General features: G+C 41.4%; 53 protein-coding genes (2 of these 53 cut by a window edge). 32 read left to right on the forward strand and 21 right to left on the reverse strand.

Features of this window, described 5'->3' with window-relative positions; all coding sequences use genetic code 11:
• Positions 1-300, forward strand: the end of a protein-coding gene (locus tag ACSLUK_RS00985) for a TonB-dependent receptor (protein WP_448546624.1). Its footprint begins 2,661 nt before the window's first position; the window shows 300 of its 2,961 coding nt (coding positions 2,662-2,961); its start codon lies beyond the left edge, outside the window; it ends in the stop codon at positions 298-300.
• A 64-nt stretch (positions 301-364) separates the two neighbouring features.
• Here ACSLUK_RS00985 and ACSLUK_RS00990 read toward each other — a convergent pair whose 3' ends face one another.
• Positions 365-1,231 (reverse strand): PhzF family protein, encoded by an 867-nt coding sequence (locus ACSLUK_RS00990; protein ID WP_448546625.1) that lies wholly within the window; start codon positions 1,229-1,231, stop codon positions 365-367.
• Between the two features lie 117 nt (positions 1,232-1,348).
• Between ACSLUK_RS00990 and ACSLUK_RS00995 the strand changes: the two genes are divergently transcribed.
• The 10 genes from ACSLUK_RS00995 to ribBA all read left to right on the forward strand — a co-directional run bounded on the left by ACSLUK_RS00995 (position 1,349) and on the right by ribBA (position 11,065).
• Positions 1,349-2,791 carry an alpha/beta hydrolase gene (locus ACSLUK_RS00995; RefSeq protein ID WP_448546626.1) on the forward strand — a complete coding sequence of 481 codons (1,443 nt, stop codon included), beginning with the start codon at positions 1,349-1,351 and terminating at the stop codon, positions 2,789-2,791.
• A gap of 10 nt (positions 2,792-2,801) precedes the next feature.
• A complete protein-coding gene (locus ACSLUK_RS01000; RefSeq protein WP_448546627.1) occupies positions 2,802-3,536 on the forward strand; it encodes an ABC transporter ATP-binding protein in 735 nt (244 codons plus the stop codon).
• Entirely contained in the window at positions 3,533-4,696 is a 1,164-nt protein-coding gene (locus tag ACSLUK_RS01005; RefSeq protein WP_448546628.1) for an ABC transporter permease, read from the forward strand. Before ACSLUK_RS01000 ends, ACSLUK_RS01005 begins: the two co-directional genes overlap by 4 nt.
• A 29-nt stretch (positions 4,697-4,725) precedes the next feature.
• Positions 4,726-5,316 carry an RNA polymerase sigma factor gene (locus ACSLUK_RS01010; protein ID WP_448546629.1) on the forward strand — a complete coding sequence of 197 codons (591 nt, stop codon included), beginning with the start codon at positions 4,726-4,728 and terminating at the stop codon, positions 5,314-5,316.
• Positions 5,317-5,922 carry a hypothetical protein gene (locus ACSLUK_RS01015; protein ID WP_448546630.1) on the forward strand — a complete coding sequence of 202 codons (606 nt, stop codon included), beginning with the start codon at positions 5,317-5,319 and terminating at the stop codon, positions 5,920-5,922. It abuts the gene before it with no gap.
• 297 nt (positions 5,923-6,219) lie between these two features.
• Positions 6,220-7,476, forward strand: coding sequence for a serine hydroxymethyltransferase (gene glyA, locus ACSLUK_RS01020; protein WP_448546631.1), 1,257 nt, complete (start codon positions 6,220-6,222; stop codon positions 7,474-7,476).
• A gap of 183 nt (positions 7,477-7,659) precedes the next feature.
• The gene (nrdR, locus tag ACSLUK_RS01025; RefSeq protein WP_448546632.1) at positions 7,660-8,112 is read left to right on the forward strand and encodes a transcriptional regulator NrdR; all 453 of its coding nucleotides are present in this window, start codon (positions 7,660-7,662) and stop codon (positions 8,110-8,112) included.
• 68 nt (positions 8,113-8,180) lie between these two features.
• The gene (gene ribD / locus ACSLUK_RS01030; protein WP_448546906.1) at positions 8,181-9,284 is read left to right on the forward strand and encodes a bifunctional diaminohydroxyphosphoribosylaminopyrimidine deaminase/5-amino-6-(5-phosphoribosylamino)uracil reductase RibD; all 1,104 of its coding nucleotides are present in this window, start codon (positions 8,181-8,183) and stop codon (positions 9,282-9,284) included.
• 1 nt (position 9,285) lies between these two features.
• Complete coding sequence (locus ACSLUK_RS01035; protein ID WP_448546633.1) at positions 9,286-9,945, forward strand: riboflavin synthase; 660 nt, start codon at positions 9,286-9,288, stop codon at positions 9,943-9,945.
• A gap of 10 nt (positions 9,946-9,955) precedes the next feature.
• Positions 9,956-11,065, forward strand: coding sequence for a bifunctional 3,4-dihydroxy-2-butanone-4-phosphate synthase/GTP cyclohydrolase II (gene ribBA / locus ACSLUK_RS01040; protein ID WP_448546634.1), 1,110 nt, complete (start codon positions 9,956-9,958; stop codon positions 11,063-11,065).
• Positions 11,066-11,207: 142 nt separating this feature from the next.
• Here the strand turns inward: ribBA and ACSLUK_RS01045 are convergent, their stop codons facing one another.
• From ACSLUK_RS01045 to ACSLUK_RS01060, 4 genes are all read right to left on the reverse strand, one after another.
• The gene (locus tag ACSLUK_RS01045) at positions 11,208-12,749 is read right to left on the reverse strand and encodes an amidase (protein ID WP_448546635.1); all 1,542 of its coding nucleotides are present in this window, start codon (positions 12,747-12,749) and stop codon (positions 11,208-11,210) included.
• 196 nt (positions 12,750-12,945) lie between these two features.
• Positions 12,946-14,811, reverse strand: coding sequence for a 1-deoxy-D-xylulose-5-phosphate synthase (gene dxs, locus ACSLUK_RS01050; RefSeq protein ID WP_448546636.1), 1,866 nt, complete (start codon positions 14,809-14,811; stop codon positions 12,946-12,948).
• Between the two features lie 16 nt (positions 14,812-14,827).
• Entirely contained in the window at positions 14,828-15,727 is a 900-nt protein-coding gene (gene ispA / locus ACSLUK_RS01055) for a (2E,6E)-farnesyl diphosphate synthase (protein WP_448546637.1), read from the reverse strand.
• A gap of 2 nt (positions 15,728-15,729) precedes the next feature.
• Positions 15,730-15,963 (reverse strand): exodeoxyribonuclease VII small subunit, encoded by a 234-nt coding sequence (locus tag ACSLUK_RS01060; RefSeq protein WP_448546638.1) that lies wholly within the window; start codon positions 15,961-15,963, stop codon positions 15,730-15,732.
• A gap of 293 nt (positions 15,964-16,256) precedes the next feature.
• Here ACSLUK_RS01060 and pomA point away from each other — a divergent pair, with 293 nt between their 5' ends.
• The 3 genes from pomA to thiI all read left to right on the forward strand — a co-directional run bounded on the left by pomA (position 16,257) and on the right by thiI (position 19,613).
• A complete protein-coding gene (gene pomA, locus ACSLUK_RS01065; RefSeq protein ID WP_448546639.1) occupies positions 16,257-17,021 on the forward strand; it encodes a flagellar motor protein PomA in 765 nt (254 codons plus the stop codon).
• Between the two features lie 11 nt (positions 17,022-17,032).
• Entirely contained in the window at positions 17,033-17,980 is a 948-nt protein-coding gene (locus tag ACSLUK_RS01070) for a flagellar motor protein MotB (protein ID WP_448546640.1), read from the forward strand.
• Positions 17,981-18,158: 178 nt separating this feature from the next.
• On the forward strand, positions 18,159-19,613 hold the full coding sequence (gene thiI / locus ACSLUK_RS01075; protein WP_448546641.1) for a tRNA uracil 4-sulfurtransferase ThiI: 1,455 nt from the start codon (positions 18,159-18,161) through the stop codon (positions 19,611-19,613).
• 21 nt (positions 19,614-19,634) lie between these two features.
• Here the strand turns inward: thiI and ACSLUK_RS01080 are convergent, their stop codons facing one another.
• Positions 19,635-20,558, reverse strand: a complete 924-nt coding sequence (locus tag ACSLUK_RS01080) for a ketopantoate reductase family protein (RefSeq protein WP_448546642.1) — start codon at positions 20,556-20,558, stop codon at positions 19,635-19,637.
• Complete coding sequence (locus ACSLUK_RS01085) at positions 20,555-20,911, reverse strand: VanZ family protein (RefSeq protein ID WP_448546643.1); 357 nt, start codon at positions 20,909-20,911, stop codon at positions 20,555-20,557. Before ACSLUK_RS01085 ends, ACSLUK_RS01080 begins: the two co-directional genes overlap by 4 nt.
• Positions 20,912-21,065: 154 nt before the next feature.
• Here ACSLUK_RS01085 and ACSLUK_RS01090 point away from each other — a divergent pair, with 154 nt between their 5' ends.
• On the forward strand, positions 21,066-21,548 hold the full coding sequence (locus ACSLUK_RS01090) for a YajQ family cyclic di-GMP-binding protein (RefSeq protein ID WP_448546644.1): 483 nt from the start codon (positions 21,066-21,068) through the stop codon (positions 21,546-21,548).
• 104 nt (positions 21,549-21,652) lie between these two features.
• Here ACSLUK_RS01090 and pdxR read toward each other — a convergent pair whose 3' ends face one another.
• Complete coding sequence (pdxR, locus tag ACSLUK_RS01095) at positions 21,653-23,029, reverse strand: MocR-like pyridoxine biosynthesis transcription factor PdxR (RefSeq protein ID WP_448546645.1); 1,377 nt, start codon at positions 23,027-23,029, stop codon at positions 21,653-21,655.
• Positions 23,030-23,161: 132 nt separating this feature from the next.
• Between pdxR and ACSLUK_RS01100 the strand changes: the two genes are divergently transcribed.
• The 5 genes from ACSLUK_RS01100 (at position 23,162) to ACSLUK_RS01120 (ending at position 30,148) form a co-directional block, all read left to right on the forward strand.
• Positions 23,162-23,770: an FMN-dependent NADH-azoreductase gene (locus tag ACSLUK_RS01100; protein ID WP_448546646.1), complete on the forward strand. Its 609-nt coding sequence runs from the start codon at positions 23,162-23,164 to the stop codon at positions 23,768-23,770.
• A gap of 80 nt (positions 23,771-23,850) precedes the next feature.
• Entirely contained in the window at positions 23,851-24,894 is a 1,044-nt protein-coding gene (locus ACSLUK_RS01105; protein WP_448546647.1) for a TlpA family protein disulfide reductase, read from the forward strand.
• 33 nt (positions 24,895-24,927) lie between these two features.
• Positions 24,928-26,976: a protein-disulfide reductase DsbD family protein gene (locus tag ACSLUK_RS01110; protein ID WP_448546648.1), complete on the forward strand. Its 2,049-nt coding sequence runs from the start codon at positions 24,928-24,930 to the stop codon at positions 26,974-26,976.
• A 246-nt stretch (positions 26,977-27,222) separates the two neighbouring features.
• On the forward strand, positions 27,223-28,527 hold the full coding sequence (locus ACSLUK_RS01115) for an NAD(P)/FAD-dependent oxidoreductase (RefSeq protein WP_448546649.1): 1,305 nt from the start codon (positions 27,223-27,225) through the stop codon (positions 28,525-28,527).
• Positions 28,528-28,801: 274 nt separating this feature from the next.
• Positions 28,802-30,148, forward strand: a complete 1,347-nt coding sequence (locus ACSLUK_RS01120) for a sodium-dependent transporter (protein WP_448546650.1) — start codon at positions 28,802-28,804, stop codon at positions 30,146-30,148.
• A 115-nt stretch (positions 30,149-30,263) separates the two neighbouring features.
• Here the strand turns inward: ACSLUK_RS01120 and trxA are convergent, their stop codons facing one another.
• Positions 30,264-30,575, reverse strand: coding sequence for a thioredoxin (trxA, locus tag ACSLUK_RS01125; protein WP_448546651.1), 312 nt, complete (start codon positions 30,573-30,575; stop codon positions 30,264-30,266).
• Between the two features lie 112 nt (positions 30,576-30,687).
• On the opposite strand from trxA, the gene ACSLUK_RS01130 reads away from it, so the two are divergent.
• On the forward strand, positions 30,688-31,566 hold the full coding sequence (locus ACSLUK_RS01130) for a LysR family transcriptional regulator (protein WP_448546652.1): 879 nt from the start codon (positions 30,688-30,690) through the stop codon (positions 31,564-31,566).
• A 10-nt stretch (positions 31,567-31,576) separates the two neighbouring features.
• Here ACSLUK_RS01130 and ACSLUK_RS01135 read toward each other — a convergent pair whose 3' ends face one another.
• Positions 31,577-32,332, reverse strand: a complete 756-nt coding sequence (locus ACSLUK_RS01135; RefSeq protein WP_448546653.1) for a TIGR01621 family pseudouridine synthase — start codon at positions 32,330-32,332, stop codon at positions 31,577-31,579.
• A complete protein-coding gene (locus ACSLUK_RS01140) occupies positions 32,332-33,690 on the reverse strand; it encodes a Na+/H+ antiporter NhaC family protein (RefSeq protein ID WP_448546654.1) in 1,359 nt (452 codons plus the stop codon). Before ACSLUK_RS01140 ends, ACSLUK_RS01135 begins: the two co-directional genes overlap by 1 nt.
• 350 nt (positions 33,691-34,040) lie before the next feature.
• Between ACSLUK_RS01140 and gshA the strand changes: the two genes are divergently transcribed.
• Positions 34,041-35,621 (forward strand): glutamate--cysteine ligase, encoded by a 1,581-nt coding sequence (gshA, locus tag ACSLUK_RS01145; RefSeq protein WP_448546655.1) that lies wholly within the window; start codon positions 34,041-34,043, stop codon positions 35,619-35,621.
• Between the two features lie 767 nt (positions 35,622-36,388).
• Positions 36,389-37,009 (forward strand): transglycosylase SLT domain-containing protein, encoded by a 621-nt coding sequence (locus ACSLUK_RS01150; RefSeq protein WP_448546656.1) that lies wholly within the window; start codon positions 36,389-36,391, stop codon positions 37,007-37,009.
• 70 nt (positions 37,010-37,079) lie between these two features.
• Here ACSLUK_RS01150 and ACSLUK_RS01155 read toward each other — a convergent pair whose 3' ends face one another.
• From ACSLUK_RS01155 to ACSLUK_RS01170, 4 genes are all read right to left on the reverse strand, one after another.
• Entirely contained in the window at positions 37,080-37,823 is a 744-nt protein-coding gene (locus ACSLUK_RS01155) for a substrate-binding periplasmic protein (RefSeq protein WP_448546657.1), read from the reverse strand.
• A 989-nt stretch (positions 37,824-38,812) separates the two neighbouring features.
• On the reverse strand, positions 38,813-40,093 hold the full coding sequence (locus ACSLUK_RS01160; RefSeq protein ID WP_448546658.1) for an HlyC/CorC family transporter: 1,281 nt from the start codon (positions 40,091-40,093) through the stop codon (positions 38,813-38,815).
• A 77-nt stretch (positions 40,094-40,170) separates the two neighbouring features.
• A complete protein-coding gene (locus tag ACSLUK_RS01165; RefSeq protein ID WP_448546659.1) occupies positions 40,171-40,971 on the reverse strand; it encodes a cytochrome C assembly family protein in 801 nt (266 codons plus the stop codon).
• 237 nt (positions 40,972-41,208) lie between these two features.
• A complete protein-coding gene (locus tag ACSLUK_RS01170; protein WP_448546660.1) occupies positions 41,209-42,231 on the reverse strand; it encodes an SO_0444 family Cu/Zn efflux transporter in 1,023 nt (340 codons plus the stop codon).
• Positions 42,232-42,428: 197 nt separating this feature from the next.
• Between ACSLUK_RS01170 and ffh the strand changes: the two genes are divergently transcribed.
• The 9 genes from ffh (at position 42,429) to ACSLUK_RS01215 (ending at position 51,736) form a co-directional block, all read left to right on the forward strand.
• Positions 42,429-43,808, forward strand: coding sequence for a signal recognition particle protein (ffh, locus tag ACSLUK_RS01175; protein ID WP_448546661.1), 1,380 nt, complete (start codon positions 42,429-42,431; stop codon positions 43,806-43,808).
• Between the two features lie 285 nt (positions 43,809-44,093).
• On the forward strand, positions 44,094-44,342 hold the full coding sequence (gene rpsP, locus ACSLUK_RS01180; RefSeq protein WP_448546662.1) for a 30S ribosomal protein S16: 249 nt from the start codon (positions 44,094-44,096) through the stop codon (positions 44,340-44,342).
• Positions 44,343-44,368: 26 nt separating this feature from the next.
• A complete protein-coding gene (gene rimM / locus ACSLUK_RS01185) occupies positions 44,369-44,899 on the forward strand; it encodes a ribosome maturation factor RimM (RefSeq protein ID WP_448546663.1) in 531 nt (176 codons plus the stop codon).
• Positions 44,900-44,917: 18 nt separating this feature from the next.
• On the forward strand, positions 44,918-45,679 hold the full coding sequence (trmD, locus tag ACSLUK_RS01190) for a tRNA (guanosine(37)-N1)-methyltransferase TrmD (protein ID WP_448546907.1): 762 nt from the start codon (positions 44,918-44,920) through the stop codon (positions 45,677-45,679).
• 13 nt (positions 45,680-45,692) lie between these two features.
• Complete coding sequence (gene rplS, locus ACSLUK_RS01195; protein ID WP_448546664.1) at positions 45,693-46,046, forward strand: 50S ribosomal protein L19; 354 nt, start codon at positions 45,693-45,695, stop codon at positions 46,044-46,046.
• A gap of 483 nt (positions 46,047-46,529) precedes the next feature.
• Positions 46,530-48,473, forward strand: a complete 1,944-nt coding sequence (gene acs / locus ACSLUK_RS01200) for an acetate--CoA ligase (RefSeq protein WP_448546665.1) — start codon at positions 46,530-46,532, stop codon at positions 48,471-48,473.
• Between the two features lie 385 nt (positions 48,474-48,858).
• Positions 48,859-49,956: a 3-deoxy-7-phosphoheptulonate synthase gene (locus tag ACSLUK_RS01205; protein WP_448546666.1), complete on the forward strand. Its 1,098-nt coding sequence runs from the start codon at positions 48,859-48,861 to the stop codon at positions 49,954-49,956.
• Positions 49,957-49,986: 30 nt separating this feature from the next.
• Positions 49,987-51,126: a bifunctional chorismate mutase/prephenate dehydrogenase gene (tyrA, locus tag ACSLUK_RS01210; protein ID WP_448546667.1), complete on the forward strand. Its 1,140-nt coding sequence runs from the start codon at positions 49,987-49,989 to the stop codon at positions 51,124-51,126.
• A 124-nt stretch (positions 51,127-51,250) separates the two neighbouring features.
• A complete protein-coding gene (locus tag ACSLUK_RS01215; RefSeq protein WP_448546668.1) occupies positions 51,251-51,736 on the forward strand; it encodes a thioredoxin family protein in 486 nt (161 codons plus the stop codon).
• A 40-nt stretch (positions 51,737-51,776) separates the two neighbouring features.
• On the opposite strand, the gene ACSLUK_RS01220 is transcribed toward ACSLUK_RS01215, so the two are convergent.
• From ACSLUK_RS01220 to ACSLUK_RS01245, 6 genes are all read right to left on the reverse strand, one after another.
• A complete protein-coding gene (locus ACSLUK_RS01220; protein ID WP_448546669.1) occupies positions 51,777-52,244 on the reverse strand; it encodes a nuclear transport factor 2 family protein in 468 nt (155 codons plus the stop codon).
• A gap of 135 nt (positions 52,245-52,379) precedes the next feature.
• Entirely contained in the window at positions 52,380-52,694 is a 315-nt protein-coding gene (locus ACSLUK_RS01225) for a hypothetical protein (protein ID WP_448546670.1), read from the reverse strand.
• Between the two features lie 119 nt (positions 52,695-52,813).
• On the reverse strand, positions 52,814-55,186 hold the full coding sequence (locus ACSLUK_RS01230) for an ABC transporter permease (RefSeq protein ID WP_448546671.1): 2,373 nt from the start codon (positions 55,184-55,186) through the stop codon (positions 52,814-52,816).
• A complete protein-coding gene (locus ACSLUK_RS01235; protein WP_448546672.1) occupies positions 55,173-55,856 on the reverse strand; it encodes an ABC transporter ATP-binding protein in 684 nt (227 codons plus the stop codon). Before ACSLUK_RS01235 ends, ACSLUK_RS01230 begins: the two co-directional genes overlap by 14 nt.
• Before the next feature lie 41 nt (positions 55,857-55,897).
• On the reverse strand, positions 55,898-57,130 hold the full coding sequence (locus ACSLUK_RS01240; RefSeq protein WP_448546673.1) for an efflux RND transporter periplasmic adaptor subunit: 1,233 nt from the start codon (positions 57,128-57,130) through the stop codon (positions 55,898-55,900).
• 33 nt (positions 57,131-57,163) lie between these two features.
• Positions 57,164-57,671, reverse strand: partial view of a hypothetical protein gene (locus ACSLUK_RS01245; protein ID WP_448546674.1) — the 3' portion only. The gene runs 77 nt beyond the window's last position; only the last 508 of its 585 coding nucleotides appear in the window; the start codon falls outside the window, past its right edge; its stop codon occupies positions 57,164-57,166.

Consider the following 57,671-nt stretch of genomic DNA (forward strand, 5'->3'; position numbering starts at 1 on the left):
CGTGACTGGTACGGTGCAGCTTCTTTCTACAACGATGGTGTTGCAACGCCTCGTGGTAGCTTAGGACGTACTGAATGGGTTTATAATTTAGACTTGAACCTTACTTACCGTGTTGATCTGAATGACCATGGATTACTTACGTTCAAAGCGAATATCTTTAACGTATTTAATTGGGATGGGGTAGAAGGCGTTGATGAACTGTCAGAGTTTGACAGTGGTACAAACAACCCTCGATTTGGTTATGCCGATGATTTCCAAACGCCACGTTATGTGAAATTGTCAATGCGTTACGACTTCTAATGCTGTCTTAGCATGATGGATAATAAACGAGCTGTTCTCCCCAGCTCGTTTTTTTATTATTCGACTATAGCGGAATAGTCTTAACCAGCTCACCATAACCGCTGACATATACACCATCGATTTCATCGTCAGTAACACTCAAACTGACAAAAATTTCAGAGAGTGCATGCATTGCTCGACCTTGTTCAAAGCGAAAACTAATAGGATGCTTGCTGCTGTATTTATGCAAATATGCTGCAAGTGCTCCACTGGCGCTACCCGTGGCTGATTCTTCGGGAATATCAACTAGCGGGGCAAAATTTCTGCAATTGGCTGTGAATATTGAGCCTGCGCTGTCGAGTTCAAACAAATGGAAACCAATCGCGTTATAGCGACGACAAATGTCCATGATCGCTTGGTGGTCTGGATTAATTGAATCGAGTAAACCTTTTTCTACAGGTATGATGATGTCAACTAACCCTGTTGTGACACACTGGATTGGATATTTATCTAACGTGAGACTATCAACGGACAGACCCAAAGACTGAGCAATTTCAATAGGCGGTATTTTTTCGAGAAACTGAGGGAGTGTTTGTTGCTGCGTAATGCTGCCATTTTCGTTCACTTCCACGGTAAGCAGGCCTGCTTTGGTTTGTTGGACATAACAGCCTTCAGAAACAATTGATTTCTTATGCAATATGGCAAAACTTGCTAGCGTTGCGTGACCACAAAAATCGACTTCTGTGTTTGGGGTGAAAAATCGTATACGAAAATCAGCCTGATAGTCATCATCATAACGGGTATCTACGATGAATGCTGTTTCTGAAAAGCCCAATTGGTGGGCAATTTTTTGCATTTCCTCTGAAGTCAATTGGTCAGCGTCTAAGACAACGCCTGCTGGATTACCTCCATCTCCTTCTAGAGTAAATGCATTAACGTGATAGACGGTCATTATGTAACTCCATGTATTTATACAAAAAAGTAAAAAGTTAACGAATAGTGAAAAAAAGGTGTAATAAATTCAACTTATGTTTGACTAGTTTAACGACATTTAATAAGGAAGGACAATATGAAACAACATTGGAAAAAATTATTTGCGCTAAGTCTTTCTGCACTTGCCACATCGAGTTGGGCAAGTAGTGACAAACTTCAGTTGGAAAGCTGTCACCTTGACGGAATCAAGCAGCAAGTGCAATGCGGAACACTTACTGTTCCAGAAAACTATAGTAATCCTGAAGGCGAAGAAATAGCGATTAATTTTGCGATATTGCCTGCCATCGATAATAGTCAAAACAAAGAGCCTCTCATGTTCTTGGCGGGTGGGCCTGGTCAGGCGGCAGTTGAATTGGCTGCAGGTTTATATGACGCGTTTAATGAAGTGAGAAAAACACGTGACTTGATCCTCGTTGATCAGCGTGGCACCGGAAAATCGCACCCACTGCAATGTGACGATGTGGCAGAACAAAGTCCATACGCGATGTTGCCTGAAGAATTTACTGCGAAAGAAGTACAAGAGTGTTTGTCGACCCTCAAAGGAGACTTAAGCCAGTATAATTCGGAAAACGCTATCCGTGATTTTGACGAAGTGAGAAAAGCACTTGGCCATCAAAAGATCAATATCTATGGCGGTTCATATGGTACGCGTGCTGGTTTAGTTTATATGCGCATGTTCCCAGAATCACTACGTGCCGTGGTGCTTGACAGCGTGGGGCCTGTAGAAGTGCCTATTGGATTATTCGGCAAAAGTGCGGCGCGCTCATTTGAGAAGTTACTCAGTAATTGTCAGGCTGATGAAGCATGTAAAAAGGCCTATCCGAATCTGGCAAGTGAGTTCACTGCTCTAGCCCAACGACTCGATGAGGCCCCTGTCGTAGTGCGAATTCCGCATCCTCGATTGGGAACCATGACTGATTTTATTATCAATAAAAACAAACTCATCAATGCCTTACGTATGCAGCTGTATTCGGTGCAAACGCGTTCACTCGTACCTCTAGTTGTACATCAAGCGTATGCTGGAAACTATGCGCCATTGGCTGGCCTCATTGCGCAAACAGACGGTTCTGCAGGCATGTACGTTGGACTGACATTTAATATAGTTTGCAACGAAGATATCCCTCGCGTTACCGAACAAGATCGTATTATTGATGCAGACAATTCGTTTGGCGGCGCTAATAGTCATATGGCATGGATTACCGCGTGTCCGGTATGGCCGCAATATCGCCCTGACGAGAGTTTCTACCAACCTGTAACCGCTAATATTCCTACTTTGATTATCTCTGGTGATTTAGACCCAGTAACACCACCAAGTAATGGCGATTACACAGCCAAAACATTACCGAACAGCAAGCATATTGTGCTGAAAAATAGTGCGCATACACCGGGACCTACAACCTGTGCAATTAACGTTATCGACGAGTTCCTTTCAAAATTGGAACCAAATAACTTAGATGAGTCATGTTTGGAAAATATTCCAGATGAAACATTTATGACGGGCCTCAATGGAAGCATTTAAGGAATAGGAAATGATTGAAGTAAGTAATTTACATAAAAGCTTTAAGTCAGTTAAAGCATTAGACGGTCTGTCATTCACTGCAAAAGACGGTGAAATTACAGGCATATTAGGACCAAATGGTGCAGGTAAAACCACATGTTTACGTACATTGTACGGTTTACTTAAAGCAGACGAAGGTTATGCCAAAATAGACGGCATTACTGTGAAAGAGCAGCCATTGGAAGCGCGTGCTCGCTTAGGAATTTTTCCGGATAAATTTGGCTTGTACGAACGATTAACCGCTTATGAGCAAATTGACTACTTTGCAAGTATTCACGGTTTGGCGGGACAAGCGAAGAAAACAGCGATTGAGCAAATCATTGCTGATCTCAATATGGAAGATCTAGCTTATCGCAAAACAGCGGGCTTTTCGCAAGGTCAGCGTATGAAGGTGACGCTTGCACAGGCTTTAGTACATCAGCCTAAAAACTTTGTGTTAGATGAACCTACACGCGGGCTTGATGTAATGAGTACACGTATTTTACGTAACTACCTGAGCACATTTAAAGAAAAAGGCCATTGCATAGTGTTTTCATCACACGTAATGCAAGAAGTTGCGGCATTGTGTGATCGTGTGATCATTGTGGCTAACGGTAAAGTGGCTGCACAAGGTACACCACAAGAGCTGTGTGATCTGGCAGGCGAATCTTTGCTTGAAGAAGCGTTCGTGAAACTTATTGGTTCAGATGAAGGAGTTGCAGCATGATCCAATTTAAAGCGCTATTAATTAAAGAATTAAAAGAAGCATTTAGGGATAAGCGTGCCTTACTAGTCGCAATGATGCTGGCCTTTATGGCGCCGCTAGTGATTTTTGGTATGTCGAAAATGGCGATCAAGGAGATGGTTTCTAAGCCACCGATTTATGTGAAAATTACGGGCGAAGAGCATGCACCTAAGCTGATTAAAAAGCTTGCGGACGAAAATATTTATCCGTTTGCCAGCGTACCAGCCGAAGAGCAAAAGCTCTGGGATGACCGAAATATTGAGCTAAATATTCCTGCGTCATTTGCTGAAGACATGGCGAAAGGTGTTGTGATTAACATTACCTTACGCGCAGATTTCAGTGAACAGTCATTGAGTTCGCCACTACGTCGAGTCAAGAATTCTATTAGAGATTACTCTCGCGAAATTGGCTACAAGCGATTATTGGTGCGTGGTATTGATGTTCGATTATTGCAAGTAGTAAATCTTGTTGAACAAGATACATCGTTACCTAGTAGCAACTTCATGATGATTTCGATGATGTTAGGCATGTATTTGTTAATGGCAGCATTTATGTCAGGCTTGTCCGTTGCAATCGATTCAAGTGCTGGTGAACGAGAAAGAGATGTTTTAGAAATACTTTTATGTCAACCAGTAAGCACAATGAAGATTGTACTGGCTAAATTGACTTCGGCGACGATTATTGCGCTGCTTGGTGTTGCACTGACACTTATTCTGACATCGGTATCAATGTCGTTTGTTGATTTGTCTAAAATTGGTGCGTCATTCAGCCTAGAACCAATGACAGTGGTAATCATTGTGGGCATGTTGCTACCGCTTTGTTTATTTGCTTCCGCAGTTCAGCTTTTCTTTTCTTTTCAAGCGAAAAGTTTTAAGGAAGCGCAATCGTCGGTCACTATGGTCATCATGTTACCTGTGATGCTGCCTTTTGCGTTGAACTTCATGGATAACAAGCCACAATGGCTAGATTTCATTCCAGTATCTGGTCAATCATTAATCATGGAAGATATTTTTAAAGGCTTACCTGTAGATTGGTTTGCATTAATGGCAACTACCGTGATCACAATTGTTGCAGTCGCTGCACTTGTAGTTGGGCTGACGAAAAAACTGCAATCAGAAAAAGTGATTCAGTCGTTAAGTTAGCAAGTTAGAATAAGGTTTGATTGTACTCTATGGTGAACTCGTTTACATTATCGCTCAATAATAATAACACCTGTGTTACTGAATTTTCAGCGGAGCAGGGGAGCGCCTACTTGAACAATCAAGCCTTATTTACCGAATGGATGACGATGCATGAGAAACTACTGCGTCATATCATTGTCGGTTTTGAAGCAAAGCCCGCAATACAAGATGAGTTATTTCAAGAAATCGCGCTCAACATTTGGCGTGCGCTACCAAGTTTTCGTGCTGATGCCAGCGTTAAAACTTTTGTTGCGCGTATTGCCCATAATGTGTTGGCAACGCATGTTGCAAAGTCGGTACGTACTATAAAGACAGAATCAGAAGAAAAGCATAATCTACAAGATCACGAAGTTGATAACCAAAATGTAACGCCTTATCAGGCATTGGATCAACATCAAAGACAGCAAAAATTATTGGCTTCAATTCGCAGACTAACACTTGAACAGCAACAGGTAATTACATTGGCACTAGAAGGAATGAGTTACCAAGAAATTGCAGAGGTACTGTCAATTACAACCAATCTAGTTGGTGTCAGGCTGCAACGTGCAAAAACTGCTTTAATGACACTGATGGCTGCATAAATGAATAAAGAACAAGATAAATCGTTAGAACAGTCTACTTCTCCGAGTGATGTATTTGGAGATGATTGGCAGTTGTTAACGGAAGACTGGCAAGAACAGCCATTTAAAAAGTCGGATATTGATAAATTACTTAAGCAAACGAAGCGAAGAACGTTATGGGCAAAGGCCATTTTATGGCTAAACATTCTTGCGACAATTTTTCTTGTTGTTATGACCGTTGTGTTTTCTCAAAATGAAGAAATAGGCACCATGACGGTTGTCTATTTTGCTGTATCATCCCTCTTGTGCATTGTGTTTGTCTATTACGAAGTCAAAATTCGCTCCAAAGCTTGGAAAAAAGCTTGCGACAGCCCAGAACGCGCACTAGACAATGCCTTGAGAGGATGTCTGTCATCTTTAAGGTATATCAAACTAATCAAAATATACTATTGGTTGATGATAGTTCTCGTTGGGCTATTCGCTAAAGAACTTAGTACAGAACTTAATATTTCTGTTTGGTCTATTATTACCGAAATATACGGGATGATTCTTGTCTGTTACCTAGTGACCCATTGGTTTCACCGCAAACGCTTAGCAGAGTTGAAGCGCCTACAACAAATGAAATAACATTCGGATAGTGGGTGGCAAGTCGGAATTTAATTCTGAATATTGGCTTGATGTTTATATTAAATTTGTTGTCATTTCGTTTCTTGTTCTATATATTACGAACAAGACCAATTTGATCTTGTCTTTGAAAGTTTTTACCGCATATTTGACGGTTCATGTATTTGTATAAATCATCGCAAATTGAAATAACGTGGCCGAGTTTTAACGTATACAAGCGTGTGTGATTCAGGCAAAATATGCGGCAATTAATTTAATCTTAACCGTCCAGCGTATTCGCTGTGAAATAGAGGTATAAACATGCTGACTCGTGATATGAATATTGCCGATTTTGATGCTGAACTTTGGCAATCAATGACAGATGAAGTAGTTCGCCAGGAAGAACATATCGAACTTATTGCATCTGAAAACTACTGTAGCCCTCGTGTACTTGAAGCACAAGGTTCACAGCTAACTAACAAATATGCTGAAGGTTACCCGGGCAAACGTTATTACGGCGGTTGTGAGCATGTTGACAAAGCAGAAGCATTAGCTATTGAGCGTGCTAAAGAATTATTTGGTGCTGACTACGCAAACGTACAACCACATGCTGGTTCACAAGCAAACGCTGCCGTTTTCCAAGCGCTAGTTTCGCCAGGCGGAAAAGTGTTAGGTATGAGCCTTGCGCATGGTGGTCACTTAACGCATGGTTCTCATGTTAACTTCTCAGGTAAATCATACGAAGCATATCAATACGGTTTACACCCAGAAACAGGTGACATCGACTATGAAGAGCTAGAGCGTTTAGCGGAAGAACATAAGCCTGAAATGATTATTGGTGGCTTCTCTGCGTTCTCTGGTATCGTTGATTGGGCACGTATGCGTAAAATCGCCGATAAAGTAGGCGCTTACTTCATGGTAGATATGGCGCACGTTGCAGGTCTAATAGCCGCTGGCTTATATCCTAATCCTGTTCCTCATGCTCATGTTGTTACAACAACTACGCATAAAACGTTAGCTGGCCCTCGTGGTGGTTTGATCGTTTCAGGTTGTGGTGATGAAGATGTTTACAAGAAGCTAAACAGCGCTGTATTCCCTGGTGGTCAAGGTGGCCCATTGATGCATGTTATCGCAGCTAAAGCGGTAGCTTTCAAAGAAGCATTACAACCTGAATTTAAAGTTTATCAAGAAAAAGTGTTGGCTAATGCCAAAGCGATGGTCGCTGTATTGCAAGAACGTGGTTATAAAGTCGTATCAAATGGCACTGAAAACCACTTGTTGCTTCTTGATTTGATTGACAAAGATATCACTGGTAAAGATGCTGACGCGGCGTTAGGTCGTGCGCACATCACGGTTAATAAAAACTCTGTACCTAACGATCCTCGTTCTCCATTTGTTACTTCTGGTTTGCGTTTAGGTACACCAGCTATCACACGTCGTGGTTTTGGTGTTGAAGAAACTCAACAACTAACGGGTTGGATTTGTGACATCCTTGACGATATTGAAAACGAAGATGTAATCAAATCAGTTCAAGACAAAGTTAAAGAGATCTGTGCACGCTTCCCTGTTTATGCGTAGTATTCATTAATCTGAACTTAAGATTAAGAGCAAAAGCGAACTCCTGAATAAGGCGTTCGCTTTTTTGTTTGTATCATTTCGAAATTAGCTGCAAATTAGAAAATAACTATTTCCTCTTAAGAATTGGTATCGATGAACAATTAGTTTAAAATACCGCTAATTTTTTTTACCTCAGGGTTCACTATGTACTGCCCATTCTGTTCAACAACAGAAACTAAAGTTATCGACTCTCGATTAGTTGCTGACGGACACCAAATTAGGCGTAGAAGGGAATGTACTACATGCCAAGAGCGGTTCACGACGTTTGAAACGGCTGAGCTAGTCATGCCGAGAATTATTAAACGTGATGGCTCTCGCGAACCGTTTAACGAAGATAAGTTACGAAGTGGCTTAGTACGTGCGCTCGAAAAAAGACCAGTAAGCGTTGAACAGACAGAAAAGGCCATAAATCGTCTTAAATCTCAGTTGCGTGCAACGGGCGAGCGAGAAGTTTCCAGTGAGCTATTAGGCAATATCATTATGGAGCAACTTAAAGATCTGGATAAAGTTGCTTACGTTAGATTTGCTTCCGTTTATCGTTCATTTGAAGACATTCGCGAATTCGGTGAAGAAATTGCACGTCTTGGTGATGACTGATTATCAAAGAGTTGAATGAAAGGCATTAAAGAGTGACAGTGCAATATAGTCCCGAACAACACGCCTTTATGGCACGAGCAATAAAACTCGCAGCACAGGGGAGATATACAACATCTCCTAACCCACGTGTGGGTTGCGTCATTGTTAATGATAATCAAATTGTGGGTGAAGGTTTTCACATCGTTGCAGGGCAAGAGCATGCCGAAGTGCACGCACTAAATGAAGCGGGCGATGCAGCAAAAGGTGCTACAGCCTATGTAACGCTTGAGCCATGCAGTCATTTTGGTCGCACTCCGCCATGTGCACTGGCTTTGATTAAATCTGGCGTAAGCAAAGTCATTTGTGCGATGACAGATCCAAGCCCACATGTTGCCGGACAGGGCTTTGAGCTCTTAACTGAGGCAGGAATAACCGTTGAAGTAGGCCTTTTAGCTGAAGATGCCGCCGCATTGAACAAGGGCTATATCCAGCGGGTGGCCACTGGAAAACCATTGGTTCGATGTAAATTAGCGTCAAGTCTAGATGGCAAAACCGCTATGGCGAATGGTGAAAGTCAATGGATAACGTCTAAAGCAGCACGTCAGGATGTTCAAAGGTTACGCGCAGCAAGTTGTGCAATTATAACCAGTGCTGTTAGTGTCATACGTGATAATGCCCGAATGACAGTAAGGTCTGACGAACTATTTTCAGGACAAAAAAATAACAGTTATCCGAGTGTGACTATTAGACAGCCCCTAAGAGTCGTCATTGATAATCACAAGCGCCTGACGCCCGATTTACCACTTTTTAGCGAACCTTCTCCCATACTCATCATTAGCTCTTCAATTGATAATACTTTGCGCTGGCCAGAATTTGTCGAACAGGTTTCCGTGCCTTTGGCAAGCGATAGCAAGTACCTTTGTTTAACGTCAGTAGTTGAATTATTGGCGAGCAGAGGCTTGAATGAGCTATTAGTAGAAGCCGGAAATCACTTAACTGGCGGCTTTCTTGAACAGAAATTAGTTGATGAGTTGGTACTCTATCAAGCGCCTAAACTTCTAGGCTCTACAGCGATGAGCTTAGTCAACATGCCAAGTGTTCAACACTTAACTGATGCGCTGACATTGGATATTACCGATGTGAGACAAGTGGGTGCAGATATTCGCATTAACGCCAAAATTAAAGAGAAATAATATGTTTACCGGAATAATTGAAGCGGTTGGTACTATTCAATCAATACAGGTTAACAGCGAGGGCGCCAGAATCACGATTGCCACTAACATACTCGATATGAGCGATGTTAAATTGGGTGATTCTATTGCTACCAATGGCATTTGTTTAACTGTTGTTGCATTTGATGACCATAGTTTTAGTGCTGACGTGTCGAAAGAAACGCTAAGCAGAACGGGTTTTGCAAACTATGGTGTAGGGCAAAAAGTCAATTTGGAAAAAGCCATGCTACCAACGACTCGCTTTGGTGGGCACATTGTTTCAGGACATGTTGACGCCGTTGCGACAATTGTTAGTGTGACTCAAAATGGTAATAGCAAAGAGTATTGGCTATCTATGGATGACCACATCGCACCTTATATTGCTGAAAAAGGTTCAATCACGGTTGACGGTGTAAGCCTAACCGTCAATAGCTTGCGTGATGATGCATTCAGACTCACCATAGTTCCGCATACGAGCGAACAAACCATCATGCCTAGTTATCAGGCAGGTACAACAGTTAATATCGAAGTAGACGTAATGGCACGTTATATTGAGCGTCTACTATTAAAAAAACAAACATCTGAACCAGCACCTACAGGTGTTACAGAAGCTTTGCTACAAAAAAGTGGCTTTATCAAATAAAGAGGTTGTCATGAACTTAAATACTCCACAGGAGCTCATCGAAGATATCAAACAAGGTAAAATGGTTATCTTGATGGATGATGAAGACCGCGAAAATGAAGGTGACTTCATCATGGCGGCTGAACTGGTTACTCCTGAAGCCATTAACTTCATGGCAACGCATGGTCGCGGCTTGATTTGTATGCCAATGACCATCGAGCGATGCAGAAAACTCAATTTGCCATTAATGGTGAACAAAAACGATGCTCAATTTACGACTAACTTCACGGTTTCAATTGAAGCCGCAGAAGGAGTAACAACAGGGATTTCAGCTGCTGATCGTGCTACCACAGTGTTGGCTGCTGTTGCTAAAGATGCCAATCAAGACGCAATCGTGCAACCGGGCCATATTTTTCCATTAATGGCTAAAGACGGTGGTGTACTAAATCGTGCTGGTCACACCGAGGCTGGCGTTGATTTGGCGCGTTTAGCTGGTCTTGAACCTGCTGCTGTGATTGTCGAAATTCTTAATGAAGATGGTACGATGGCTCGTCGACCAGACTTAGAAGTTATCGCCGAAAAACATGGTATTAAAATGGGTACCATTGCCGATCTTATTGAATACCGTAATGCTACTGAAACTACGATTGAGCGTATTTCACAGTGTAAATTGCCAACAGCATATGGTGACTTTGATTTATCTGTCTTCAAAGATACCATCGATGGTCAGGCGCACTTTGCATTGACCAAAGGGGAAATCAAAGCAGACGAGCCAACGTTAGTACGTGTACATTTAGAAAATACGTTTAGAGATTTGCTCCATAGCCATCGTGAAAGCGTGAACAAGTGGCCAATTGCCGATGCACTTGAGCGTATCGGAAAAGAAGGTGGTGTATTGGTGTTACTTGGTAAACATGAGTCTACGGAAGAGTTGATTGCTCAAGTCGAAAAATACGCCAAGCTTGATGCAGGTGAAAAAGTAAAAGAAGTTAAGCGTCATGTGGGATCACGAAATGTAGGGGTTGGCTCGCAAATCCTATCAAACTTAGGCGTGAGTAAAATGCGCTTGTTAAGCTCTCAAACCAAATATCACTCGTTATCTGGTTTCGGTTTAGAAGTCGTAGAGTATATTTCTGAGTAATATTAACTTGTCGAAGGGACTCTCCTGCTTCGATTAAATCCGTTCGATGAGTGCGAGGAACGAGTAATCGAAGGGTATCTAATACTTCGATTGCTGCGCACTCAGCATGAAGGCAAACACAGCGATTTACAAATGAAAGCCCCTATAATATAGGGGCTTTTCTATGTTTGGTCGCTTGTTCGTAAGCATAGGCGGCTTCGATTAAGCGATCTTCACTCAACTTGCCTGAAAAAAACGATAAACCGACAGGCAGGTGATGAACGTATCCCATCGGCACGGTAATATGTGGATAACCAGCAATTGCGGCAGCTGATGATGCTGCGCCCAAATAATGGTCACCATTAATTAAGTCGATTTGCCATGCTGGCCCTGTTGTCGGAGCAATGATCAGATCTAAATCATGTGCGGTTAACAGCGCGTCAATTCCCTTGTCTTGCGTGAGTAATTTTGACTGTGCTAAGGCTGTTTTGTATCCTTCGTCGTTTAAGCCTTTCGTTGCTTGCGCCATCTCCAGTAATTCTTGTTCAAAAAAGGGCATGACTTGCTGAGCATGCTGCTTATTGAACTCAATTACTTGTGCTAATGATTTTGGTAGCGATGGTGCTGTTTGTGATAAGTATTGATTAATATCGTGCTTAAATTCGTGAAGTAATACGCTAAATTCAGCTTCGCCCCACTTTTCTCTTTCAGCAAATGCAAGATTGTCGACGATTATTGCGCCTTGGGCAGTTAAGTCATTTATTGCTTGTTCAAATACGCGATCTAAGCCTTTGTGATAGCCCATCAAATCGCGAGCGATGCCAATGCGTTTGCCTTTCAATCCGTTTGCTTTGAGGTGCTGTGGATATTCAATCGGTGAAGCTATGGCTGCAGGGTCTATTTGATCTTCTTCTGCAATAACATCGAGTACGATGACGGCATCGGTAACATGTCTTGCCATGGGGCCGGCTGTATCTTGGCTTTGTGCAAGAGGAATAATTCCTGAACGACTCACACTGCCGAGAGTGGGTTTAATGCCTACAATACCGTTTACTGCGGCAGGGCAGGTAATGGAACCGTCAGTTTCCGTGCCGATTGCTACTGTCGCCAAGTTTGCCGCGATAGATGCGCCTGAACCGGAGCTTGAGCCACATGGCGAAGCATTTAGATCATATGGATTTCGCGTTTGTCCATACAAGCTGCTCCAGCCACTTGAAGAGGATGTAGAGCGAAAGTTTGCCCACTCGCTCAAGTTTGCTTTTCCTAGAATAATAGCACCCGCTCGTTTTAGTTTTTCAACGATAAACGCGTTATTTTTGGGGAAATTTTCTTTAAGGGCGAGAGAGCCCGCAGTATTTGCCAGCCCTTCAGCAGTATCAATATTATCTTTGAGTAGCACTGGGATGCCATGAAGTGCTCCCACTAAGCCTGATTTTTTCAGTTGCACGTCGTAGTTACGTGCTTCAGCCAAGGCGTTCTTATTGAGTTGAACGACTGCGTTAAGTTTAACGCCATTGTCGTCAATTTTCGCGATTCGCGATAAGTAAAATTGCACTAAGGCTTCGCTCGTCAGCTCCCCGTTAAGCATTTTTTGATGTAACTGGGGTATCGTATCATTTTCATCGACGTTTGCCGCTGCACAAGGTAATGCAACGGTGGCCACTAACGCCCAAATTGTTATTATCTTCCCAATTGCCGCGCGCATTTTTATCATCCTTTCTATATTTTTATTAGTATTTGGCAAATGTTATAGCGTTTTGAGTGCAAGCGTGTCTACTTGAGGAGCCTAAATTTTCGTCAACCGAAATGTGTAAACTTGTGCTGAAATGATTACAGCTGTTTAAAAACAAAAAAGGGAGCCATTTGGCTCCCCGATAAATTAAATAGTCAAACAAGACAAGTTAACGGCTTAAGAAAGCGTTAATTTGTTTAACGATACCTTCGCTGTCGAGTAGCAATTCTTGATGAATTTCTTGCTGGGTTCCATGTTTAATGAACACATCAGGTAAACCAATGTTGAGGATCTGAGCAGATAATTTTTGTGAGAGTAAATACTCATTTACTGCAGATCCTGCACCGCCTGCAATAGCGTTGTCTTCTACGGTTACGATGGTTGCGTGAGTTTTGGCAATCTCATCGAGTAGTGCAGTATCTAAAGGTTTAACGAATCGCATATCAACGACTGTCGCCGCCAGTTCATTAGCAGCGTTTTCGGCCTCAACCAACGTTGTACCAAAGTTCAGTATTGCAATTTCACTGCCTTGACGTTTTACAACGCCTTTACCTACTTCAATCGTTGCATCGATAGCGGGGTATTCTACGCCAGTACCGCTGCCACGTGGGTAACGTACCGCTGCTGGTTGGTGTAATTTATGGCCTGTTGTCAGCATCAGTTGACATTCACGTTCATCAGATGGTGTCATAATGACTAAATTTGGAATACAGCGCATAAAGCTTAAATCAAAAGCGCCTTGGTGCGTAGGGCCATCAGCCCCAACGATGCCTGCACGGTCAATCGCAAATAAAACCGGTAAGTTTTGAATAGCAACGTCGTGAATCAATTGATCGTATCCACGCTGTAAAAAGCTTGAATAAATCGCTACAACTGGATTCTTACCGCCAATAGCCAAGCCTGCTGCAAAAGTGACTGCATGTTGCTCGGCAATTGCCACATCGAAATATTTGTCAGGAAATCTTTGGCTAAACTCTACCATGCCAGAGCCTTCTCGCATGGCCGGTGTAATAGCGGCTAAGTGTTCATCTTGCTCAGCAATGCGGCATAACCAGTCACCAAACACTTGTGAGTAGGTCGGTGCCGTAGGTTTGCTCTTGGGTAAATTGGTGTCAGCAGGATTAAACTTAGGTACCGCATGATACTTAATAGGATCTTGCTCAGCTGCTTCGTACCCTTTACCTTTTTTCGTGGCAATATGTAGAATCTGCGGCCCTTTTAGGCTGCGCATATTTGAGATGGTATCCACTAAGCCGTTTACGTCATGACCGTCGATTGGTCCGATATAATTAAAACCAAGTTCTTCAAAGAAGGTGCTAGGTACAACCATCCCTTTAAGGTGCTCTTCAGCCCTGCTGGCGAGTTCTTTAATAGGTGGAATGTTGCCAAGTATGCGCTTACTTCCTTCACGAATGCCCGTATAAAAGCTACCTGATAATAGCTTAGCTAAGTGATTATTTAGTGCGCCCACGTTTTCTGATATCGACATTTCGTTGTCGTTCAATATCACGAGCATATCTTTATGAATATCACCAGCATGATTTAACGCTTCAAACGCCATACCTGCGGTCATTGCACCGTCACCAATTACAGCAACGACTTTACGGTTGTTGCCCTCTTTTTCAGCAGCAACGGCTAAACCCAATGCAGCAGAAATTGACGTACTTGAATGGCCAACGCTTAGTACGTCATATTCACTTTCTTCACGCCATGGGAAGGGATGTAACCCATCTTTTTGTCTGATGGTGTGTAACTGTTCACGTCTCCCCGTCAGAATTTTGTGCGGGTACGCTTGGTGACCTACATCCCAAATCAAATGATCGAATGGGGTTTGATAAACATAATGCAAAGCCACTGTGAGTTCTATGGTGCCTAACCCTGAGGCAAAATGACCACTGCTCTTGCTGACTGAATTCAATAAATAGCGACGCAGTTCATCGCTCGCTTGTGGTAATTGCGAACGATTTAACAATCGTAAGTCGTCTGGAGAGTTGATTTTAGACAACAATGGATAGTCGGTTGGATCTGTAGTCATAGTATAATTGTCGTTATTAACTTTTGCGTTTGATTATAAAAGTGGCAAATTCAGATAAATTCTGCGTATTGTATGACAAACTTGTTAAAGCTTGAAGCGCTAGTTGATATAAGTCGTCCGCTTTCTGCTGAGCGCCGTCTAGCCCAAGAAGTGAAGGGTAGGTACTTTTATTAGCTGCAAGGTCTGAACCGCTTGGCTTACCTAATTCTTCTTCAGTAGAGATGATATCAATAATGTCGTCACGTACTTGGTAGGCAAGTCCTACTGAGTCTGCAAATATTGTTAGCTGTTGTTTGTCGTTTTCGGTAACTGATGGTGCACATTCAGCCGCCATTAATACTGCCGCCTTAAGTAATGCACCGGTTTTAAGCGAATGCAAATGTTCTAATTCTGCCAAGCTGATGGTTTTATCTGTAGCGGACAAATCTAACGCCTGTCCTCCACACATGCCTTGATAGCCAGAGGCGTGACACAATTGCTGAACGAGTTTAATTTGTTTTCCAGCTGCTTGTGCTGAAAATTGATGATTCGCTAAAATATCAAACGCCATTGTTTGCAAGCTATCGCCAGCTAATATAGCCGTTGCTTCATCAAATGCTTTGTGACAAGTAGGCTGACCACGACGTAAATCATCATCGTCCATCGCGGGTAGGTCGTCATGCAGTAATGAATATGCGTGAATACACTCTAATGCAGCAGCAACAGCATCGATATCTGAAATTTCCGCACCCAACGCTTCACCTGTAATGTAAGCTAAATATGGACGCATACGCTTACCGCCGATAAGCAGGCCATAGCGCATTGCTTCTATTAGCTTCTTGTCATTTACCGCCAGTCTGTCGATTTGCTGAAGGAGAAATGTATTTATTCTATCTTGATATTGGGCAAGTTGCGGAAGCGGTTGTTGACTCATCATACTTATTCTGAAAAATCTTCAAGGGTTGATTGACCATTTTTTTCAAGCAAGATCTGAATTTTTTGTTCAGCATCTTTTAGTTTGCTTTGACTGTGTTGACTCAAATTCAAGCCTCTTTCAAACAGTGACATCGCATCTTCTAACGATAATTCACCTTGTTCTAGCTTCTCAACAATAGTCTCAAGCTCGTCAAGAGATTCTTCAAAATTAAGGTTTTCTAGTTTCTTTTTTGCCATGCTTGGTGGATCCAGATTGACAGCAATTTTAAATAATGGCGCAACACTACATTAGCAGCTCGCTTGGGTCAATCTAGAGCTGAAAATAGCCTTGTAACAAAAAAGACTATTATTAAGGTTAAGTTATTGACAAATTGGACGATAATAACAGTATTAGAATAATAGTGATTTATCATTTGTGTTCGCGCATCATTACCCCTTCATGTATTATCAAGGTAAGTTTGCGCGTGATAATACCGAATTGACGTTGTAATAGTTCTAACAGGTATAGATACAATTTTCTGGAGGCATTTGTGGATTTAGCTACGCTACTTGGGCTACTTGGCGCTATCGGCTTTATCGTCATGGCGATGATTTTAGGCGGTGATATCAGTATGTTCGTTGATACGCAGTCTATTTTAATCGTATTTTGTGGCTCGACATTCGTTGTGTTGTCGAATTACAACTTAGGGCAATTTTTTACCATAGGTAAAATTGCAGGCAAAGCGTTTTTATTCAAAATTGAAAAACCAGATGAATTAATTGAAAAGTCAGTAGAGATGGCTGACGCTGCACGTAAAGGCGGCTTTTTGGCATTAGAAGAAGCTGAAATTACTAATGCTTTTATGCAAAAAGGCGTCGATATGCTGGTAGATGGTCATGATGCCGATGTCGTTAGGGGAACATTGCAGAAAGATATCAATCTAACAACAGAGCGACATGAAACCGGCATTGGCATGTTGATGGCGCTTGCAGACGTTGCACCAGCGATGGGAATGATTGGTACCTTGATCGGTCTAGTTGCCATGTTATCAAACATGGATGATCCTAAAGCAATCGGCCCAGCGATGGCAGTTGCCTTGTTAACTACGTTATACGGTGCGTTCTTGGCAAACGTAATTGCGATACCAATAGCGAATAAGCTGAAGTTACGTATGGCCGAAGAAAAGTTAAATCAGGAACTAATTTTAGACGCCGTACTCGGCATTCAGGATGGTCAAAACCCGCGTGTAATTGAAGGTTTACTGAAGAATTACCTAGCGGAAAGTAAGCGAACTGTTAGTACCACTGAAGAATAGGAGCGACGAATATGTCAAATCCTCCAGAGTGTAAATGCCCTCCTGCGGGGCTACCCGCTTGGATGGGAACATTTGCTGACTTAATGTCGCTGCTGATGTGTTTCTTCGTATTGTTACTTTCGTTTTCGGAAATGGATGTTCTGAAATTCAAACAAATAGCAGGTTCGATGAAGTTTGCATTTGGTGTTCAAAATAAAATTGAAGTAAAAGATATCCCCAAAGGCACAAGTATTATTGCGCAAGAGTTCAGACCAGGTAAGCCAGAGCCGACGCCGATTGAAGTTATTCAGCAACAAACCGTTGAAATGACCCAGCAAATGCTGGAGTTTCAGGCGGGTGATGAAACCTCTGCAGGTGGGCGTCAAGAGCAGCGCGGAACGGAGCGTGGTGGTCAATCTCAAAGTACTGCTGATGAAATGTCAGCACAGGCACGCCAAAAAGCCAGTGACGAGCTAGAGCAAGCGTCGCAAGAGCAAGTCAATGAACTAGTTAAGAAAATTGCCGAACAACTTGAGCAACAAATTCAAGATGGTGCTATTGAGCTTGAATCCTTGGGTCAACAAGTCATTATTCGTATTCGCGAAAATGGTTCTTTTCCTTCAGGCTCGGCGTTTTTACAACCCAAATTTAGGCCGATAATTCAAGAAATTGGTGAATTGCTCAATACCGTGCCGGGTGAAATCATGGTGTCAGGTAATACGGATAACCAAGGAATTAGCTCTGAACTATTTACGTCGAATTGGGATTTGTCGAGTAAAAGGGCCGTGGCCATAGCGCATGAGTTGATTAAAGTACCGGGTTTTGACGAGACAAGACTATTAGTTGTTGGTCACGCGGACACTAAACCGTTGGTACCTAATACCAATGCGCTGAATCGTCGTCGCAATCGTCGAGTAGAAATCTCGATTAATCAAGGTAAGGCAAAAGAGTCAGAACCATTCTCTGTTACTGAGCAGTAACTCAAGCTGCTCTACACGGAGTCAGAGTCAATAAACCGCTTATCTTGATTTGAATTCAAGAAGTGGAGTATGTTTACTTGACTCTAACCCTGAGCAATTCGCGAATTTTCCTTACACATACCAATGTGCCTGAGATCTGTGTATAATCCGCGCCACATTGTTTTAGGGTTAATTGTCTATGAGATTTATAGTGAAGTTACAGGCGGAAATTACGATCAAAAGCCGCCCTGTTAGAAAGCGTTTTACCAAGATTTTAGAATCTAACGTCAAGAACGTCTTGCGTCGTGTTGATGAACAGGTAACTACACAGGTAAATTGGGACAGCATTGAAGTAAACACAAAAAATGAAGACCCTAAAAACCGCTTAGCGCTAATCGAAACATTGAAGTGTATCCCAGGGGTGCCGATGTTTTTGGAAGTACAGCAATACGAATTTACCGATTTACATGACATTTTCGAGAAAACATTAGCGGTACATGCGAAAACTATCGAAAACAAGTCATTTTGCGTTAGGGTAAAGCGCAAAGGCAAGCATGATTTTTCTTCACTTGAAACCGAGCAGTATGTTGGTGGTGGACTTAATCAGAATGTAGAAAGTGCGCGTGTTCAACTGCGTAAGCCTGACGTTACTATTCATCTTGAAATCAAAAACAATCAGGTATTCATTATCACTGAACGTCATAAAGGTTTAGGTGGATTCCCTATTGCCACGCAAGAAGATGTTTTATCGTTAATGTCGGGTGGTTTTGATTCTGGTGTAGCTAGTTACCAGATGATTAAGAAAGGGGCGCGTACACATTTCTGTTTCTTCAACCTTGGCGGTAGCGCACACGAAGTCGGTGTAAAACAAGTCAGCTACTATTTATGGAACAAATTTGGTGCCTCACATCGCGTAAAATTTTATGCCGTTGATTTTGAACCTGTAGTAGCTGAGATTTTGGAAAAAGTTGAAAATGGCCAAATGGGTGTTGTGCTTAAACGTATGATGATGCGAGCAGCAGCACAAATCGCTGAGAAACGAGGCATTCAATCACTGGTAACAGGTGAAAGTTTAGGGCAAGTGTCTAGTCAAACACTTACTAACTTGAACGTGATCGATCGCGTAACCGACACGTTGATTCTTAGACCTCTAGCTGCTTACGATAAGCAGGACATCATTGATATTGCGCGTGACATTGGTACAGAAGATTTCGCCAAAACAATTCCTGAGTATTGCGGCGTAATCAGTAAAAAGCCTACCGTTAAAGCGGTCCTTTCAAAAGTTGAAGCAGAAGAAGGTAACTTTGATTTTGATATTCTAAACAAAGTGGTTGAAGAAACGCGTGTGTTTGATATTCGCGACATTGGTCAAGAGTCTGAAGAGGAAATACATGCGGTTGAAATGGTTGGTGATATCGACCAAGGTGCAATCGTTCTCGACATTCGTAGTCCTGAAGAAGAAGACGAAAATCCATTAGAAATAGATGGTGTTGAAGTCACGCATTTACCATTTTATAAACTAGCTACCCATTTTGGTGACTTAGATCAGTCAAAAGAGTATTTCTTGTATTGTGATCAAGGCGTGATGAGTAAGTTACAGGCACTGTATCTTATCGATAATGGATTTAAAAACGTTAAGGTATATCGCCCTTAATCAACTATCACTAAGCTGAAACTAACTTTGGCTTAGCTGAGTTACTTGTTGCCACATTGTTGTATTCATCGGTGTGGCAACATTAAATCGCTGGCCTTCAGCATGAACAAAGCCGTTCAAATAGGCAATTTCACTTCGTTTACCCGCCCTTATATCAGCTAACGTAGAACAAATATTTTCCCCCGTCAGCTTAGCAACGTTTAATACGCTTTTTTTCAATTCATCTACATCGAGCGATATCTGATGAAGCGCTGCAATGGTAACGATTTCCTGTAAAATCGCATCAACTTTCTCTTGGTGTACCTGTTCAAGTACGATTTTATTTTGGCTATTGTTGATTGCGCAGATGGGATTGATCACACAATTAATCGCAAGTTTTTGCCAACGCATTGTCGAAATGTCATCGTGCCAATAAACCGGTGGTAAAGCGCTAGACATATAGCTCACAAGCTTTTGTCGTTCCGCAGACGTTAACTCACCTTGCAGCAGGCCAATATCTGTTTTGCCAAGCCCAGTATGAGTAATAGCAAGAGTATCTTCTTTTTTACTGCCATGAGTAAGCAACATGCTTATCACTCGTTGGCGTTTGTCAAAGGTTTGATTGATAACGCTATCTGCTACCATACCATTGTGGCAGAGTAACACGATTGCGTGTTCAGAAAGGTTTGGGGCTAGCGCGGTAATTGTGGCTTTCAGTTGGAACGCTTTAACACAAACTAAAACGATGTGAGATTGCTTGATAAATTCAGGTGTCGCTAAAGCAAGCGCTAGTTGCGAATGTTCATTTTGAACGTTGGTAAAATCAATCGTGTGGTTGTCTTGCTGATCGCTATGGGCATAAAAGCTTGGTGATGCCAATAACTGAACATCTTGCTGTTTGCTTATTTTAAAATGGCTATACCAGAGTAATCCTATAGCACCTTGTCCTACAATCAGGGTCTTCACAGCGGCTTTGAGTGTCTAATCATCAATAAGATCCAACGAAATAACACAAACGCCGTGATACCGACAACATCTGCAATAAAGTCCGATAATTCGGCATTTCGAAAGCCTAAGTACCATTGCCCGACTTCGGTCAAGCCTGCGTAAATTGTCAACGCAATACTTAAAGGAATTAGCGGAAATTTAAGTCCGCTGTGCAGTAGCCAGGACAAAAAGAAGAAACCAAAAAAATGGCCGATGGTGTCAATTTGCGGACTTCTAAAAAACAGTTTTCGTAAATCACCAGATAAAAACAAGGCAACGAGTAGGGCGGTTACAAGGATAAGCAATAAGAGTAGGTGATTACGGCTTTTCATGAGCGATGATGGTTTTAAAAAATTGCCATTATGTTACATGGTTAATGGCCTAAACTCTAGGGCTAAGAATGCGTGAATTGACTCTGTGGTTTTTCATTTGCGCCCTTTTTGCTATGATGCAAAAAATTATTAAGACGAGATAGGAAAAAATAATATGCCTTCAATGGATATCGTTTCAGAAATTAATATTGAAGAGGTGCGCAATGCAGCTGAAAATGCAAGCCGTGAGCTAGATACTCGTTTTGACTTCAGAGGTGTTGAAGCAAGTTTTGAGTGGAAAAAGCCAAACGTTGTTATTAAAGCGGAAGGTGACTTTCAGGTTAAACAGCTCGTTGATATGTTACGCTCACAATTAACTAAACGTAAGATTGATGCTAAGGCGATGGCCGTTGGTGATCCTGATCACTCGGGTAAAACCGTAACAGTAAATGTGTCATTTAAAGAAGGCATTGAACAACCAGTAGCAAAGAAAATTGTTAAGTTGATCAAAGATAGCAAGCTAAAAGTGCAAGCATCTATTCAAGGGGAACAAGTACGTGTTACTGGCAAAAAGCGTGATGACTTACAAATGGTAATGCGCTTAGTGAAAGATGCTGAGTTAGAGCAATCGTTTCAGTTTACAAACTTCAGAGACTAATTTAAAAAATGATGCTATAGCTGTCTATGAAAAAGGCAGCTATAGCATTGAATTATGATTGTGCCCTATAAAATATGGCAGCAAACCAACGCAGGGAATGATATCTAATCGGGGTAGGCGATGTCTTTGATCCTATGCACGAGCTTTTCGCATTCATCTTGGCTTTGGATGTTAGTGAAGCTTAGGATTAGCCCAAATGGAACAGGCTTAGCGCTCCATTGAGATAACCCATGTGCAAATATACCAGCGGCTAACAGTTGCCTCGACAGTTCTGCATCACCGACGCTTACGTCTTTTAACTGTACTATCATATTCATGCCGCCAGGCTGGTTATTAATAAGTACTTTTTCACCCAGTACTTGTTTAAACACACTTGCCGTAAGTTCTCTACGCTCTCGATATAGTTTTCTCATGCGTTGAATATGCCGAGATAGTTGTCCCCCTTCAATGAATGCCGAAACAGCGGCTTGATTCAACGAAGAAATGTTTCCACCAAAGAGCTCAGCACTTTCTTCAAATTGTTTCACTTGCTGCACCGGTACAACGATGTAGGCCATTCTCAAACTCGGAAAAAGCACTTTGCTAAAGGTTCCTGAGTAAATGACGCGATCATCCACGTCTAAACTTTTTAGTGCCGGTAGCGGTAGCCCTGCATGTCGGTACTCACCGTCATAATCATCTTCGATGATCCAAGCGGATTTTTTATTCGCCCAATTTAACAATTTTTGTCTGCGCGGTAATGACAGTGCTACACACGTCGGACTTTGATGAGTTGGTGTAACAATAACAGCATCGGCATCTACCTCAGTAGCTAAGTTTATGCCTTCGTCATCAACGGGAATTGGAATAATATTGCTGAATTTTTGTTGCAAAACTCTTCTGGTGAGAGGATAACCGGGGTCTTCAATGGCAATTCTAGCATCCGCTTTTAGTAAAGCATTTGAAATCCAATTGATTGAATTTACATACCCAGAGGTGATAAAAACTTGAGAGGGATCACACTTCACACCCCGAGATAACTGCAAATACTGTGCGATGGTTCGCCGCAAAGAAGGTAATCCGTAGACTGAGGGGTAAGCTAAATCTTCACGACTTAGATTTCTGGCACATTTTGCCACGATTCTCGACCAGACTTGTTTAGGGAAGTTGTCTAGCGCTGGAATACCAAGTTGAAAAGGCAGTACATTGGGCGCTTCAATATCAGGGGAAAACCCCGGTTGGAGAACACTAATTTTTGTTTTTTTATTCGGTGAAGGGGGCAGCAAGTGTTTACAAACGACTGTACCAGCTTGACCTTTTGATTCAATATAACCTTCAGCTTTTAAGATAGCATAGCCTTCTTCCACTGTACCGCGAGCCACGCCCATTTCCTTCGACAGTACACGAGCAGAAGGAATTTTCTCCCCAGGCTTTAATATACCCTGCAATATTGCTGTGTGGATTCGCTGATATACTTGTTTATACGCAGGAACTCTAGTCATGGTATAAGTTTTTCCTTGCATGGACCATAAAAATGGTCAGTTCTTGGTACTTATTGAGAGCCATCGCTAGTGCTAGTATACAAGCCATTGTTGGATTAACCAATAATGTAGCCTTAAGCTGTAGAGTGAAAAATGAATGTATTAGTTCTGACATGTAGTCCTCGGTTGGACAAGTCATCCACCCATCAATTGGCGCAGTTTATCGTTGAGCAAATATCAAATAGTCAACGTGTTGAGACTGAATATGTCGATGTAACAAGTCTGCCACACATTGATACTCATTATGCCAAGCTACTTTGTGCTGAAGACGAATTGTCTGGTGATTGTAAAGGAAGTGTGGCGATTTCAGCGCGATTAATCGCTTCATTAAAGGTGGCGGACTTTGTGATAATTGCCGCACCAATGCATAATTATTTTTTGCCTTCCAGTTTAAAAAGTTGGGTAGATCATGTGGTCAGGGCAGGAGAAACATTTGAAATAACTCCTTCGGGTAAAAAGCCCTTACTCAACGATAAACCTGTCATGGTTCTAATTTCTTCTGGTGGGCGATTCATGGGAGAGTCGGCGTACCAGCCAGATTTTTTCACCCCATATATGACCGAAGTCCTAAAAACTATTGGGCTAAACGATGTCCACTACTTTGCTATACAAGGTACTGCTTTAGAAACAGCACAAGTCCAAGAGCAAATCTCGTCCTTAAAATGTCAAATTCAAGAGTGCTTGGTTAAATATCTGAGTTAGCTAAAAAACAACTATTTTGATTGGTTGACAAATACACCAAGCAAATTATCAAATTTTTAAATTGTTCATAGGAAATTGATATGAAACTCAATAAACAGCTTGTTATCTTACTAAACTTGCTAATTTTCACCTTTTCTGTGCATGTCGCAGGTGAAGACTATTCAGCTGAGGGTGAGCGAAGAGCAAAGTCAGCTGGGCAGTCACTTATTGGAACTGCCGCGCCTCAAACGTCAATGGTTACAATTGATGGTGCAACGATTGATTTATCAAAGGTGTATGGCACCAAACCAGTGTATATAAAGTTTTGGGCAACTTGGTGTGTACCTTGCCGTCAGCAAATGCAGGGGTTTGAGGAGATTTATCAAAAATATGGCGAGTCTGTGCAAGTGATAGCGGTGAACATTGGTATTGGTGACAATGTAAAATCAGTAACTGCATTTCGCAATAAGATGAAGCTAACTATGCCGGTTGTTATTGACGATGGAAGCTTAGCTCGTGCCTTTAAGTTGCGCGTCACGCCACAGCATTTACTGGTTGATAGAAACGGAAACTTTTCTTACTTTGGCCATAAAGATGACGATGCATTTCATCAGGCACTTAAAAACGTAGTTCAGGTTAATAATACGCAATCAGTGCGTAGTCCAAGTGTTGAACATAGTGATTCGGGCTATAAAGTTGGTGACACTATTGCCAGTCTGTCTTTTACAACAATTGATAATAAGCACCTAACGCTACCCTTTAATTCACCCCGTGATCATCGCACTGGATTGGTGTTTTTTGGTCCGTGGTGTGAATGGTATTTAGAAGAAACTAAACCCGAAGTGTCAAAAGCGTGCACAGAAGTTCGACAACTCATTGAACGTCAATCTCAAACATCAACTATTCAATGGCTGACGATTTCAACAAACCTTTGGGCGTCAATCGCTGACTTGAAAGACTATCGTCAAAACTATCAAACAACACGACCAATTATCTTTGATCACGACGGCGAGCTTTTTAAGTTGTTTAATGTCAATCAATTACCAACCGTATTATTGATTGACGCTAATGGTGAAATTACGTCGAAGGCATCTATTCAGGATGCCAATTTTAACGCGGTATTAAAGTCAATAACTCAGTCATAGAAATTTCAATCTTGTAAAAGGTATAGGTGCGGTATGGTACGAATTATTGTTTGGATGTTCATTTACTTATGCGCATCGCAATCGTGGGCTTTGGTGCCAGATAGCGATAACAAACTAATTTCAATAACAACGGTATTGGAAAGTTCGGAACCTTCCGCAGGGAAATTGTATGAATTAGCCTTGATTATGACGCCTAAAAAGGGCTGGCATGGTTATTGGGAAAATCCTGGTGATGCTGGGTTTGCTGCTAATTTTGACTGGCAGTTACCGAAAAATATCACCGTAGGAGAAGTTCGATTTCCTGCGCCAAGCCAACTCATCACTAGCGATATCATGAACTATATCTACCATGGTGAATATGTCTTGTTAGTGCCTATTTGGGTCGGGGAAGATGTTCCCAGTGGTGAAAAATTATCGATCAAACTTGATATCAGTTATTTGGTTTGTAATGCCGATAGTTGCTTACCAGAACAACAAACGATAGCAATGGATTTTGTAGCTGGTGATGGAAAAATCAACAACGAAAACCGAGCTAAGTTCAAGCAATGGCGTAAAAAGTTACCTAAGTCGTTAGACTCGAAAGGCCAGTTTTCTACAGAAGGTGGTAAGTTCAAGCTTACTTTACCTCTGCCTAACGCAATAGATACCGATAACGCTCATATTTACCCCGTAACCAATAATGTGTTTTCGAATAATTCGGCGCAGGTTTTTAGCCACAAGAATAATGTACTACATATGCGCACTGATTTTGGCGGTGAACAGCTTACATTGTTTAAAGGGGTATTGGTTCTTGAAAACGATTTAGCTTTGAAATTTGAAGCTAATATTTCTGAGCATGCATTGGAGGTGGTGACTAATAACAGCAATGAGGCAAACGTAACTCATTGGTCAGTCGCACTAACGGCGCTATTTGGCGCTATTCTCGGTGGCTTACTTCTTAATATTATGCCGTGCGTCTTTCCCATATTAAGTCTCAAAATATTGAGTATTTCAACGCTTGGATCTGAAAAGGAAGCAAGATCAGGCGCCATAGCGTATACACTAGGCACTGTACTTGTGTGCATTGCGCTTGGAGGATTAATCATCGGGTTGCGCTCTTTAGGTCATCAAGTTGGTTGGGCTTTTCAATTACAAAGTCCAGCTGTCATTTCTGTACTGATTTTATTAATGAGTGCTATTGCTTTTAATCTAGCTGGGTTATTTGAAGTCGGTACACTAACTTCAGGCATATCGCTGCAAGATAAGAAAGGCGTTGTGGGCGAATTTTGGACGGGAGTTTTGGCGGCTTTTGTTGCAACTCCTTGTACAGGGCCTTTCATGGCAACGGCGTTAGGGGCTGCCCTTGTGCTACCAGTAGGGGTTGCGTTTCTGATTTTCGCTGGTCTGGGAATTGGGTTGGCGTTACCTTTTTTATTGGTTGGGTTTATACCGTTACTGAGAACTCGGTTGCCTAAGCCTGGTGCATGGATGGTGACTGCACGAAAAATCCTTGCTTTACCAATGTTTATTACCGTTTTAGGGCTTATCTGGGTTTTGATGCGCCAAGCGAATAATGATTACGTACTCGCTGTTTTGGCGGCATTAATGCTCTCTTCATTTGGTTTATGGGCAACAGGAAGTTGGCAGCATTCTCAGCATAAAACGAGTTGGTTGCCAGCTGTGCTGTTGTCGATAGTTCCTTTAGTTGCAGTGATAAGCTTTGTTGCTGATACGAAAACAGTTAAAGAGTCAGATTCATACAGCAGCTATTCCAGCCATGTATTTGACGAAAAAGCGTTGAATCAATTGAGGAGACAGCAAGATGTGTTTTTGTATTTTACGGCAGATTGGTGCTTGACTTGTAAAGTTAATGAGAAAACGGCTATTGAACGTTCAGAGGTTACAGCATCCTTTGAAAAAAATAATGTAGCGGTAATGATCGGAGATTGGACGAATGGCGATAGTCATATTACGGAATATTTATCGCGGCATAATCGCTCAGGCGTGCCATTGTACTTATGGTATAAGAAAGGCACCAACCATCCAGAGGTTTTATCGCAAATATTAACGGCAGATGCACTCATAGAATTGTCTAATAGGTAGATTTTTCAATGTAAAAAATGTGCAATCAGGCTAATTTTGAAGGTGAGCTTGCACTCGATAAGATAGTAACGCAGCTAACCGTGTTAGATCTTTAACGTGTTGGCATTAAAGCATTTTATGCGAGGACAAGCTTTGTTATAATCCTGAGTTGTCTGATTTAGTTAGTGTCAGTAGCCCCAACAAGCTATACCCAAATATATTGAACTAAGTGTTTTTGGGTATATCAACTTTTATAAGGGCTTTAATATGACTACCACAGAGGCAGATATCGTCATCATTGGCGGTGGAGCAGGCGGGCTTGAACTCGCCACTCGTTTGGGCCATACATTAGGCAAAAAACGGCAAGCAAGTATATTGCTGATTGACAAAAATCGCACTCATATTTGGAAACCACTGTTACATGAGGTGGCAACAGGATCACTTGACGCTAATTTAGATGGTGTTGTGTACTCAGTGCATGCAGCTAAGCACCACTATAGCTTTCAGTTAGGCACATTCAGTGCGTTAGATAGAGAAAGAAAAACCCTCACTTTAGCTCCTCTCAATGACCAGCTAGCACACACCATTATTCCCGAGCGCAAAGTTAAATTTAAAACGCTTGTTATTGCAATTGGCAGTGTCAGCAACGACTTCAATACACCAGGTGTTTCTGAACATTGCTTCTTACTTGACTCAATTGGTGGTGCAGAACGGTTTCAACATGCATTGCTTGATAACTTTACGCGCTTGCACCAAAGTCAGTCTGAATCAGAATTATTAGACATCGCTATTGTTGGCGGAGGTGCGACAGGCGTTGAGCTGTCTGCTGAGCTGTATCATGTTACTGATTTGCTCAAAATGTACGGTCTCACGAATATGACCCGCAAACGATTACGTGTTCATTTAATTGAAGCTGGCCCGCGTATATTACCGGCATTACCAGAGCGTATTGCGCAATCAGCCAAACGCGAGTTGGAGCGTCTTGGAGTGCAGGTTTATGAGAATACAGCTGTAGCTGAAGCAACAAAATCAGGGTTTGTTGCTCGAGACGGAAAGCAAATTCAAGCTAATATTTTGGTCTGGGCTGCTGGAATCAAAGCGCCAGATTTTTTCAAAACATTAGGGGATTTTGAACTGAATAAAGTTAATCAAATAAAGGTTAATTCATATCTACAAAGTACAATTGACCCAGCAATATACGTACTTGGTGATTGCGCGGCATTTGTTGATGATGAGGGTGTTCAAGTTCCGCCTCGCGCACAATCGGCTCACCAAATGGCAAATACTGTGTTAAATAACTTGATTGCAACGAATACTGGTAAACCGCTTTCAACCTTTGTCTATCGAGACCACGGTTCACTGGTTAATTTATCGCGTTACAGTACTGTAGGGAGTTTAATGGGAAACTTGTCTGGTGGTAACTTCTTTGTCGAAGGAAGAGTTGCACGGTTAATGTATACCAGCCTATATCGTATGCACCAGATGGCTATTCATGGCCGCTTCAAGACTGTTTTACTATGGTTCACTGAAAAACTACTACGAGTCGTGCGGCCTAAAATGAAACTTCATTGAGGTTATTTAAGTCATAATGACCAACTGATTCAATCGGTTGGTCATGCCATTTTTTTATGGTGCTTAGTCTTACATTCTTATCATCAAGGTCGTTGGCATGCGAGCCGTTTGCGATATGAGCAAAGGATTCGTAAAAGTTATTCGCCAATTTTGTTTACAGTTTCTACCCCAAAGCCTTCTTATTTATTTACCTAATTCACTATCCCCCTCTGTTAATTTGCCTAGGTTTTAAGTAAATTAAGGTGTTTTTTTATAATAATAAAGATGAGAAGTAATGAGCGTGTCAAGAGGAGAGTTTAGCTCTCGTATCGGATTTATCATGGCTGCCGCAGGTTCAGCGGTAGGATTAGGCAACATTTGGGGATTCCCAACGCAGACTGCCAGCAATGGTGGTGCTGCTTTTGTACTGGTTTATTTGTTTTTAGCATTTTCACTGGCTTATCCGGCGTTTATGGCTGAATTATTGATTGGTCGCTATGGTCAGGCGAACGCTGTGACTTCATTACAAAAAATGTCACGTACCAATGGACAAAAGCGTTTTGGCTTTTTTGTTGGCTTTGGCGGCATCATATGTGCCTCACTCATCTTAAGCTTTTACGGAATTATTGCGGGTTGGATGATGTCGTATGCGGTTGAACCTGTTCTGAGCGTTGCCGGAGCAACAGGTGCTGCAGAATGGGTAATTGGACAGTCAACCATACGCAATGTGTTATTTACCGCGGTTTTCATGTTCTTGACGATCTACATCATACGTAGTGGTGTGGAACAAGGCATTGAGAAATGGTCAAAACGATTAATGCCGCTGTTAATCTGCTTACTCGTGATATTAATCGGCTATGTTATGACGATGGAAGGTGCCTCGGAAGGTCTTAACGCCTATCTTAACCCAGACATCTCACGTGTATTAGAACCCGATTTATTGATTAGCGCTTTAGGTCAGGCGTTCTTCTCGTTATCACTTGGCACCAGTGTCATGGTGATTTACGGTTCATATATTTCTAAGAAAGAAAACTTAGTAACGTTGGGCGCTCAAGTAACATTAATTGATGTATCTATTGCGTTTTTAGCTGGCTTGTTAATTATTCCAGCAATGTATGTAGCACAAGCGCAAGGAGTGGTGATATTTGCCGAAGACGGAAGCTTAATTTCTGGCTCTAGCCTGGTATTTACCGTATTACCTGCTTTGTTTGATTCAATGGGGAGCATCGGATTATTTGTTGCGTTTGCGTTCTTCGTTCTTATGTCAGTTGCTGCGCTTACCTCGTCAATTTCAATGCTTGAAGGGCCTGTATCTTTTGTTGTTGAACGTCACAATATGACACGCGGAAAAGCGACAACCCTTATAGGTATTGGCATCTTTTTGATTAGTTTGGCGATTATCTCAAATATCGGTGTAATGCTTGATTTTGTTGCGATTTTAGCAACGCAATATGGGCAACCCATTATCGCTATGTTGTGTTGTATTTTCGTTGGCTGGATTTGGCATCGAAGCGAAATTTTGGCTGAAATAAAGAATGGTAACGATGTCGTAGAGCATAGCCTGTTCTGGAAAATTTGGCCTTGGTACACTAAATTTGTTTGTCCAACTGCGATAGCAATTGTATTCCTGCATTCGTTATAGTTAGGCATAGTTTGGGTCAGAGTCAATAACTTGAGGCATAAGCTTTTAATTAAAAGCTGCGCATTGAGTTAACTGACTCTAGCCCTTAGCGATAGAAATAGACGAGTATCGCGACTTAACTACTCACAAATTCCTTCAATTGATTCAGCGAAAGTGCGCCCACTTTCGATGCCTGAACTTCACTGTTTTCAAAAAGTAGCAATGCCGGTATACCACGAAAGCCATAGCGAGATAGCATTTCTGGGGCCTCATCGGTATTTACTTTCACAATTGTTATTTGCTCATCTTCTGCCTGCAGTTGCTCCAATAGCGGAGCGATCATTCGACATGGTGCACACCACGGCGCATAAAAGTCGACGAGTAATTTACCTTGCGTATCAGCAATGTACTGGTCTAATTCGTTGGCACTTAATTCTTGTAAGCTCATGTTGTCTCCTATTTGTTTGTCATGGCATCAATGGGACATATCCTATCCAAAGTTGACATTGTTGATTAGATAGGTTTAATAGGATTTATTGTTCTATTTATGAGACAAAAATTTGAATTTGGATAATTTGGCTTTGTTCACTGTTATTGTCGAACAAGGATCACTTACCGCGGCGGCAAATAAACTGAGTTTGCCAAAATCTAAGCTAAGCCGACGACTCGCTGAGTTAGAGGCTAAATTAGGTACGCCACTTATTCAACGAACCACCAGACGCCTCAGCCTTACGCAAGCAGGTGAAATACTCTTTAATGCAGTTCAAGATCCTGTGCATGCTCTTTCGAATGCTGAGCATTTAATTGCTGATTATATGGCGGTGCCTAAAGGGACAGTTAATGTCCTGTTTCCGATAGAGTTTTTCAATCAGCGCATATCAACGTTGGTGATGAAGTTTATTCAGCAGTATCCGGAAATAGAATTAAAGTGCACTCAATACAGCGACAACGGGGCTCAAATAGACGATGAAGTCGACTTAATGTTTATGCTACATGAACAATCATTACCGCCCACAGATTATATCGCCAAAACTTTGATGAGCTTCCCACAAGCCATTTATGCTCATCCAAATAGCCAGTATTGTTGTGTGCGTGAAATAGATGAATTAATCAATGCTGCAACCGTAGGAGAGCAAAGGGAAGAGCAATGGCAATTTCGTGGTAAACACCAATCTGTACAAATATCAGTGAGCAACAAATACTGTTTTTCGAGCCCTGAAATGCGGTTAACCACGGTAGTGAGCAATATGGCGATTGCCAAGCTGCCAGAATATGTTGTAAGGGATAATCGGGCTTGTGACCAACTTGTTGAGTTGCCGTTGCATACGCCGCCAGTCGCGCTGCAATTATCAGTAATGTACCAGCATAGAATGTTGCCAGCTAAAACGCGTACATTCTTGAACTTCTTCCAAAGTGAAATAGGATTGCTAACGTACTAATTAAGCAGTATTACGACTCTTTGCCGTTGGTGTTGTGTCGGGGTACGTTGGGCCAAGGCAACGTAGCTGGATCGTCGAGCTCTGTTAATTGTTGTTGGCATTGTGGGGTTAAAAATAGTTGCCCTGAATTGGGAGCTGAGCGAAATGCAAAAGCTTCACCCTGATAAGTGAATTTAAGACAATAAGCATGCAAGTAGCCGCGATCGGCAACTAATTCATTATCATTGGTCTGTTGCTTCGTCCCCGATGGCTTTGTGTGATAATAATTATCACCAATGATTGGTGCGCCGATACTTGCCAGTGCTACGCGAATTTGATGTGTTTTTCCGGTATGTGGTTTCAAACAAAATAGCCGCGTTTTATTGCTGAGTGCGTAGCTAAAAAATTGGGTAATCGCCGGGTTTTCTTTCGTACGTAACAACTTCCATGTACCGCGACGACTCTTAGCCATATCGCCTATGATTAAACCTTGTTTCTTTTTCGGCTTTACATCACTTAGTGCAAGGTAAAACTTTTCAACTTGCCGCTGAGTAAACAATTGCTGAAATTCTTGGGCGCAACTAAGGGATTTAGCAACGATAAGCAAACCTGAAGTCATCTTATCTAATCGGTGCACTGGAAATAGGTTTTCCCCTGAGAATTGTTGTTTTATTTGAGAAAATAGGCCCATTCCTTTTTCATCTTCATCATGAAAGTTGATATCAGCCGATTTGTCGACGATGATAAAATCTTCATGTTGAAAGACAATACTAAAAGTATTCGTCATTACAGTGCCATGCCAACAATAATATATAGAATTATCGTCGCTATCCCGCCCACTAATGCGTAGGGTAATTGAGTCTTAACATGCTCAAAGTGATCACAGCCACTAGCGATTGAAGCCACCACGGTCGTATCAGAAATTGGAGATGCGTGATCGCCAAAAATACCGCCCCCTAACACTGCAGCGACAAGAAACTCGATTGGCATGCCCGTTTGTTGGGCAATTGGTACCGCAATAGGGATTAAAATCGCGAATGTTCCCCACGAAGTGCCAGTAGCGAAAGCCATAATACCCGCTACTACAAAGAGTATTGGCGCGATAAGTAGTTGAGGAAATTCTACGGTCAATAGCTGACTGACGTACGTACCCGTTCCTAATAATTTGATGGCATCACCAAAAGCAAATGACAGCACTAAGATGGCGATAGCAGGCGCCATATAACGAATACCTTTTAACGAAAACAAGACCACTTGGGTGAACGTTAATAAACGATGGCTTAATATAAGTGAGACTAAGATTAGCAACGCACTGGTTATTGCCCAAAATACTGAGAAAGAACCTGAACCTCTGCGCATGTCGCCTTCACCAGTTACCCACAGTAGCATCAGTGTGATGCCAAGTAGACATAATAGTGGTAGCCACATCACATAGGCAGGGGCAACAGCGGTCACTTTATCTGAAGTTTCTGTAGAAAAGGCCGATTCCGCGTTTTTCATTGGACCATAAACCTTGCCACTATAAGCGGTGTAATAGGCGAGTGCGACGGCGATAATTGCATAGAAATTATAGCCAATCGTACCAATTAAAATGCCAACAGGATCAGAGAAGTCGAATCCGTCTAGTAATCCCAACACATATGCACCCCAACCATTGATCAAGAACAGAATACTAATTGGAGCACAAGTGGAATCAATTAAATAAGCTAGCCGTGCGCGACTTAGTTTATGGCTGTCAAATAACTGTTGTGAAGCTGTACCAGCAGTGAACATGCTCAGGTTGGTATCGGTAAATATACTAGTGCCAACGAGCGTAGGTAACAGCGCCGCTTGCCGAGGCCCCTTAACGACATTACGTTGTGCTAAAAATTGGATAAAGCCATTAACACCACCTGATTGATTCATTAGCGTAACTAAGGCGCCAATCATTAAACTAAAGCTAACGATATAAACATTGCCCGTTGATGCAAATACCTCGAGCAACTGACCACCAGAACGGCTAATACCTGAAAATAGTGCGCCATTTTCAATCATGATAGTACTAGTCAACAAGCCGACAAATAAAGCGAGTAGCGCGTTTTTTCGCCATATGGCGATAATTATTGCAATGATAGGAGGAATGAGAGATAGCGCGCTGTCTTGCATAATATACCTAATTATTCTTATTTTCTGTGACTTTACCGCAACTTGTAATGATTAGAAACAGTAAATTGCTATTTTGTTTCACGGGTAAATCGTATCAGATAAAATATACCGTCATATTATTTAACAAACTTGTTGTAAGTAAATCGTGTACTTAGCGGTCTTTTGAATTATCTTTGGAGTGGCAAGCTGACAGTCGCGATCTTACCGCGCGACGAATTGGTTGAATCGTCAAGTAGGTATGCGTAAGAGTTAGGCATAAATATGACAATTTGACCTTGTGCACTATTGAAATATGCACGAAAAGCCATACATACATGACATAACACGCACTCGTTGCCGAAGGGAATATTTTGACTCTTAAATTTAATCAGTATATCAGCGCTTTTTCTCAAGAAAATCTAAATTCAACGCTAAATCAAATTGGCAGGGGCATCGAACGAGAAGCATTGCGTGTGCTCCCCGAAGGAAAGTTGTCCCAAGCTGCTCATTACCGGAGTTTAGGGTCTGCATTAACACATGACAATATCACCACTGATTACGCTGAATCATTGTTAGAGTTTATTACCCCCGTCAGTCGAGATGCCCAAGAAACATTGAATCAGCTTACGGATATTCAAAAGTTCACATTGAGTCAAATCGACGGTGAATTACTATGGCCATTAAGCATGCCATGCTTTGTGAGTGACGATAAAAAAGTGCAACTGGCTTATTATGGCGATTCGAATATTGGCCGTATGAAAACGACCTATCGACAAGGGTTGAAGAATAGGTACGGTAGCATGATGCAAGTCATTGCGGGCATCCATTTTAATTTTTCGTTTCCCATGGCATTTTGGCAAGCGAAGCAAGATCTAGACGCTAATGATGCGTCAATAAGTGATTATGTTTCCTCACAATACTTCGCATTAATTCGCAATTACAAACGCCTATGTTGGCTTATTCCTTATTTATACGGAAGCTCACCTGCTTTATGCCCATCATTCTTACAAGGTAAACAAACTAGCCTACCATTTAAAAAGTCAGCTAAGGGCTATATGTACTTAGAGTACGCAACATCTTTGAGAATGAGTGATTTAGGTTATACCAACAGTGAACAGTCATCATTGCATATATGTTACAACGATTTAAATGAATACGTTAAAGGTGTTAAAGAAGCGATCAATATCAAATCGGATCGCTTTGAAAAGATTGGCATTAAAGTTGACGGCGAGTACCGACAACTCAATGACAACATTTTGCAAATTGAAAATGAGCTCTATGCGCCTATCCGACCCAAACAAGTGGCAAAATCAGGCGAGAAGCCTTCCGACGCCTTATTGAACCGTGGTGTTGAGTACATTGAAGTGCGCGCATTAGATGTGAACCCTTTCTGTGAAACAGGCATTTCACTACAGCAAGTACACTTCTTAGATGTGTTCCTTACTTATTGTGCGCTAAAAGAAAGTGCTCCTCTATCATGTGAGCAGCAGCGTATCACTGAAAATAACATGAACGAAGTGGTGGTGCGAGGCAGAGATCCTCAGCTATTGCTAGATGATGATGGCGTTGCTAAATCGGTTAAGTCGTGGGGAGAAGAATTGTTTGCAGAAATGCGTGAAGTGGCTGTGCTATTAGATAAGAGCTATGGCGACAATCGTTACCAAGTGGCACTGGAGGAAGAGCTAAACAAAATTAGACACCCTGAGCAAACACCATCGGCAAAAATTTTAGATTGTCTAGTCAATGAAGCAGGCAGCATGACACAAATGGCGTTGGAAAATGCTGCGCTATATAGACAAACATTATTAGACACCCCGTATCGATTTTTTGATGAAACCTATTTCACTTCGCTGGCTGACACATCCATAAGTGAACAAAAAGCCATTGAGCAGGCGGATGAATTGTCGTTTGATGAGTTTCTTGCAGATTACTTCGGTACTACTGAAACCTAGCAATCTTGCTAGTGGGTTCATAATTCACTTTTTGACAGACAAAAAAAAGCGCGTTAGGGCAACGCGCTATAGTTCTAAGAAAGCAGTCCAGGGAGGTTTTTTGCTCTCGAAAGGTTTGACTGACATCATTCATAAAAGTTCAAAATAAGTTCAAAAAAATTAATGTTTCTTTTAATTGCTTTATTTCCAAAGAAAAATTTTCCATAAAAAAAGCGCGTTGTTAAAACGCGCCGAATAAAACATGAAACACTAAGGGAAATAAATGCCTCTCATATCTTAGGACTAGCCCTATTTAAATTGGTTCAATAAATTAATTAAAAATCTTAAAAAAATCTCTTTTGGAAAATAGAAGATGATAAATTGAGATAATTCGGAAGATTATTAGGTAAAAAAAATCGCGTGTGGTGCACGCGATATATGAAAAACACTAAGGGAAATAAATCTTTCAACTATTCAGAACACCTACTCGTTAAAAAGTTCAAACTTTTAGCAAAAAAAAAGCACATTTAATAAAATGTGCTAAAAACTTGTTCAGGGAAAACACAATGATCATGTGTCATGCCTTATATGAACAGCGTAATTCATAAAAGTTCAGAAAAAATAATAAAATTAATAAATATTTTTATGTTGCGTTGTGAGTGAGCTCTAATCCTACCGATATGATGGTTTAGTTTTCTGTAAAGGAATGTGTGAAATACATGGCATTCAACGTCAGTTATTGTAAGATTGACGCATATCATTGCAAGGTTGTAGGTGTTATTTACTTTATGGCAGTAAACAAAAAAGTGATTCTAGCTTCTGTGCTTCTGGTATCGTTGATTGGGTGCGCCACACCACCCCCAAAAAATCCCGATAACTTATGTGAAATTTTTAGAGAGCACCGAGATTGGTATTTTGCGGCTAAAGACGCACGTGAGCGTTGGGGAGTGCCTATACATGTACCAATGAGTATGATGTACCAAGAGAGCTCATTTAAATCTGATGCCTTACCACCAAGAGATTATTTATTAGGCTTTATCCCATGGGGCAGGGTAAGTACTGCGTATGGTTATTCTCAAGCTAAAACGATGACATGGGATGATTACATTCGAGAAACAGGGAATTCTGGCGCTGATCGTGATGACTTTGATGATGCGATTGATTTTATGGGCTGGTTTATTTACAAGACCCAAAAGTTCAACAAAGTGTCTAAATGGGATGCCTATAACCAATATTTGAATTATCACGAAGGCTGGGGTGGATTCAAACGTAAAACCTATAAGAAAAAAGCCTGGTTAGTTAAAGTGTCTCGCAAGGTTGATAATCGTGCAAGACGATACAGTAGCCAATTAAAAAGTTGTGAGGCAGATCTTAACAAAAGCTGGTTGTGGCGTTTAATTTTTGGTTAATCACATTTCACTTGGTATTAGATCAATGAAGCCAGCACATATTATGCTGGCTTCTCCATTTTTATAGGTGTTAGTAAGATTCATATATAGCCTTATGAACACCATTAGCGCGTATTATTCTCATACCTTCATCAAATTTATCTGCATAAAATTGTCCTTTTGGATGGACTCTTGAAAACGCCAAATGAATAGGTGTTGACTCGTTAATAAAAGCAAAATCAATAATAGATTCAAGCTTAAGTTGTTTAAGCAATATATTGGCAGTCTTGTTGTAAATTATCGTACCGTCAATCCTACCGTTTGCCAGCTTTTTTAAGTTACTTATTTCTGAATCTGAAATCGCTTCTGAAATAACGTTAGTTTTGACCATATCTAAATAATGATCGCCGTAACCATATCCGCGAACAACACCTATGGTTACACCTTCTGGTAATTCATTCCTATTGAGGGATTTGATTGGCTTGTTTTTATTGTGGTAATACGCGGAAACAGCATCAAATAACTTTTCTTTGCCTAAAATATACTTCTGATTACTCTGCGCATCGAGTGGTACGTTAAAGCCTGCTATATGTGTGCCTGCTTCTATATTTTGCAGTACGCGCGCGTAAGGGTATATTTCGTAGACAACCTCGATGCCAACGCTGTTGAACGCTGCGACTATAATTTCATTGGCTAAACCTGTGCCATCTTGTCTGGCATAGGGGATCCAATCATTTTCAGCAGCAATTATGACAGTTTCAGCATATACAAGTTTAAGGGGGAAAGAGTATGCGACTGCAAACATTAACATTAATCTGCATACCAATTTTGTCATTCAACTTTCCTATTTTAGCGATATAAGGCTGCCGACATTGGCCACGTATTTACTAGTTTTATATATAGCTGACAATTTGGATGAAAGCTACCCATTTAAATGCATTCGCTCTGTCGAGTATTAATCATATTTCATCCAGCTTTTGGTGAGCATATATGCGAAGATTGTCGTAGATCTAATCTAAGGATCCTTTTTGATCGAAAGGCATGTATCCACATGACGTAAATAGCATTTACCTTGCCAAAATCACTAATTTTCTTAAGAAAGTTCACCGAGGCTACGAATTTCTTGGCCTAGCAAACGCTGTTAAAAAAACTTCATAAATTTGCAAAAAAACCATTTGCAAATCAGGAATGCGTTATTTTATTGGTCTCCAATTTGTTATCCACAGAAAATGTGGAAATGTGATCAAACCATACTTACCTGTGTATAAGTTTGTGGTTAAATTAGTGTTGTGAATTTATTGTGCAATTATTGTCTAAAAATTGGTGAGGAAAATAACATCAAAAGGATTAAAAGTTTTTGTTGCTAAAATGAGCAAGAAATATGTTTCATCTTCTTTATCTCGATGCTAACGATGTTTAGGTTCACTTCAAGTTACTTAACGCACGTTGGAGCAGCTAATGTTGCTAAATTCAGGGTCTCAAGCTTTCTTTGTACTTAAAAGGGAATTTTCAGGGCTGTGCGTGTGAAAGCCGCTGATAATAAAGGCTGTAGCTTTTTTATAGGGAGTTGATGGTATGCTTTGTTGGCGAACTGAATCTGATAAATTGTACTGGTGCTTGCTGGTTTGTTCGGCTGCGATAAAATTTGGTTGTTATAGTGGACGACGATAAATAAATCAAGAATAGGTCGGTATGATTACTGTTTATGTTTACTATCGTCGCTTTTGATTATTGCTTGAATCTACAATAACTCGATATCGGATAAAGTGCTAAGGGGATTTTAAAAAGCATCTGTGGATATTATTCATGCCTAGTGTACAAAAATCACTCATCTTCCTCTTCGATATAGTATTCTGGCATTATACGAACTGTTTTGATCATGTTATCGTTTACGTCAACGATCTCCACAGGATAGCCAGAGATTCGTACACTTAAGTTTGACTGTGGAATGTCTTCAAGATATTCCAAGATCAAGCCATTTAGTGTTTTTGGGCCATCAGTAGGGAAGTCCCAATTCATCTCTTTATTGATATCACGCACAGAAGCACTACCATCAACCAAATAGCTGCCATCTGGTTGTACATTGACTTCTTCACTTGGTGGTGTTTCCATCGTGGTTGTGAAGTCACCGACTATTTCTTCTAGTATATCTTCTAAGGTAACTAACCCTTGAATATCGCCATATTCATCAACAACTAACCCTAAACGTTCTTTAGCATGCTGAAACTTCAATAATTGGACATTAAGCGGTGTGCCCTCTGGTACGAAGTATAATTCTCTTACCGCTCTTAATAGAGTGGCTTTAGTGAATTGACCTTTAGATACTAATTTAAGTGCGTCACGAACGTGCACATAGCCTACTACGTCATCAATATTGTCACGATATAAAAGCACGCGCGTGTGGTTAGCATGAGTTAATTGTTTTTGGATCCTTTTCCAGTCGTTGTTGATATCGATACCAACCAACTCACTGCGTGGGATCATAATGTCTTCAACTTTGACACGATCAAGATCTAGTATGCTTACCAACATGCTTTGGTCTCGCTCAGGCAACAGCGCACCAGCTTCATTGACTAATGTTCGTAATTCTTCAGTACTCAGATCGTGCTGTTCGCCTTTACCGTGCCTTACGCCTATCAACCAAAGAAGACCATTAGTGATATAGTTTACGGCTGCAACCAAAGGGAAGAGCAGCTTGAGTAATGGCGTTAATATCAGTGAACTTGGAAATGCGATCTTCTCAGGATGCGAGGCCGCAAGAGTTTTAGGCGTAACTTCGGCAAAGATCAGGATCACGAGTGTTAATATGACGGTAGCCGCCAAAACACCCACATCACCTAATAGACGCAAGCCAATAATAGTTGCGATTGCAGAAGCCGCGATATTTACGAGGTTGTTCCCAATAAGGATCAAACCTATTAATCGATCCGGTCTATTGAGTAATCGACTAACGCGGCGGGCGCCCTTATGTTTTTGTTTTTCTAAGTGGCGCAGGCGATAACGGTTGAGCGACATCATGCCAGTTTCAGAGCTAGAAAAGAATGCAGAGATTAGTATGAGAATGCCAAGCATGGCAAATAACATGCCTGTAGAGATGCTGTCCAAAAAAGGGTCCTATAATAGTTAAAAACACATGAACAATTTTATAAATCGTTCACAGATTAATCGTTATACCTTAAATGCTACAAGATTAGAAATTCTTTCACGAATCTACTGCCAAAATATGCAAGCGTAAGTAATCCAGTTGCTATTGTTGTCATAAACAGTACACGATGACCTCGCCACCCTTTATGGTAATGTCCCCACAAGATTGCAACATATATAACCAATGCTAATAGCGAGAAAAATGCTTTATGTGCATTGCTTTTCGAAAAGAATTCATCAAGAAAAAATACGCCTGTTAACTGGCTGATAAGTAATAAAATCGTACCAGCTGCCAAAATGGTAAATAATTGAGCTTCTACCTGCATTAAAGGCGGTAAGTGACTAACTGCTGATAGTGCCTTTTCTTTGAGCTTCATATTGATGTAAGCCACTTGAAAGGCAAATAGCATTGCAATAATCAACACACAGTAGGCGATTAGTGCCAACGTTACGTGACTAAACAAGGCGAGATTATCCGTGACCAACGGTGTCAGCTTATTGTGTGGAATTAAGGCCATGATTAACTGCCAAAATCCAGCAAAGCCATATACTACTGGTAGCAGCAAGTTAACTTTATATTTGAGCGCTATAACGGTAACCGATAAAGTAATGACTAGGCTAACAAGCGAAACAACATTAGATAACGCAAAGTTGATCGTGCCACTGTCATATAAGAAATTGCTTGTTGATAAAGAATGAAGCACTATGGCTAAACAACCAAAACCCAGTACCTTAACTAAGTTTGGTCCGTCTGGATGAAACAATCTTGCCACAATCAGCGTTGTTGCAATTGTATAACTAACAAATGCGACAAGTGCGCTAATGCTTGAAAAATCCACTAATTGCTCCGTAATTTGAAAATCAGAACTAAAATCATTTGATGTCTACTGAACATTTGGAACGTCAATGACACTCACTTATTGAACAGTCATATATCTTTAAAATCTTAAAGTGACTGAAGATAAAATTCGATTCTATCAGATTCGTTAGCCTACGCTAGTTTTTCCTTGTTATTTTACTGATTTAGGAGCATCAATTAGGTGAAGAGGCTTAAATCGACTACCAAATTTTTCTAGTTACGGTTTAACTACAAACTTACGCATTGGTTTAATAGCAAAAAATGTTAATAGCAGTGTACATGACATGCCGACCCAAGCCGGTAATATCTCGTGGCTGTGTTGTAATTGTTGAACCATATTGATTTGCCAGACAGTCATTAGCCAATCCAGCAATAAGCCAAAGGCGATTGAACATAGAGCAATACCTAAGAGATAACGAATTAACACTGGTGTACCCATTTCTGATTTTATGACACCGAGCGTTGAAATATTAGTGGCAGGGCCAGCCATCATAAACACTAGCGCTGTACCTGGTGAAATGCCCGCCATAATAAAGCCAGCGGCAATTGGTGTAGAAGCCGTAGCGCAAATATACATAGGGATCGAAATTAAGATCATTAATATCATTGCAGGTAATCCACTACCATATTCAATGAGTAATTCGTTTGGTATGTAAGTGCGTACTATTGTGGCAAATACCAATCCGATAATGAGCCAAATGATTAAATCGTCAATAAGCTGCGTGCCAGCATATTTTAATCCTGAAACGGTTTTATTCACAAAGCTTGCTGACGAGTTCGTTTGCTTACATGAATTAGCGTGGCAACAACTTTTTCTTTCTTCTTGAGCTTGAACCGTTTGTTCTTTTGTAGTGGCGACCAACAAGCCAGTGATAATAGCTGACATTATTGCCGCGAATGGTCGATAAATTGCCATTACTGGGCCTAATAGTGCATAGGAAACCGAGACAGAATCTACGCCTGTTTCTGGAGTAGCAACGAGAAAGGATGCGGTTGCAGGCGAAGATGCTCCACTGCGTCTTAATTCGGTCGCGACAGGAATCACGCCACATGAGCATAACGGTAATGGCGCACCGATTAGCGCAGCTTTTACTATAGCCTTCTTACCTTGTCCTAAATGACGCGAGAGAACATTCGCAGGAAGCCATGATTTCATTAGGCCTGCTATTATAAGTCCTAACAGCAACCATGGGCTTGCTTCGTTGCAAAGTTGAATAAAATTACTGAATAAGTCAGCCATTTACTTTCTCGTGCAGGAAAAACACTCTAAAAGCAGCATATCACAATTTAGTTGATCATAAATTCATAAATGACGCTGAATAATCGGCCTTGTGGTGCTAAAAAAGTCATTGATTAAACATTAGCTATTCTCGTTTGCTTTTCGACTGCGTATAATAAGGCGTTATTTTTGTTCATTTGCCATACATAGAGAGTTTCATGTTTGAGAATCTATCTGATCGTTTAACCAAAACGCTTAAAAATATCAGCGGTCGCGGAAGACTGACTGAAGATAATATCAAAGATACCTTACGCGAAGTGCGTATGGCATTGCTAGAGGCAGACGTTGCGTTGCCTGTGGTGCGTGAATTTATTAGCAAAGTTAAAGAAAGTGCTGTCGGACAAGATGTTTCAAAAAGCCTTACGCCCGGTCAGGTATTCGTTAAAATCGTTCGCACTGAGTTAGAAAATGCCATGGGTGAGGTGAATGAATCACTGAACCTGAAAGCTGCACCGCCTGCTGTTGTGTTGATGGCGGGTTTACAAGGTGCGGGTAAAACGACCTCTGTTGCTAAGTTATCAAAATACCTAAAAGAACGTGAAAAGAAAAAAGTATTAGTAGTGAGTGCTGACGTTTATCGACCAGCAGCTATTAAGCAACTTGAAACGTTAGCCAATGAAGTAGGCGTTGAATTTTTTCCTAGTGATATAAAGCAAAAGCCAATCGATATCGCTAATGCTGCGATTGATCACGCGAAGAAACACTTTTTTGATGTGTTGATTGTGGATACGGCAGGTCGTTTACACGTCGACGAAGACATGATGGGGGAGATTCAGGAGTTACATAGCGCGATTGCTCCTGTAGAAACCTTGTTTACAGTTGACGCTATGACAGGTCAAGATGCGGCAAATACCGCTAAGGCCTTCAACGATGCATTGCCATTAACTGGTGTTATCTTAACGAAAACTGATGGTGATGCGCGTGGTGGTGCAGCGCTGTCGATTCGTCATATCACAGGTAAACCAATTAAATTTATGGGGGTTGGCGAAAAAATTGAAGCGCTTGAACCTTTCCATCCTGATCGTGTAGCTTCTCGAATTCTTGGTATGGGCGACGTTTTGTCACTCATCGAAGAAGTAGAACAAAAAGTTGATCGTAAGCAGGCGGAAAAACTTGCCAAGAAAGTGAAGAGTGGCAAAGGCTTCGACTTAGAAGATTTTCGTGAGCAGCTTGTGCAAATGAAAAACATGGGCGGAATGATGGGCTTGATGGACAAGTTGCCGGGTATGGGCAATATGTCTGATAAGATCAAAGATCAAATGGATGATAAAATTACGGTTCGTATGGAAGCGATTATCAATTCAATGACGCCAGCGGAACGTGCGCGTCCTGAAATTATCAAAGGGTCACGAAAACGCAGAATTGCTGCCGGTTCAGGCACGCAAATTCAAGATGTGAACAAATTGCTCAAGCAATTTACCCAAATGCAGAAAATGATGAAGAAAATGTCGGGTAAAGGTGGCATGCAAAAAATGATGCGTGGTATGAAAGGCATGATGCCACCGGGTGGCATGGGCGGTGGTATGTTCGGCCGTTAATTCAAGGTTTTAATGCAAAGAAAAAGCAACTTAGGTTGCTTTTCTTGTTTCTACAGCTACGAAATTTGGCATTTTAGCCACATTCTAGATCGCGCATAATTCTTAACTTAGCCTAAAATGGAATAGTAATTTAATTTTCTGATGGACTGAGTAATTCTTTAGCGAGTAATTCAAAGCAATGCTTGATTTTTTGAGCAAAAAGCGTAGAATACGCGAGCTTTTCTGTCGCTCAGGCGATAGGAAGTGTCTGGAAAATCCGTTTAACTTAAATAAATAGAGGGCGATATGGTTACCATTCGTTTAGCTCGTGGTGGCGCTAAGAAGCGTCCATTCTATCAGGTTGTTGTTGCAGATAGCCGTAACTCTCGCGATGGTCGTTTCATCGAGAAAGTAGGTTTCTTCAACCCATCAGCACAAGGTCAAGCTGAGAAATTACGTTTAGACCTAGACCGCGTTAACCATTGGGTTGGCCAAGGTGCTGCATTATCTGATCGTGTGGCTAAGTTAGTTAAAGACGCGCAAGCGGCTGCTTAATTAACTAGTAGTTTTTGGGAGATGATGTGAGCAGTACAGAAAATAAAGTAATCCTGGGCAAATTAGGCTCTGTCTATGGTGTTAAGGGTTGGCTTAAAGTTCACTCGTTTACAGATGACTCAGAAGCAATATTGGACTATTTCCCTTGGTCATTAAAATTAGGGAATAATGAACAACGTGTTGAAGTAACTGATTGGCGAAAGCACAACAATGGCTTAATCGTTAAATTTGCAGGTATCGACGATAGAGAACAGGCCCAAGGGATTGTTAACTCTGAGATATTTGTAGACAGCGAGGCTTTACCTGAATTACCTGACGGTGAGTTTTACTGGCGTGATTTGATCGGTATGGCGGTTGTTAGTGAACAAGGTTATAACTTTGGTGAAGTCACTGACATTATGGAGACAGGCGCGAATGACGTGCTCGTTGTTAAGGCTAATCGTAATGATGCCTTTGGGAAAAAAGAACGGTTAATTCCTTATCTTTTTGAACAAGTGGTATTGTCGGTTAGTATTGAAAATAAACAAATTTGTGTTGACTGGGATCCAGGTTTTTAACTCGTGGCAGGCAGTAAAATGTGGATAGGGATTATTAGCTTATTCCCTGAAATGTTTGATGCAATCACAGAGTATGGGGTGACAGGCCGAGCAATACGTAGTGGGTTGATCGAATTTCACAAGTGGAATCCGAGAGATTTTACTCATGATCGACATCGAACTGTTGATGACCGTCCTTATGGCGGTGGTCCAGGTATGTTGATGATGGTACAACCATTACGAGATGCCATAAACGCTGCGAAAAAAGCCGCAGAAGATGATGGCAGAAAAGCTAAGGTCATTTACTTATCGCCTCAGGGACGGAAACTCGATCAAACTGGTGTTTGTGAATTAGCACAAGATGATTGTCTGATTTTTATAGCCGGACGATATGAAGGAATAGACGAGCGATTAATTGCGTCTGATATAGACGAAGAATGGTCGGTCGGTGATTACATTTTAAGTGGTGGTGAACTGCCAGCGATGAATGTAATTGATGCGGTAGCCCGCATGATTCCGGGAGTGCTTGGACATAATCAATCGGCAGAGCAAGACTCTTTCTCTGATGGATTGTTAGATTGTCCTCACTATACAAGACCTGAAGTACTTGATGGTAAATCAGTACCGAAAGTGTTGTTAAGTGGTAATCATGAACACATTAGACAGTGGCGTCAGTTTCAGTCATTAGAAAGAACTTGGCTTAGAAGACCAGAACTATTAACTGACCTAGCTCTGACAGCAGAACAGGAAAAGATGCTTGAAACTATCAAGCAACAACATTCCACTGACTGTGAATCCTAGGAAGAAGGTAAATATGAGTAACATTATTAAAGAGCTCGAACAAGAGCAAATGAAGAAAGACCTACCAGCATTCGCACCAAGTGATACTGTTGTAGTTCAAGTAAAAGTTAAAGAAGGTGATAAAGAGCGACTTCAAGCATTTGAAGGTGTTGTTATTGCTGTTAAAAACCGCGGCTTACATTCTGCTTTCACTGTTCGTAAAATCTCGAACGGTGTAGGTGTTGAGCGTGTATTCCAGACACATAGCCCGTTAGTTGACTCAATTACAGTCAAGCGTCGCGGTGACGTACGTCAAGCTAAGCTTTACTATCTTCGTGATCGTTCAGGTCGTTCTGCGCGTATCAAAGAGAAGTTGGCTAAGAAGTAATTTTAGTTTAACTAAATTACTCTACAGCTTAGAAAAACCCTGTGTGATTATTCACACAGGGTTTTTTGTTTTCTGTTTTTTTTAAAGCAAAGGGATCGTAAAGCCAAAGGGCGGAATCAACTAAACATAGACTTGCAGTTGAATTCAAGTTGAGCTTTCCGTTTATTAACTCCGACCCAGAGTTATCTCATCACATTATGCGACACCTTGTCATTGTGTTATTCGTTTCTCGTGTTAATCGGTAAATCTCATGACAGCGTTGTCATTATCGTCGTCTAGTGGTAGGGTTAAGTACAATGAATAGGCAAAGTAGTTATAAATTAGCGCAAAAAATTCGGCTTTAGTTGTGTATGCGCGAACCGATTAATTCGTTATGATGGACTACAATCTTAGGTTCAAAATAAAAATTCTCATAAAAAGCTGAGTTAGTTCATTAACATACGGCGTAAATTATAAAAGATATGGCATGTTAGAGAGATTGATATGAAGGAATTATTAGCAAAATACCCAGTGACTGAAAAAGCGAAAGCACATACCTATATTGATGCTGAAACGTACGAAACAATGTACCAGCAGTCGATAGAACAACCTGAAGTGTTCTGGGCTGAACAAGCGGAAAAGTTTTTGGATTGGTATAAGCCTTGGGACAAAGTCATGGATGTCGATCTTGCGTCTGCCAATATTAAGTGGTTTGAGGGCGGTAAGTTAAACGTTAGTTACAACTGTATTGATCGCCATTTACCAGCAAAAGCAAACGACGTAGCCATAATTTTTGAAGGTGATGAACCTACCGACGATTTAAAAATTACCTATCAAGCGCTTCATGATAATGTTTGTCGGTTCGCAAACCTCTTGAAAGCCCGTGGTGTCAAAAAAGGTGATAGAGTTTGTATATACATGCCAATGATCCCTGAAGTGGGCTATGCAATGCTAGCGTGTGCGCGTATAGGTGCGATTCATTCGGTTATTTTTGGTGGTTTCTCGACAGAGTCAATAAAAGCACGTGTTCAGGATGCCGACGCGCGCGTCATTATAACGGCCGACGAAAGTGTGCGTGGTGGGCGTGTTATTCCTCTTAAGAGCAATGTTGATGCGGCGATAAAAGACAATGACGCGGTTCATACCGTTGTTGTCGTTGCGCGCACTGGTGGTAAGGTTGCTTGGAATGATGCAGTTGATGTGGATTACCAGCAAGAAGTTGTAAAGCTACCAGCGGTTTGTGAACCTGAAGTCATGGATGCAGAAGATCCACTCTTTATCCTGTATACCTCTGGATCTACGGGTACACCTAAAGGTGTGTTACACACTTGTGGCGGATATTCGCTATACGCTGCGATGACTCACAAATATGTATTTGATTATCGAGATGGTGAAATATACTGGTGCACTGCGGATGCTGGTTGGATTACCGGACATTCTTATATCTTTTATGGTCCATTGGCAAACGGTGCAACCACGCTTGTGTTTGAAGGAGTACCTACTTATCCCGATGCAAGTCGCTTTTGGCAAGTTTGTGAAAAACATCAGGTAAATGTTTTTTACACGGCTCCAACTGCAATCCGTGCGTTGATGAGCCAAGGTGACGAACTCGTTAATGGTGCTGACTTATCTTCTCTCCGTATATTGGGTACGGTGGGGGAACCAATCAATCCAGAAGCTTGGCATTGGTACTATGAAATTGTGGGTAAGGGAAATTGCCCGATCGTTGATACATGGTGGCAAACAGAAACGGGTGGCGTTTTAATTACTTCGTTACCGGGAGCAGTAGACATGAAGCCCGGTGCTGCAGGAAAACCATTCTTTGGCGTTAAACCTGCGCTTTTTGACAAAGATGGTAATACGTTAGAAGGTGACAACCAAGGGTTATTGGTAATGACAGGAAGTTGGCCAGGTCAGCTCCGTTCAGTATACGGCAATCATGAGCGGTTCTATGAAACCTATCTTAGCCAATATCCGGGCAACTACTTTACTGGCGATGGTGCAAAGCGTGATGCCGATGGCTTTTATTGGATCACTGGTCGTGTTGATGACGTGCTTAATGTTTCCGGCCATAGATTAGGTACTGCGGAAATTGAAAGTGCATTAGTGCTTCACCCTGCTGTGGCAGAAGCTGCTGTGGTTGGTTATCCGCATGAAATCAAAGGGCAAGGTGTATATGCATACGTTACGCTCATGAACAATGCGACAGAATCAGAGGAACTTATCAAGGAACTTACCGAGTTTGTTGCAAAAGAACTTGGGCGATTTGCTAAGCCTGATTACATTCAATACGCGCCGGGGTTACCTAAGACTCGTTCTGGGAAAATTATGCGTCGAATATTGCGTAAAATAGCTGAAAATGAACTATCTAATCTAGGAGATACATCAACCCTAGCTGACCCTGCAGTTGTCGAGCACCTTATCGATAATCGCATTATTCATCAGTAAACCTCTATTTTACAAAAGGTTATAGTAAGCGATAAGCGCCAAATATGGCGCTTTTTTTATAGATAAAATAACCAATTGAAAAATTGTGAAAAAAGACTGTACGTCAAAAAGCCTCAAGTGTAATATATATTTTACGGTTTTTGTGGAGTTATCTTTACGGTGTTGCTGTTGATTTCAAGAGCGAACATTTCACAAAGCCAATTTAAGAATGTATTCACCCTATTCGAAGACACTATTTGTTGAAACTTTTAATAATGAAACAAGAATTACGCACAGTAGCGCTTCCAGCGCGATTTTATTATTACCTTTCATTCTATTGTTAGTCTCCTGACTAACTTTCTTCATCTATATTTAAACTAAGCTTGCTGTATCAATGGAAATTTCTATGTCAACTGAACAAACGCAACCTAAACACAAGAGTCGTTTAAACGATATACACGTAAACGCTGAAGAGGTGCTAATTACACCAGAAGCGTTGAGAAAAGAATTACCGCTGGCCGAATCTGGCCGGTTATTTGTTTTACAGGCACGTAAGACAATCTCAGACATTATTCATCATAAAGATCATCGGCTTTTGGTGATCACAGGTCCTTGCTCTGTACATGACGTTGAGGCGGCGAAAGAGTATGCACGCAAACTTAAAGCGTTACATGATAAATACAGTGATACGCTATACATTGTAATGCGTGTTTACTTTGAAAAACCCAGAACAACGGTTGGTTGGAAAGGGCTGATCAATGATCCTCACATGGATGGTTCATTCGATGTTGAAGCTGGCTTACGTAAAGCGCGTGAGTTACTAATTTACTTAACTGAGCTAGGATTGCCTTTGGCAACTGAAGCGCTTGATCCTATCAGCCCCCAGTATCTTGCAGAGTTGTTTAGTTGGTCGGCAATAGGCGCTCGCACAACTGAATCGCAAACGCACCGTGAAATGGCCAGTGGTTTGTCAATGCCAATTGGCTTTAAAAATGGTACTAATGGGAGCTTAGATGTGGCGATTAATGCGCTGCAGTCGGCGGCGTCTTCACACCGTTTTATGGGGATTAATCGCAAAGGACAAGTAGCATTGATCAAAACATCGGGTAATCCAGACGGCCACGTGATTCTTCGTGGTGGTGCGCAGCCAAACTATGATTCGGTGAATGTTGCTTTGTGTGAAGAGTCATTGCAAAACCACCGTTTAGAGCCGGGGATCGTGGTAGATTGCTCACATGGAAATTCAAATAAGGATTACCGCCGTCAACCACTTGTTGCTGACAATGTATTTAATCAAATTCTTGAAGGGAATCACTCGATAATCGGTATCATGCTCGAAAGTCATCTGCATGCTGGCAATCAAAGTGCTGAGCTGCCTAAGCAAGAATTGCAGTATGGTGTCTCGGTTACGGATGCATGTATTGATTTTGAAACGACCACGACACTTATTGAAAAAGCAAATGCCAAGCTTCGTACCGCATTGCGATCAAGAATAAATGATTAAGCTATGTCAAACAAATTGAAAGGGTAGCTAATGGATAAAGCAGAATTTGACAGAGAGCTTGCAATATTGCGGGCAGAAATTGATGACGTTGACAGCTCACTTGTGCAATTGTTGGCTAAGCGACGGGCAATTACTACTAAAGTTGGTGAGCTAAAGAGTCAATATGGCATGCCAATTTACGCACCTGAAAGGGAGCAGGCTCTGATTCATCAAAGGCGTGAGCAAGCGCTTGCCGAAGGCGTGTCTCCGGAGCTCATTGAAGATATTTTACGAAGAATGATGCGTGACTCCTATATTAGCCAAGACGCTAGCGGTTATCGTTGTGTAGAACCTGAATGCAAGAAAGTTGTTGTGATTGGCGGGAATGGTCAATTGGGTCGGATATTCGTTGATTTGTTCAAGCGCTCAAACTACAAGGTTGTTGTTTTGGAACAGCAAGATTGGGCCAACAGCGAGTTAATCCTAGCAGATGCTAACTTAGTGCTTGTTGCGGTACCAATTCGACTCACTTCCATGATTATTCAAAAGCTAAACAATTTGCCCGAAGATTGTATTTTAGCGGATGTCACCAGTGTAAAAGAAAGCCCGCTTTATGAAATGCTTAAAATTCATCAAGGGCCGGTTGTTGGGCTTCATCCCATGTTCGGTCCTGACGTCACTGGACTGGTAAAGCAGACGATTATTGCATGTGAAGGCCGCTACCCGGAAAAATACCATTGGTTGCTAGAGCAGTGTCAGGTGTGGGGCGCCAAAATATATCCAGTGTGTGCAAATGCTCATGATCAAGCGATGGCAATGGTACAAGTCATGCGCCATTTTTCAACTATTGTTTACGGTTATCACTTAATGACAGAAGGTGCAGATATCTCTCAGTTGGTTGAGATGAGTTCACCTATCTATCGGTTAGAGCTTATTATGGTTGGTAGGCTTTTTGCGCAAGATCCTATTTTGTACACAGATATCATTTTTTCAAATGAAGATAATATTGCCATGATGAAGCGCTTTGCCTATCGGTTTTTGGAATTACTTGAAGATGTTGAACTTGGCGACAAAGAGGCATTTGTGAGCATGTTCCAGCAAGTTGCTGACTGGTTTGGCGACTATGCGGAATTATTTCTTCATGAAAGCAAAGCGATGCTGTTAAAAGCGGATGAGTTGAAAAAGCATTAGCTTGTTATTCACCAAAAATACGGACATTTAAACACGAATGTCGTGAGCACGGACAAAGCTTTTGTTTTGTCCGTGTTTTCGTTACGCTACCCGTTCAATTAATTTAAGCTCTATCGGAATCAAAATGAACAAAGTCACTTTCGCCTCTGTGTTATTTGCTGTTGCGTTAATATTCTCTAGTGATTGCTATTCTTCTAGTAATGATGTTGACGACGCCATCGGCCACGTTACAACGGGAGGTATAAAAAGTGAGTTTAAAACCTTTAACGACAATTATCAGACGTTTCAACTAACAAGTGAAGATGCTGAGCGCGTTGCAAATTGGCCTGAAAATATTAATGTGAGCGTATATTTTGGTACTTGGTGTCATGATAGCCAGCGTGAAGTACCTAAACTATTTCGAATTGCAGAAGCTTCGCTAAATGTCCAATTTTCATGGATAGCGCTAGATCGCACCAAATCAGATCCGCAATCACTTGCCAAGTTAGCAGGGGTTAAATTCACCCCAACAATAGTCGTTTATAACAATGAACATGAGATTGGCCGAATTATAGAACGACCAAAAGTCTCACTGGTGGATGATTTAGAAAAGATCATCTTCACGAACTAAGCCTGTTTGTAGGCTAATTACATAATTACGGTTTACGGCACTATTTTTGACTTTGGTGTTTGTTTTGGTCGTGATATTGCCATAACACGTTAACAATTTTCCAATCACCTTGTTGTGTTTGATACAAATGCATGTAATCAATCCACTCATCTACCGTGAGTTTAACCGAGGCAACACGATTGTCGATGTCGAGAATGTCCACGTCAACGCGTGGCTGTTTGGGAAATTTGTCGCCATGCTGATTATAAGTTTTGGCGACTTCTATCATTGTCTCGAAGCTTGTTTCTAAGACTGTTTCCTTACCAGACGATGTGCGCCAATAAGTGCGCTTTGCCAGTTTTTCGTCTACACCGCGCTTAAATAATGTTGGATCAGTATGGTGTTGAGCTTCGATGTAATCTAGTACGGCGCGTTTAATTGCCTTTTCATTCTTAGTTTCCTGACCACTTGCCGCCGCGGGCAATGCGTAGAAAAAGACTGTAAATAACACTATGTAGATAGCGCGCATAATTGTTCCTTGTAGTTGCATAGAACAAAGAAATTATGCGTTACGCCATCACGAAGCAATACGGAAAGTGTAACAAAAGTTCACTCGATAACTCCTTATGCAATCGAATGAACTCACTAGAATAGCCTAAATGACTTAATCCGTTTGTTCTATCTTGAGGTATTTTTTGCGGCCAAGTGTAATGTAATACAGTGACAGAAATACCGACTTGAATAAACTGCCATGCACAGTGTTTTTCACGACAAGTGTGCGTTGTTTTTGAGTGTCCAAATAGTATTTGGGACTCGAACACCAGTCGATCTTTGCCTGAAGGTACTTTGTATAATCTGGAATATTAATAGTTTGCGTGGAGTTCGGCGCTATTTCAATGAGCTTTTTATCATCGGCGTACAGTTGATAATTACGCATTGCGTCCTGATATTGTTTGGGGCGTGAAATTCTTACTTCCATGAGATTTAATTATCAGGCCATAAAGCGTTATTGTGTTAGTAACACTTTATAGCCGTTACATTTTTGCATTATTGTTATTAATGCAACTCAGTTTATAACAAAATTATACAAATTTCTCGTCATTCTGACCGCAATATTTTACTGATGGGAGTACGTGTAAAGCGAATGCTGGGAATCATTACTGACAGTGTTAACATCAATAGCAATGTGATACTGCTTAGTGCAAAAACTTCCGCATGAAACGTGAGCGCAATTTTACTCGATTCATTCACCCTATTTATTAGCCAATTAAAACTAAACATTGTCATAGGTGCGGCAATTGCAAACGCAAGCATTGCGTGGGCCATAATGTTCATCATAACGCGAAAATCTGACGCACCTAAGGCTAAGAATACGCCCAAACGTTGCTTTTCGAGTGCGATATAAGCACGAATCTGATACCACAAACTTACCAATACGCAGCTTACAATGAGACATACCACAAACATTGAAAAGAGCAATAATTGCTGGTTACTCCTGTCATGTTTACTTAACGCCTGTTCGATAGAACTAACTGGCAAAACATCCACTTGAGTTGATTGTTCGGTTAGCCAAGTGAGAAGATTTTGTACGACAGAATTTTGCTGATGAGTGTCGGCAAAATGAAAGACAAATTGTTGTCTATTCACGGCATGTTCAGCGGTGAGTGGTACATAAAACGTAGGCTTAGCACTTTTACTTTTCCCCTGATGTGGTGCGTTTTCAACAATACCAACAATAGGGTGGGTAGACTGGGTTAAATGATAAGTGATACTAGTACCCAGCAAGCCATTAATGTTTTCATTGTTACTTAATAATTCTGCCGCCGCTTTATTAATTACGATACCTGATTGCCAATTCTTCGGCATAGTGATCAGCGGGATCTCAAGGACATCAAAATAATTATGACTGACAAGATTATAGTCAAACGAAGTTGGTTGACTTAGTCTGGTGTCTTCGAGTAATTCTGCATGCATGTTGTCAAAACTTGCGGTTGCAACAGCAACGTTGTTTCTGGATATTTGCGGCACTTCGCCATTAACTACCTGTTGCCATGCTAAACCTTGGTTTTTCTGCTTGCTAACTAACTGCATACTAGACATTGCGACTGTGCTGTTTGAACTATTGAGCCATTGTTGATATGCAATGGTTAAGGTCACATTCAAAGCGATAAGCGCTACTGCCAACTGAAATACCAGCGTGCATTGACCTGTTAAACGCTGCATAAAAGTTAAGCTGGTGTTGGTCAGTCGGCTAAACATGGATTGTTTACGTAACTTTAAGAACGGTAGCATAGTGCAAATAAACAGGATCAATGCGATGAGTACCCACGCAGAAAAAAGTTGTGAACTAGCGATGCTTAAAGGAAGACTTCCTACGAGTAATTGATAGCTATCGAGTTGTGAAATAAATCTTGCTATACCGAAAGTGAATCCACCAGACAGAAACATGATTATTACTAACTTCAATATTGTTGTTATTGCAGCGGTCTTCAGTAAATGAGTGTTGGTCGAACCGAGTATTTTTAATATGCGAAAATCATCATTAAACATGATGGCGCGACTTGAACAAACAGAAACAAAGTTCAGCGTTAATACTAAACCTAAGCCTATGATTAACAATAGAAGTAATTGCCAAATAGCGGTGAGACCATTGTGAGCAACCGGATCGAAATTGATTCCTTTTAGTACGGTTAAAGTAGAACCTGATCCACGCATAGACATGCCTTTAACGGTTAAGTCCATACTGTTAAGTTTGTCGACAACATATGCTGGGGAAATCGGCTTGCTCGCACTAATCACACCAAAATAAAAGGGGGCGGCTCGCAAGAAACGATCAACCATCATGTCACCAGAAAATGGTGTACGAAACTTCAAATAGTAAGCGGGCATCCAAATGTCGGGTTGCCAAGGGCCTATTTTGTTGAGCTGTTTTGGTAAGATGCCATGTATTATTATCCCATTCGGAATACGGTCATTGTGTAAATATTGCCCGATAAGGTTAGGCGCACTTTTTAGATGTTCTCGCCAGAATCGTTCTGAGATCCATGCTCCTTGTGTTAAGTCAGGTGATTCAATCCCTAAGTCAATTCCAAGCGCATCAATGGCTTGAGGATCAAAGGTTAAAATACTTGTTTCAGGTAACGGCGTTTGGTTAAGGTCTAGTCGATACTTGTTGTAAATAAACCAATTGACGTTTTCTATATCGCCAAGCTCTGCTGTAGCATCAATGGTAAGTCGATTGACACCTTCAAGTCGGCCGTCTTTGTGCTGTTGACCTATGGTATACAGATGAGCTTGAGTATTGGTCCATTGTGGTGCTTCATCAAAAAGTAACACACCAAGTCGCAGGGCAATGGCTAGTAGCGCTGATAATAGGGCAAACCCCAACAACAATAGGCTTAATTTCGCGTATTGACCGCGCCAGCGTCGCCATTCACATTGGACGTCGAATAAAAGATTATTGCTTGTCATGATGAATACTTCCATCGTGAATGCGAATCTGCCGGCTACACTGGTTGGCGATATTGTTGTCGTGGGTGACAATGATGACCGTTGCGCCTTGTTCGGCTAGCGATAGTAACAATTCGATAATGTTTTGACCTGTAGCCGAATCTAAATTACCAGTAGGCTCATCAGCGAGAATTAGCTGTGGCTTGTTGACCAGAGCGCGCGCAATAGCAACCCGTTGTTGCTGTCCTCCTGATAGCTGACTTGGGCTCATATTTAATTTATCTGCTAAACCTACTTGGGCTAACACTTCTGCTGCACGTAACTGGTAATCTTTGTTGGCAATGTTTTTGTTATAACGCATTGGTTGCACAACATTTTCGAGCACTGTCATATTGGCAATAAGGTTAAAGTTTTGAAATATCCAACCAATATGTTGATTGCGTAAAATTCCTTTTTGTCGTTTGCTTAGGTCAGAAACCGATTGGCCTCTAAGTTTATACTCACCTTGGTTGTAGTCATCTAATAGGCCAATAAGTGAGAGCAAAGTCGATTTTCCACTACCGGACGGGCCAAGAATAGCAATTGTTTCACCGTCTTTAACGGTTAAGTTAATATCTTCAAGTACACGATGCAGAGATTTTCCCTGAGGAAATGCTTTGCTGATGTTATTTAGTTGAATAAGGCTTTCCATAAGTAACTCCTGTCGCGGGAAAGTGAAACATATTGGTATTGTTAATTTGTTTGGGCTGTGCTTTTTGGCGTTTCGAGCAGAATTTTGTCACCAATAGAAAGTCCGGAAATCACTTCCATATTATCTTTAGCTAATACGCCAATTTGTATTGTGCGTTGCTCTGTTTCGTTACCATTTTTTACTGTTACTACGTAGCTGCTGTTACTGCGAGCAATAAATGATGGCGGCTGAACTCGAATGCTATTGTGAGCTTTGGCTACGATGATGTTGGCAGAAATGTCTAGATTTTCTCGCGCATTTGAAGGGAGTGTCTGTTCGATTGTTGCTTCCACTCTGACCTGATTCGCTTCTACCAATGGGTGTATTCTCAGTACTTTCCCAGCGACATGTTGGCCTCTTACATCAACGGAAACAGTATCACCAATGTTAATACGATTAGCTTCAGTTGCGGCGACCGAAAACTCTGCATAGAGACTATTGGGATCGGTTAAAACGGCCAACACCTCGCCCTTAGAAATAGGCTTACCTATTGCAACGTTCTCACTAACGTCGCGTAATACCCCGTTTTGTTCAGTGGTAATATGTAATTGCTCAATGTCATAATTAACCAATGCCAACGCCTGTTCAGCTGCCTGTAAGTTATATTGAATCGCTTTTTTTTCTGCAGCTTGTGATTGCAAAAAGGAAGCTTGACTGCGCTTGGCAAGATTCAATGTTAACTTTGACTGCTCTAAACGGGTTTGCGCCCGCAAATAGTCAAGCTCACTCAGTAACTGTTGGTTATACAGCTTAGTTAGCGTGCTCATTTCTTTTTCTGCGAATCGAATGTCACTTTGCGCCATGTCGATATCATTGGTCAGAGATAATGCTTCCCGTTGCAGTTTTGCTGTTGCTGATTCATACGTCGCCTTGGCTTTTAACAGCTCAAGTTCCGCTTCCTGCTTTTTGCGTTCAAGCTCTGGATTTTGCATTTCAAAGAGTATCGTGCCACTGGTAATCTTTGCACCAGGATAATAGTGGATGGCGCTTATGCGACCTGAAGACTGGGCGATTATGCTGGTGTTGCTGCGTGGTTTAAGCCGGCCATAACCCACTATTTTGTCGACTACATCACCGGTATTAACTGTTGCCAGTTTAATAGGTGATGTAGAAGGCTTTGCCAGTGCTTGCCACGCGAGCCAAGTACCAATTATTAGCACCAACACTAAGATACCGCCAACTAAGATGGGTCGGTAGCGTTGAAACCATGTATCAGAAGAGGGGATTTGTAACATAACGTCCTTATATTGTTAGCTTGCAATTAGATACTAAAACTTTTGTGGCTTAAAACCAATATCTGGTGTTCGAACGAGATAACGAGGAATTTCGTTAAAAGTTGCTGCCAAACTGCGCATTGCTAAATAACGCTTCTTTTGGCCTTCGTTGAAAATAGTCCAAGTTCCATCTTTGTGGCTATGGTTAAAATCAAAATATAGCATGATATAGCCTGGCTTTTGGGGCAGTTCCAGCTGAAGAATTTCAGTTAGCTGCTCATTATTTATAGGTATGTCACAGCTTTGCGTGGTTAATATCTCTTTCATTTCAGGGAAGGCACTTATCGCTTCATCATATGTGAGCCAGTGTTGTTTTTTCGAGTCATAAATATAAGCACGTACCATGACAAATGAACAATCATGCTTAAGGAAAAAGTTTTCAACGATATCAAATCGCTTTGGGCTTGCTATGCGCCAATTTTCAGCTGAATTTACACGAGTTTCTGCGCGCCATTGGTTTTGTGGTAATACTTCCGTTGCGTAAGAAACACAAGAAAATATC

This window comes from Thalassotalea fusca (genome assembly GCF_053485835.1).

Coding starts and splice junctions, on each gene's coding strand:
- ACSLUK_RS00990 (WP_448546625.1), bottom strand. CDS start 1,231: ATGACCGTCTATCACGTTAATGCATTTACTCTAGAAGGAGATGGAGGT.
- ACSLUK_RS00995 (WP_448546626.1), top strand. CDS start 1,349: ATGAAACAACATTGGAAAAAATTATTTGCGCTAAGTCTTTCTGCACTT.
- ACSLUK_RS01000 (WP_448546627.1), top strand. CDS start 2,802: ATGATTGAAGTAAGTAATTTACATAAAAGCTTTAAGTCAGTTAAAGCA.
- ACSLUK_RS01005 (WP_448546628.1), top strand. CDS start 3,533: ATGATCCAATTTAAAGCGCTATTAATTAAAGAATTAAAAGAAGCATTT.
- ACSLUK_RS01010 (WP_448546629.1), top strand. CDS start 4,726: ATGGTGAACTCGTTTACATTATCGCTCAATAATAATAACACCTGTGTT.
- ACSLUK_RS01015 (WP_448546630.1), top strand. CDS start 5,317: ATGAATAAAGAACAAGATAAATCGTTAGAACAGTCTACTTCTCCGAGT.
- glyA (WP_448546631.1), top strand. CDS start 6,220: ATGCTGACTCGTGATATGAATATTGCCGATTTTGATGCTGAACTTTGG.
- nrdR (WP_448546632.1), top strand. CDS start 7,660: ATGTACTGCCCATTCTGTTCAACAACAGAAACTAAAGTTATCGACTCT.
- ribD (WP_448546906.1), top strand. CDS start 8,181: ATGGCACGAGCAATAAAACTCGCAGCACAGGGGAGATATACAACATCT.
- ACSLUK_RS01035 (WP_448546633.1), top strand. CDS start 9,286: ATGTTTACCGGAATAATTGAAGCGGTTGGTACTATTCAATCAATACAG.
- ribBA (WP_448546634.1), top strand. CDS start 9,956: ATGAACTTAAATACTCCACAGGAGCTCATCGAAGATATCAAACAAGGT.
- ACSLUK_RS01045 (WP_448546635.1), bottom strand. CDS start 12,749: ATGCGCGCGGCAATTGGGAAGATAATAACAATTTGGGCGTTAGTGGCC.
- dxs (WP_448546636.1), bottom strand. CDS start 14,811: ATGACTACAGATCCAACCGACTATCCATTGTTGTCTAAAATCAACTCT.
- ispA (WP_448546637.1), bottom strand. CDS start 15,727: ATGATGAGTCAACAACCGCTTCCGCAACTTGCCCAATATCAAGATAGA.
- ACSLUK_RS01060 (WP_448546638.1), bottom strand. CDS start 15,963: ATGGCAAAAAAGAAACTAGAAAACCTTAATTTTGAAGAATCTCTTGAC.
- ACSLUK_RS01070 (WP_448546640.1), top strand. CDS start 17,033: ATGTCAAATCCTCCAGAGTGTAAATGCCCTCCTGCGGGGCTACCCGCT.
- thiI (WP_448546641.1), top strand. CDS start 18,159: ATGAGATTTATAGTGAAGTTACAGGCGGAAATTACGATCAAAAGCCGC.
- ACSLUK_RS01085 (WP_448546643.1), bottom strand. CDS start 20,911: ATGAAAAGCCGTAATCACCTACTCTTATTGCTTATCCTTGTAACCGCC.
- ACSLUK_RS01090 (WP_448546644.1), top strand. CDS start 21,066: ATGCCTTCAATGGATATCGTTTCAGAAATTAATATTGAAGAGGTGCGC.
- pdxR (WP_448546645.1), bottom strand. CDS start 23,029: ATGACTAGAGTTCCTGCGTATAAACAAGTATATCAGCGAATCCACACA.
- ACSLUK_RS01100 (WP_448546646.1), top strand. CDS start 23,162: ATGAATGTATTAGTTCTGACATGTAGTCCTCGGTTGGACAAGTCATCC.
- ACSLUK_RS01105 (WP_448546647.1), top strand. CDS start 23,851: ATGAAACTCAATAAACAGCTTGTTATCTTACTAAACTTGCTAATTTTC.
- ACSLUK_RS01110 (WP_448546648.1), top strand. CDS start 24,928: ATGGTACGAATTATTGTTTGGATGTTCATTTACTTATGCGCATCGCAA.
- ACSLUK_RS01115 (WP_448546649.1), top strand. CDS start 27,223: ATGACTACCACAGAGGCAGATATCGTCATCATTGGCGGTGGAGCAGGC.
- ACSLUK_RS01120 (WP_448546650.1), top strand. CDS start 28,802: ATGAGCGTGTCAAGAGGAGAGTTTAGCTCTCGTATCGGATTTATCATG.
- trxA (WP_448546651.1), bottom strand. CDS start 30,575: ATGAGCTTACAAGAATTAAGTGCCAACGAATTAGACCAGTACATTGCT.
- ACSLUK_RS01135 (WP_448546653.1), bottom strand. CDS start 32,332: ATGACGAATACTTTTAGTATTGTCTTTCAACATGAAGATTTTATCATC.
- ACSLUK_RS01140 (WP_448546654.1), bottom strand. CDS start 33,690: ATGCAAGACAGCGCGCTATCTCTCATTCCTCCTATCATTGCAATAATT.
- ACSLUK_RS01150 (WP_448546656.1), top strand. CDS start 36,389: ATGGCAGTAAACAAAAAAGTGATTCTAGCTTCTGTGCTTCTGGTATCG.
- ACSLUK_RS01155 (WP_448546657.1), bottom strand. CDS start 37,823: ATGACAAAATTGGTATGCAGATTAATGTTAATGTTTGCAGTCGCATAC.
- ACSLUK_RS01170 (WP_448546660.1), bottom strand. CDS start 42,231: ATGGCTGACTTATTCAGTAATTTTATTCAACTTTGCAACGAAGCAAGC.
- ffh (WP_448546661.1), top strand. CDS start 42,429: ATGTTTGAGAATCTATCTGATCGTTTAACCAAAACGCTTAAAAATATC.
- rpsP (WP_448546662.1), top strand. CDS start 44,094: ATGGTTACCATTCGTTTAGCTCGTGGTGGCGCTAAGAAGCGTCCATTC.
- trmD (WP_448546907.1), top strand. CDS start 44,918: ATGTGGATAGGGATTATTAGCTTATTCCCTGAAATGTTTGATGCAATC.
- rplS (WP_448546664.1), top strand. CDS start 45,693: ATGAGTAACATTATTAAAGAGCTCGAACAAGAGCAAATGAAGAAAGAC.
- acs (WP_448546665.1), top strand. CDS start 46,530: ATGAAGGAATTATTAGCAAAATACCCAGTGACTGAAAAAGCGAAAGCA.
- ACSLUK_RS01205 (WP_448546666.1), top strand. CDS start 48,859: ATGTCAACTGAACAAACGCAACCTAAACACAAGAGTCGTTTAAACGAT.
- tyrA (WP_448546667.1), top strand. CDS start 49,987: ATGGATAAAGCAGAATTTGACAGAGAGCTTGCAATATTGCGGGCAGAA.
- ACSLUK_RS01215 (WP_448546668.1), top strand. CDS start 51,251: ATGAACAAAGTCACTTTCGCCTCTGTGTTATTTGCTGTTGCGTTAATA.
- ACSLUK_RS01220 (WP_448546669.1), bottom strand. CDS start 52,244: ATGCGCGCTATCTACATAGTGTTATTTACAGTCTTTTTCTACGCATTG.
- ACSLUK_RS01225 (WP_448546670.1), bottom strand. CDS start 52,694: ATGGAAGTAAGAATTTCACGCCCCAAACAATATCAGGACGCAATGCGT.
- ACSLUK_RS01230 (WP_448546671.1), bottom strand. CDS start 55,186: ATGACAAGCAATAATCTTTTATTCGACGTCCAATGTGAATGGCGACGC.
- ACSLUK_RS01235 (WP_448546672.1), bottom strand. CDS start 55,856: ATGGAAAGCCTTATTCAACTAAATAACATCAGCAAAGCATTTCCTCAG.
- ACSLUK_RS01240 (WP_448546673.1), bottom strand. CDS start 57,130: ATGTTACAAATCCCCTCTTCTGATACATGGTTTCAACGCTACCGACCC.